Below are 46,230 nucleotides of genomic sequence, written 5' to 3'. Positions count from 1 at the left end.
TGGTGGGAGCTGTGGACATACGTCGTCCTCGGGGGAAGGGCGCGTACGGCGGCGGAATCGGCCGGCCGCCGGGACACGCGGCGCAAGAGGCGGAGCCTCGGGGAGATCGCCGACGCGGGGCGTGGGCGAAGGGGAACACCACAGTGGACTGCGGGAGCGGACCGCCGGGCGGTCACGCGGTGAGCACCGGCGCCGAAGAGGGGCGCACAGCCGTGCTCCTCGCACTGTAGCACCACGACCCCGGGCGGGGGACCGCCGCGATGTCGCGAACCTGTCACACCCCGGTCCGGATACGGCACCGCCAACCGCCCCGGCCCCGGGGGCGGTTACGGTCGCCGGGTGAAGTCCGTGCCGATCGCCGCCGTTGCCGTGGCCGCGCTGCTGGCCGTCCCCGCGTGCACGTCGCCCTCCGGCGGACGGCCCTCCCCCGCGACCGCCTCCGCCGACGGACAGGAGGTCAGGGCGGTCATGCCCACCTGGATCCACGGGCTGCGGGTCATCGGCGCCCGGGGCACCGGCGGCGCCTGCCGCTGGTCGACGAGCTACCCGTCCGTGCCGGGCGCACGGCCACTGACCCGGACGCTCGACCGCGAGGTGCACCGCGGGCTGCGGGACTTCCTGGCCGCGCACGGGCACGATGCCGGCTGCGCGGGCGAGTTCACCATCTCGTACACGTTCCTGGCCGCCTCCGGGGACGTGCTCGGCGTCCAGCTGACGACGGCCGAGGGCGCCGCCGCCGGGGACGGCACCACCTCCGGGAGCGGCACCACGACGGCCACGTACTGGTACGACGGCCGCTCCGGCGAGGTGCTTCCCGCCCTCGCCATGCTCGGTCCGGACGCGGCCGGCGACCTCGCCGGGCACCTGGTCCGGGCGCTCGCCGCCCGCGCCGGCCACGACCCGCGCGGGCTCCGCGCGCTGCAGGACCCGGCGGCACGCCGCGCCGTCCTGGACGACCTGGCCTTCACCGGCTGCGGGAACCTGGTCGTGACGTTCGACCGGGGCGAGGTGGCGGCCCCGCCCACGGGCCGGCAGAAGGTGGTGCTCCCGCGCGCCGCCGTCGAGCCGCTGCTGTCCGCGTTCGGGCGGCGCGTCCAGCGGCAGGCGATGCGTCCCCGCCACGAGCAGGACGGCTGACAGCGATACTGGGGGCGTGCGCCGGACCTTCGCCCACGACGCGGTCGTGACCCTCGCCCCCGGCGGCGACGAGCGTGCCCCTGGTGCCGCGGTCACCGTCGCCCTGTGCGGTCACTGGGAGCACGAACCGCCCTGCCCGCTCGCGCCCCACCACACCGCCGCCACGGCCGGGCCCGGCGGCACACTGCGGCTGCGCGTGCTGTTCGCGTCCGCGCCCGGCGACGAGGCCGAGGTCCGCCGCCGGATCGACGCCGCCCTGGCGGCGGGCGGACTCGGCACCACCCACTGGGAGTTCGGCGGCTCCCGGCCGGGCGAGCCGCGGCCCGACGAGGCCGCGCACGCGGCACGTCTCAGCGCGTGAGCGAGGCCGCGTCCCCCATCACGACGACCGGGTGCAGGGCCGGGTCCAGGGTCCTCAGCAACTGCCTCATGTGGGCCTCGGACAACGCGACGCACCCTGCGTGGGCCCCTCGTGGTCGACGTGGAACCAGATGCCACCGCCCTTGTCCGCGCCCATCGGCCGGGTCCAGTCCCGCGGCGATGTGCCGGGCCCGCGGTTGTAGTTGATGGCCACGACGTAGTCGAACGAACCCGCCGGCGGTTCCCCCTCCAGTCCTGTGCCCCTGATGAAGAACCCGCCGGAGTGGCCGTACGGGAGCCGGGTGCCCGGGTCGGCCTTCAGGCCCCCGGCGTCGGTGAGGCCGAACACCCCGATCGGCGAGCGCTCGTCGCCGCTGCGGTGGTCGTCGGTCCACCCGCGCTGCGCGTTGCGCGCGGGCCATCTCGCGCCGCCGCGCCAGCCGTCGGGGTCCTCTCGTACGCCACGACCCGTGACCGGGACGCGTTCCGGCCCGCGCCGGTCACCACGACGACCTGGCGCGCGTCGTCCGGGACCCGGCCCGGGGTCCGCGGCCCGAGCCCGGGCACCTGCTCCGGCAGCCTCCCGGCGCCGGCCCCGGGGGTGACCGCGGCGGACGGTGCCGCCACGGACGGCACGGCGGCGACGGCCCGCGGCGCCCCCGCCACCGTCGCGGTGGGAGCGGGGCACCCGGCCGGCACGCCGGCGGCCGCCAGAGCGGCGACCGGTATGACGGACAGGACGCCGCCACGGCGGGCGAATTCGGGCATGACGGCGCCTTTCGTCTCATCCACGGGAGAGAGCGATCGAAGAGCAGCGCCCGGCCGGAGGGACTCCGTGGAGCGGACGGCCCGGTCCCCGGCCGGTCAGCCCCGTGGGTCGGCCCCGTGGGTCAGCCCGGCGTGCCCGTACCGGTCGGACGGCCCGGACCGGTCGGCCCGCCGGGGGACGCCGAGGCGTAGCTCGCGGTCTTCAGGCTGGTGGTGACCGCGGCGATGGTGTCCTTCGCCGTACGGTTGAAACAGGCGCTGGCCACGAGACCGACGGAGGACGCGGGGTCCGGGCCCTCCCCCCAGGCCGTGAGCTCCCACTGGCCGCCGAGCGCGCGGCAGCCCTCACCCGCGGACGCCACGCCCTTCACCACGAACCGGCCGGACCCCGTGCCGTCGCCCACGGGCGCCTCCACCTGTTCGAAGACGATCAGCACCCCGCCCTCGGCGACCTTGTCCACGGGCGGGCAGACCGAGTAGCGGATCATCTCCTGCTTCCCGCACCCGCCGCGCTCGTGGAGCGGCCCGGAGCCGACGAACCCGACCACCAGGCCCCGCGGGTCGCTGGTCACGAGGGACCGCCAGCCCTCGCCGGGCAGTTTCAGCGTCAGCCCGGACAGGACGTCCAGGCTGACCAGCGCGTAGCCGGCGTGCGTGCTCCCCGTCGACGTCGGCAGGGGGGACCCCGGGGCGGGCACCGCGCGGGACGGGGACGCGGCGGGGAGGACCTGCTGCCCCCGGGGCGTCACGGGACCCGCGGGCTGCAGCAACGCGGCGGCCACCACCGCCGCCGCCGTGACGCCGCCGACCGCGGCGAGCGCCCCGGCGGCCACCCGGCGCCGCCTGCGCCGCCGTACCCGCCGCCTGATCTGCGCCATCCGGTCATGGGGCGCGGTCGGCTGCGGCACAGCGCGCTCCAGCAGCACGCTCAGCTCCCACTCCTCCTCCGGCTCAGGCTCCTCATCCACACCGCTCACCACCCTTCGCCAGGCTCGGCACCGCCGCGACCTGCCCCCGCAGCATCGCCAGCGCCTTGGCGGCCTGGCTCTTCACCGTGCCCGGCCGGCAGCCGAGCACCTCGGCGGTCTCCTCGACGCTCAGGTCCTCGAAGTAGCGCAGCACGACCACCGCCCGCTGCCGCGCCGGCAGCCGGCGTATCAGCACCGCGAGCGACTGCTCCAGGTCGACCGAGGCGAAGGGGTCCGCCACCGCCGTCACCGTGTCCGGCACCTCGCCGTGCGGCACCTCGCCCCGCCAGCGGCGCTGCCACCACGACGAGGCCGTGTTCACCAGGGCCCTGCGCACGTACGCTTCCGGGTTCTCCGCGGCTATGCCCCGCCACTTCGGCCACACCTTGGCCAGGACCGTCTGCAGCAGGTCCTCCGCCAGGTGCGTGTCCCCGGTCAGCAGCCAGGCGACCCGCAGCAACCGCGGCCCGCGCGCGGCGACGAACTCCTCGAAGTCCGTCTCCGCATCCCTCACCGTGGTGTCCTTGCCATCGTGTTCCTGTCCGTGCTCCCAGCAGCCTCACACCCCCATGAACCGTCCGGGACCCCGGACCGGTTGCCAGGAATCCGGGATCGCCCTCGTTCGTTGCCGCCTCGGACGGGCGCGCGGCACGCGCTCGTCGCCCAACTGACGGCAGATGAAAGGGCGTTCCCTGTGACAGCCGCCTCCGCACCCGACCAGCCGGAAGCAAGGAGAGCCAGCCAGTGAGCAATGTCACCAAAGGCCTCGGCAAGGTCGAGGTCCGGCTCAAGTGGGACCCCAGCCCGCTCGGCTCACCCGCCAGCGACCTGGACATCGTCGCGGCCACCTACAGCGCCGCCGACCCGCACGGCGTCCCGGCGTACCTCGTCCACTTCGACAGCCGCTCCCCGGACGGCACCATCACGCTCAACCGCGACAGCAAGACCGGCAAGGGGCTGGGCTTCGACGAGGTCATGACCCTCGAACTCGACCGGCTCGGTGCCGCCTACCACCGGGTCGTCGTCGGCGTCGTCGTGCAGCAGCGCGACGGCCGGATGACCTTCGGCGACGTCGCGGGCACCGGCGTGCACGTGGTCGAGGGCCACACCGACCTCGCCGCCTCCGACCTCGGCGAGGTCGCGGCCGCCACGGCCGCCACCGTCGGCGAGTTCCGCCGGGGCGACTCCGGCGAGTGGCGCTTCCGCTCCGGCGTCCGCGGGTACGACGCCGATCCGGTGGCCTTCGCCCGCGTGATGGGCGGCGACGCCTCCTGATCGCCGCCGGGAACGCCCGTGCCCTCCCGCGCGCGGCGCGGGAGGGCACGGGCACCACTGGGGGCGGGCTCTAGACGACGCCCTGCGCCGTCATGGCCTCGGCCACGCGCAGGAAGCCCGTGACGTTGGCGCCGAGGACGTAGTCGTCCGGCGTGCCGCCGTACGCCGCGGCGGTGGCCCGGCAGTGGGTGTGGACGTCGCGCATCACCTGCGCGAGCCGGGCCTCGGTCCGCTCGAAGGTCCACAGCTCACGGGACGCGTTCTGCTGCATCTCCAGCGCCGAGGTCGCCACGCCGCCCGCGTTGGCCGCCTTGCCCGGGCCGAAGAGCACGTCCGCCTCCCGGAACACCTCGATCGCCTCCGGGGTGCACGGCATGTTCGCGCCCTCGGCGACCGCCAGCACGCCGTTCTTCACCAGCGTCCCGGCGTCCTGCCCGTCCAGCTCGTTCTGCGTGGCGCAGGGCAGCGCGACGTCGCACGGCACGTCGAAGACCGAGCCGCGCTCGGAGTACCGTGCCGAGGGCTTGGCCTCCGCGTACGCCGACAGCCGCGCCCTGCGCACCTCCTTGATCTCCTTCAGCAGTTCCAGGTCGATGCCGGCCTCGTCGACGACGTAGCCGCCGGAGTCCGAGCAGGCCACCACCGAGCCGCCCAGCGCACGCACCTTCTCGATCGCGTAGACGGCGACGTTGCCCGAGCCGGAGACCACCGCCCTGCGCCCCTCGAAGCCCTGCCCGCGCGTGGCCAGCATCTCGGCCGCGAAGTACACCGCCCCGTACCCCGTCGCCTCGGTCCGCGCGTGCGAGCCGCCCCAGGCGACGCCCTTCCCGGTCAGCACGCCCGCCTCGAAACGGTTGGTGATCCGCTTGTACTGCCCGAAGAGGTAGCCGATCTCCCGGCCGCCCACGCCGATGTCCCCGGCCGGCACGTCGGTGTGCTCGCCCAGGTGCCGGTGCAGCTCGGTCATGAACGACTGGCAGAAGCGCATGACCTCGCCGTCGGAACGGCCCTTGGGGTCGAAGTCGGAGCCGCCCTTGCCGCCGCCGATCGCCAGCCCGGTCAGCGCGTTCTTGAAGATCTGCTCGAAGCCGAGGAACTTCACAATGCCCAGGTCCACGCTCGGGTGGAAGCGCAGACCCCCCTTGTACGGGCCGAGCGCGCTGCTGAACTCCACCCGGAAGCCCCGGTTGACCTGCACCCGTCCCTGATCGTCCACCCACGGCACCCGGAAGATCACCTGCCGCTCCGGCTCGCACATCCGCTCCGCGATCCGGGTCCCCAGGTACTCCGGGTGCCGTTCCAGCGCCGGCGCCAGCGAGCGCAGCACCTCCCCCACCGCCTGGTGGAACTCCGTCTCGCCGGCATTGCGCCGGCAGACGTCCGCGTAGACGGCCTCGATGTGAGCACTGACGTTCATGCGCGCCTTCCCTCGTCCGATGTCCCGGACGCGCTCGCCGTGGCGCCGCGTCCGGCCGTTGCCGTGTCAACGAGTACGGATGGAAGAAAGCAAGGTGTCACCCGGAGCAACTCCGCACACCGAAAGTCACCGGGTCACCCGTACGGGCCGCGCCCTTTTGGTATGGGCGCGGCCCCGCGACGCGGACGGGCTACCCGACGGGAATCGGCCGGGCCCCGATGCGGGCGCAGGCCTGGTCCTGGTCGAGGCCGTCGGCCGGCCAGACGACCTTGCCGGCGGCGCCGGGGTGGTAGCAGGCCGCGAAGGACGTGGGGACGGGCTCGGACGGGCCCCACATCTGCTCCCAGCGCCCTGCGCAGGCCTTGCCGGGGTCCCTGGGGTCGAAGGCCTTGATCGCGTCGGACGGCAGACCCGAGAGGTCCGCGTCGCGCGACAGCGTCCGGGCGCACATCACCTGCGCCCCGGCGTCCTTCCCCCACGGCAGTCCCCCGGCGACGGCGACCACCCCGCCACCGGCCAGCGCGGCGACGACCGCGCCGCCGGCCACGGCGACCCGCAGCGACCGCCGCCGTGTGCTCCGCGGCGCCGCCCGGTCCAGCACGGACCGCAGCGTCTCCCGCCCGTCCGCCGACCGCGCCCAGCCGTCGGCACCCTGCGGGCGCAGCTCCCGGACGGCGTCCAGGACAGGGTCGTTCGTCATGCGTGTACCTCCGAATCGAGCGGGGTGAAGGATGCGGGTCGCGGCTCCAGGGCCGCGCGGAACCTCTTGCGGGCCCGGTGCAGCCGCAGCGCGTAGGCCGCCCTGCTGCAGCCCAGGGCCTTGGCCGCCTGCTGCGCGCTCAGGTCGTACCAGCCCGTCAGCAGCAGCACTTCGCGGTCGTTCTCGGACAGCGACATCAGCACCCGGAACACACGCTCGCGGTCGCCTATGCGGTCCTCGAACACCTCCTGCGGCGCGCGGTCCATCACCGCGGCCATCCGCGCCGCGAGCGCCTGCCTCCGCAGGTCCGACCGCACCCGGTTGGCGAGCAGCCGGCGCGCCGCTGCCAGCAGCCAGGGCAACGCGTCCTCCGGTACGGACCGCTGCTTGCGCCAGGCCAGCAGGAAGGTCTCCGAGAGCACGTCCTGCGCGGTCTCACGATCCGTACGGTGCATCAGGTAACCCATCACCTTGTCGGCATGGGCCTCGAACCACTCCTCCACGATCCCGTGCCCTCGCGGACCCTCACGTGCCGTCATGCGCACCCTTCCCTCCCAGAACAGGCTGTCACTGGGGAATGTCCGGCACGGCCCCGCCGATTACAGCGCGACCCCGGCGGCCCGTTGGCACGTCCGACGAGTACCGATCCGTCCCGGTTCGGTCACGGCGGTGTCACAGACTGCGGTCACACCCGTGCAGACCGTGATGCTCTGGCACGGTTTCCCCCACAACCACACGACCCAGGGGGACGCCATGTCGACGCCTCAGCACCCGCAGCCGCCCGGACCACCCGCGGGACCGCCGCAGCCGCCCGGCGGCTGGCAGGGCCCGGGATGGGCGGGGCCGCCGCCGCAGCCGCAGCCGCAGCCGCGCAAATCCAGCACGGGGAAGATCATCGGGTTCGGATGTCTCGGCGTCGTCGTCCTCGTGATCGTCGTCGCCGTTCTCGCGACGGTGGCGAGCAGCGGCGGCGGCAGCGGCGACCCGAAGCCCGGTGCGTCGAAGGCATCGACCGACAGGGGCGGGAAGAGCGACGGCGACGGCCGCCAGGCCGGCCCGACCGACGACGTGAGGATCGACTCATGTGAGGTCGACGACGTCATGCACTGGCCGAGCGCGAAGCTGACCGTCACCAACCGCAGCTCGAAGACGTCCAACTACGCGATCCAGGTCGAGTTCGTGGACGCCGGCGGCACACGCATCGGCGAGGGCTTCGCAGCGACGAACAACCTCGGCCCGGGCAAGGTCGCGAAGGAGACCGCGCAGGGCACCGGCGACGTGAAGGGGAAGGTCACCTGCCGCGTCACCGAGGTGACGCGCTACGCCTCCTGAGCACGGGTACAGCCGACGGAGATCGTTTCCCGCGAACATCGCGGAGCAGCGACTCCCACAGGTTCCAGCCGCGGAAGCACTCCACAACGCAAGCGGAAGCAGCAGTCGCCGACGCACACGTGGGAGAGGGGCCAGGAGAATCCTCCGGGCCCCTCTCATGTCACGCGCCCGGTCAGAGCCAGTCGTCCCAGATGCCACACGCCATCAACCGGGTCAGGACCTCGGCGCCGGAAGCGTCCTGGCGTACGACGCGGTAGTAGTACAGGCCGAGCCGGTCCTCGTGCACCGTGGTGTCCATGAAGAACGCCCTGTCACCCGTCGTGCCCTCGGCCAGGGTGACGTAAGCGGCCGTGGCCGGGTCCCAGCGCTCCACACGGTAGCTCGCGAACCGGGAGCAGTCCCCGAAGCCAGAGCTCTCGGAGCAGCCGACGTACAGGTTCGGGTACTGCCCCTCACCGACCTCGGTCTGGGTCCAGCCCGGCGGCCGCGTGTCGGGCAGGGTGACCGAGACCTCGGCGGGGTGGAGGACGTCGAGTGGCTCGTCGTCGTACAGAAGCCGGTCGTCCGTAGCGGCCACCTTGTAGACGTGGGTGGCGCCGTCGGGGACCGTCGGGCAGAGGATCTCGGTCCCGGCCAGGGAGCTGCCCCTCCAGCAGTTCTCCTTCCAGACCGTCTCGCCGCTGTCCGGGTCCGTGATGCCCTGCCACACGTGGTAGCCGCGGACGTCGGCATCGGCGGGCGGCGTCCAGGTCAGACGGACACCGAGCGGGACGGGTTCCGCGGTCAGGTTCCGCACCGGGGCGGGACGCTCGGTGTCCGGGGTGGTCTCCGTGGCGGCCGGGCCCGGCTGAGAGACGTGCCCGTACCGGTCGGTCGTGACGACCCGGTACGCGTACGTCGTCTCCGACTTGCCCTGGACGTCCCAGCAGCTGCCGTTGACCTGCTTGTGAGCCGACAAGGGGGCGTCGCCGCCCGTCCAGGTCCAGTACGTCTTCGGGTCCTCCAGCGGCTCGTCCCATGGGGTGGACGGCTTGCACTTGTCCACGATGCGGGTCTCGCCGGTCGCGGTGTCGGTCCGGACGATCTTGTACGAAGGAAGGGGCCCTTCGTCCACGGTCCACGGGTCGACGCTGCTCCACGCGATCATCACGCCCTCGTCGAAACTGCGGGCGGTGGTCTGGAACGCGGGGATCGCCTCCGGTCGGTCGGCCATCTCCAGCGTGATCTCCGCCGGCGCGGCAGTGTTGCCCTTGGCGTCCACCGCGCGCACCGCGTACCGGTAGCTGTCGGCGACGGCGACCGACTGGCGGGGCACCACGTCGGTCTGCGTGGTGGTGCTTGCGGGCAGGGCGTCGACATAACCGCCGCTCGCCGGGTCGTACTGGACGACCTGGTACGAGGCGGCTCCGGTCACGGACGACCACACCAGATGCGGAACACCCGATCGGTACTCCACGCGGACCTTCGCGACGGCGGCCGGCGGGGTCAGGTCAGAGGTGGTGAAGGTCGCGGCGGCCGAGTACGCCGACCAGTTCCCGGCGGCGTCCCGTGCCCGGCCCCGGTAGGTGACCTTGCTGCCGTCGGCCGGCCAGCCGGTGTCGCAGATCGCGCCCTTCGCGCCTGAGTAGACGGTGCCCCAGCTCTTCGTCGCGGCGTCGAGCCGCTGCATCTCGTACCAGGCGATGTCGGCGGCGTTCGCCGCGGTGGTGACCAGCTCCGGGGCCGCGTAGGGCTGGTCGGACGGGCACGCGTCCATCTCGACGAACGGCGCGGCGGGCGGCGTCTTGTCGACGGTGGCAACAAGCTGGTCGGCGCTGCCGCTGGAGACGTTGCCCGCCTTGTCGACGGCCCGCACCTCGTAGTAGTAGGCCGCGCCGGTCTTCGGCAGGGTCCTGTCGGTGTACGCCGTGGCGGTGGTCGTCGCGAGCGCCTTGGCGCCGTACGACGCCCCCTTCAGCCGCCGGTAGACCCGGTAGTTCCCGAGGTCCATCTCCCTGTTCCTGGACCAGGTGAGCTTGGCCGCGCCGGTGGCTGTGTCGTAGGAGACGGCGGCGCCCGCCGGGGCGAGCGGCCTGACCCTGTCGACGTCGACGGAGGTGCGCGGCGTGTATGCGTACTTGACGTTCGCGGCGCCCGTCCAGTTGACGAAGTCGACGCGAAACGTGTGCTTGCCGCTGGGGATCGTCACATTGACCGTCTTCTTGACGGTGGCGGAGACGTTCTTCCACAGGTCGATCTTGCGGACACCGTCGAGGTAGACCCGTATGCCGTCACGGGCGGACACCGTGAACGTGAAGGGGCCACCAGAGCCGAAATCGCGCGTCACCGACCAGCGCACGCCGAAGTTGTTGGACGGTACGCCGGAGACGGGTGCGCCCGTGCCCCAGTTCTGGTCGATCACGGAGTCGCAGTCCGTCCTCTTCGGTGTGCCCGAGAACGTCGTGTTCGCGAAGAACTGCCGTTTGTAGACGGGGGAGGTGCAGCTCACCGCCGCGGAGGCGGGCGCGGCGGTGGCGGTGAGCACTCCGCCTGCCACGGCCAGAACCAGGGCGGTGGCGGTGATGCGTCTGGGCTTCATCAAGTCCTTCAGGCCTGTTCGGCGACAGACGTCGATCAGACGTCGCGAAACAGGACCGACAAGAGGGTCGGTTGGTTGTATGAACCTCGATCGGTCGCCGTCGAGAACCACACCAACCGGGCCTCGGCGTCCCAGCAGCCCAGCATGGTGGTCGGGGGGTGGCCACTACGTCTGGCAGTGGCGGGCCGGGTCAGGACACGCGAAGTGGGCGGGCAGGGGAGCTGCGGTTAATCCCCTCCTCAACTGTCACAGCGATGACATACGCTGCGCATGCAGCCGCGCCCTTTGCGTCGTCCCCACATGGACGGCGTTCGGGTGTCGCGCGGCCCGACTCATCACCCGGTCCGTCCACCGGGCTTCCTCGTGGGGGTAGGAATCAACGTGCGCATGCGCACCGTGTCGACCGTGCTCGCGGTCGTCTTCAGCTCTACGGCCATAGCCGCCGGCACCATGGGTCCCGCCGCGGCGGACTCCAGCACGGCCCTGTCGATCTCCTCGTACGGCGACATCGCCGTGGACGGGGTCCACCAGCGGGTCTACATCAGCGATCCGGACGGCAACAAGGTCGTCGTCACCGACTACGCGGGCAAGCTCGTGGCGACCGTTCCGAGCCTCCCGGGAGTGCGGGACCTGGCGATCACGCCGGACTCCGGCACCGTCTACGCGGCCGTTCCGGGTGACGACTCCGTCGTGGCCATCGAGACGTCCACCGCGACCGCGGCCGCGCGCTACCCGACCGGTGAGAACACCGACCCGCAGACCCTGGCGGTCGCGGGCGGCCGGGTCTGGTTCATCTACGGCCAGGAACCCCCGCACCACCTGGGCTCCTTCGACCCCTCGCTGGGCACCCCCGAGATCGCTGTCGACCAGCTCCCCGGCCTGTACCTCCCCGACGCCCCCGAACTGGAGGCGGCCGGGAACACCCTCGTGCTCGGCATCCACGGCACCTGGTCGGGCCTCGCCGTGTACGACGTGTCCTCCGGAGCCCCCGTGCTGCGCAAGGAGGGCATGCCGCCCGAGGCCACGAGCTACATGCACGACTTCGCGCTCAGCGCCGACGCCAAGAAGATCGTCGCCGCCTCCGGCGAAATGCCCTACGCTGCGACGGCGATCAACACCGAGGACCTCACCCGCACCGGCGCTTACCCGGTCGAGGCCAGCAGCCCCAACGGTGCCGCGATCGCACCGGACGGCACGGTCGCCGTGTCCACGTTCAGCTGGTACGACACGGACATCTCCGTCTTCAAGCCCGGCACGACGACGCCCTACCGGACCTACACCTACGACCAGTACGGCTCGGGCGGCGACACCATCCGCAACCAGGGACTCGCCTGGGCCCCCGACGGCAGCAGGCTGTTCGCCATCGCGGACGGCAACAGCGGCATCCACCTGCGCGTCCTCAACGACGCCGCCCGCTACCCGGTCAAGGTGAGCGTCTCGGCCCCGGCCAAGGCCAGCCGCGCCAAGAAGCTCAGCGTCACCGGCAAGCTGACCTCCGACAGGTCCTTCCCGTCCGGCTCGAAGGTCACCGTCACCCGCACCGACATCGACTCGCCCAAGGGCAAGTCGCTCGGCACGAAGACGGTCGGCTCCACCGGCGCGTTCTCCTTCACCGACACGCCGCCGGCCGGCGGCAACGTCACCTACACCGCGCAGTACGCCGGTGACGCCACGCACTCCCCGGCGTCGGGCAAGGACACCGTTGCCGTGTCGCGCAACGCCACCGCCCTGACGCTCAATCACAACAAGAGCGTGTACAACTACGGCACCGACGTGTCCTTCACCGCGCACCTCGGTTCCACGTACAAGAACCGCACGGTCGAGATCTGGGCCGACCCCTACGGCTCGGACAAGCCGAAGAAGCTCCTCAAGACCGGCAAGGTCAATTCCAAGGGCAACCTGTCCGCCACGGTCGACATGACCCGCGACACCACCGTCACCGCGGTCTTCAAGGGCGACGCCCGCTCGGCCAGCAAGACGGTGAAGGTCACCTCCTACGCCAAGGTCAAGGTCTCCACGACGATCTCCAAGCAGTACAAGACGGCGAAGATCGGCTCGACCTCCTACGCGTACTTCCACAAGAAGACGAACCCGGTCTTCACGACGACCATGACGTACTACAAGAACCGCTCGCAGCGGCTGAGCCTGGAGGTCTACTACCAGGGCAAGTGGCGCGACGCGGGATCGCAGTACTTCGCGCTCGGCACCAACGGCAAGTCCACCGTGACCCTGCTCGGCCCGCACGACACCGGCTACCGGATGCGGATGCGCGCCTCGTACGTCAACGGCTCCTCCGGCGACAACGTCAACTCCACCACGTACGGCGCCTGGAAGTACTTCTACTTCACCAAGTAGCACGACCCGGCCAGACACGGCAGGGCCCCGCGCCGCGGGGCCCTGCCACTTTTCCGGCCCGGCCGGACCGGGGGCCCGTCCTGCCGTTCCCTCACGGACCCCTATCGGCCCGTACGCGGTGTTCCGCTGCCGGCCCCGCCCGACGAGGACCTCCGGGGCGACGGACTCGCCTCAGCCATGCAAAGTCCAGGAATGCCGAAGAGCCCAGGTCACCGACGTGACCTGGGCTCTTCGTATGGAGCCGCCTAGGGGAATCGAACCCTTGACCTACGCATTGCGAGTTGTCCGACCTTGGTCTGGTGGCGTCCACGGGTGTCCGTCACGAAGGCTGCATCCCCGGTCAGCCCCCATGTCGGATGGCGGTGGACAGATGCGAACCGCCCCGGACTGGCGTCGACTGAGACTCCAACTGAGACCAGGACCGACCCCTCATGCCGAGTTGCGATGGTCCATCGTCAGCCGGCCCCTAAGTAGCTATGAGGTCATCGGTAGGGTGCGTGCTACCTGATCTGGAGATTCCGCCGCAGGTCACGAGGGGTGGGAAGCACATGAGAAAGCTGTGGGTCTGCGGCCTGGCACTTGGCATGGCAGGGCTCGTCGGGTGCTCCGGCACAGGCGAGGACTCGAAGGAAGCCGCGCCCAGTGCCACGCCATCCGCCGTGACTCTCGCAATCAGCGGGAGGGTGAAGGTCGAACGGTCCACCGATGACACGGGTCCCGACATCGGCAAGCCGTGTACGCCTCCGCCGGGCTCCAAGGTCAAGTCCGGGGCTGAGGTCCGTGTGACGGATGGCGATGGCAAGATTCTCGGTACCGACCGGCTTGAGCCGGGCTTTGCCAACGGATCCGTCCTCATCTCGTGCGAATTCGGCTTCTTCTTCAAGGTGCCTGGCGCGTCCGAGAACTACGTGATGACCGTGGAAGGCTTCCCACCGATGTCCTACACCCGTGAGGACATTCGACGCGGCCTCTCCCTGTGGGAGACAGACCAGGGCACGCTGTCTCAGGGGTAGCCGCAGCGGCACTTCGAGCCTTCTTGAGGTGCACGATCACCGGCTCCGCCGCCGTCCACGGTCGGCGGAGCCGACGTCAAGAGGTCTGCGCGCGACGTCTTTTCGAACGGTGCATCAACCGACTCAAGCAATGGCGCGGCCTGGCCATGCGAACGGACAAGCTCGCCATTGCCTACCAGGCCGCACTCCACCTCGCCGCCATCCTCATCTGGACAGCCGGTTGACCGCCGAAGCACCTTGCCCGCGAGGATGGCCACATGGACGATCTTGTGGAGTTCCTCGTCGCACGCATCATGGACGACAACCATGCCTACGCCTACGTGGCCGGCACCCTGGGCGGCGAGGCTCTTCTCGACAGCCACCTCCCCATGCTCGATCTGATCGAGCAACTGGCGAACGACTACAAAGCCATGGGCCCCTGGGACTCCCGCTCGGCCGGCCTGGCATACGCGCTGCGAGTCCTTGGCCAGTCATACGCCGAGCACCCCGCCTACCAGCAGGAATGGCGCCCATAGCCTTTCAAGGAGACAGTCCCTAACCCTCGCCTTACAAGTTCGTCTCCTGGCCTGTGGGAGCAGCGAGTCCGGCTCTGCAGCAGGCGGAGACAGTCCGCCGGCTACCGCCACGGTCCCTGCGCGTACCGCCGTGTTGCCGTCACCTTCTGCCGTCGTAACAGCAGTGGGCATGAGAAGCGACAGCACCCGCGTTCGCCGATGATCGGAGCGCCGAACCGGGCGTGGGGTCGCCGCCCGTGCTATTGGATGCTCCAGCGGTGCGGATGGTCGGGATCGGTGGGGCAGGCGAAGACGTTCAGCTCGCCGAATCGGCCCACAACTACTTCGGTGGGGGTGCCGGACCGATGAGCAGGCAGGTCTCGATCCTCTAGCGGCTTCCAGCTGCCGCTTCCGCCGTCCCATTCCGAGCTGTCGATGGTCAGCAGTAGGTGCATCGGCGTGCGGCAGGTCTGGCAGTCCATGGGGTACGGGTCGGTAGCGTGCCAGGAGGCGAAGCCGCCGACGCGCCAGCCGGGCGGGATCGACAGGTCGTACTGGTAGCCGACCGCGTGGGCTGCGATCTCGTCGGCCGACTGCTCGGCCTCCTCCTCCTGGGTCTCGTCCCAGGCGTCGAGCCGGGCGCACAGGTCCTCGGGCAGGAGATCGGCGAACGGATAGCTGACCACCTGCTCCGGGTGCAGCACGCAGGGCTCGGGCACGAATCCATCGGACCCGACAACCAACGGCTGCGGGGGAACGGCCAACACGTCCCCGACCTCCCACGACTGCCGCCAGCGCAGATGCAGATTCAGGTCCCACCGGCTCGGGCCGTGCGCGTCGAAGGGACACCAGAACACCTGGAGCAGGTCGCAGTCCTCCGGCCCCGGCGGCATGTCCGGGACATCCCGCCGGTACAGCTGCGCCAGGCCGATCATCGGCAGCGGATCCGTCTCCGACATCTCGGGGAGCCGGTGCTCCAGGTACAGTTCGGCCAGGAGATCCCGTTCCTCCTTCGTAGGGCCCGGGCTCTGTTCCCGGGCCCACGCGGCAGCCAGGATCCGCCGGTAGCGGTGGATGTCGGCCGGGCGCCGACCTCGTCCCCGTCCGTGGGCCTCACCGCACACCGGCCAGGGCTCCTCCGCCGGCCACAGCATCGGACCACCCACTGAGCTAGCAGACATCTGAGGGCTGCCCGGTCGCGGGTGGAGCCGCGTGGTCGTACCTCGGTAGGCAGCCAGTTCCGGGAAGAGCACCTCGACATCAAGCGGGCGCGGCGGAGTGGTCCTCGTCATGGAATGCGACCTTAGACACTCGGAGATCTTGGCCGTCGAGCACCCCCTGGCAGCAGCCTCTGCAGTGCTAAAGCTGCTGTCGAAACCCGTGAACATTTCGATTCGCTCACCGGGTCGGCTGCCTCCCAAACCGGTGAACATTCGCTGTCCGTTCTCGTGGACAGAGCCACATGGGCTTCTGCCTCGGCAGCGATCCCAGGGCCGGAAGCGCTTCGGCGCCCATCTGAACCCGTGACTGAGACCAGAACTGAGACCGCCGACACTCGCGCAGCCCGTGCACAGCGCTCTCGCCGCATCCGCTTAACGGAAAAGCCCAGCTCAGACAGTGTCTGAGCTGGGCTCTTCGTATGGAGCCGCCTAAGGGAATCGAACCCTTGACCTACGCATTACGAGTTTCCGGGCGTACAGGTCACGAAGGGTCTCCTGGGGTCGTATCCGCAGGTCGGAGCGCCATTTTCGCCTCCGCGACCGTTGCCGACTCGTCGCGAACCGCAACTGCAATCGCAACTGCCCGCGGCCCGCCCTGCTCTCGCTGTCCACAGCCCGTGGACAAAGCGGCGCCGCCCGGTGGTTGCACCCACCGAACGGCGCCTTGATCCGAACCCACCCCGTGATCAAGGGAGTCCAGATCCATGCAAGACCGTACCGTCACGCTGCCCACCCGCGACGCGGGAGACGTCACCCTCCCCGAGCCCGCGTGGTGCGCCGGCCACCCGCAGCCCCGGCCCGAGTACGAGGCCGACCTCACCCACTACGGACCCGAGCAGCCCCTCGCCTTCGGCGACGAACAGCTGTACACCGTGGTGCTCGCCCAGAACCCGCGCGCCCTCATCGCGCCGCGCGTCACCCGCGTCTACGTCGAGCAGACCAGCTGGGCCGCGAACCTCGACCCGGCCGGCCTCGACGACCTGGCCGCGGCGATGGTCGAGCACGCGGCGATTCTGCGCAGCTGGGCCCGCGTGCTGGCCTCCGTTCTCGCGAAGGAGGGCGAGCGGTCGTGAAGCGCTACCCGATCCCGCGGCCCACCGAGCACGCGGCCCTGCGGCGCGCTGAGCGGTCCTCCCGCGCCCTTCCGCCCGTCACGGCGCTCCTGGCCGCGCTCCTCGAAGCACACGAGCGCAGCGACCGTGCCGCCGTCGTCCTGTGCGCGCACCGCACCGTGCGCGTGGCCCTCCCGGAGGTGGGCGAATGAAGCGCAACCCGACCCGTGCCCTGGCCATCGCGGCCGGGGTCGTCATCATCGCCCTGACCGCGGCCGCGTTCTGGCTGTCCTACGCGCACCTGGCCGAGGTCGCCCTCGGGCACGGACTGGGCAACGCCCCGGAACGTGCATGGGCCTGGCCGGCCTGCCTGGACCTGTTCATCATGGCGGGCGAGATCATGTGGCTGCGGGCCGCGCTCGCCCACCGCGTCGACTGGTGGGCCATCGTCCTAACCTTCGTCGGCTCCGGTGGATCCATCGCCCTCAACGTGGCCGGCGTCGGCACCGCGGCGGACCCGCTGAACTACGTGGTTGCCGCGATCCCGCCCACAGCTGCGCTGCTCGCCTTCGGCGCGCTCATGCGGCAGGTCCACCAAGCGCTCGCCGGTCACACCGAGCCCGTCGAGGTAACCACCTTCCATCCGGAGGTCGTCCCGGTTCCCGGGCCGCGCTCGGTGGTCATGCGGCCACTGACCACGCTGCCCCCCGCCCCCTATCGGTGGGAGGACGTGGCCCGGCCCGAGCTGACCACCAAGGCGACCACCACCCTGCCCGCCCACCCTGCCCGCCAGGTGGTCACGGAGGCCGTGACACTCACCCCGGCTGAGCTGCGGCGACAGGGCCGCCGACTGAACCGGGACGCGGTCAGGTCGACGCGGCGCCCGGTGACCATCCAAGCCCTGCAGACCGAGCTCGGTCTGTCCCGCCGCGACGCCGCCGAGCTGCGCCGCGAGATCGTCAAGGAAGGCGGTCAGTCATGAACGAGAAGGTGCGCCAGTACTCCATGATCAAGCTGACCGGAGCACCCATTGCCGTGACGTGCCCGTCGTGGTGCACGACGCCGCACGGCGACGGTGAGATCGCGGAGAACACCTGGCACGAGGGGCCGTCCATCTTGTTCGTCGGTCCGGGCGACTTCTACGAGTACTTCGACGGCGGCGAGCCCTACGAGGTCATGTGGGCGGCAATCAGCGCCGAGCCCAACGACGCCGACGGCAGCCACGGGCAGCCATACATCTACTTCGACACACAGGGCCAGGCCACCGGCGCCCGGCTCGACGTGGCCCAGGCCGATGCGGTCCTGCGGGACCTGCGCCAGTACGTGGACCGTCTGCAGCAGATGCGCGACCGGCTCGCGCAGATCAACGAGGGGGAACGGTGAACACGACGACGGACAGTACGGTCGGCGCGGCTATGGAGATGGCCGCGGACTGCCTGCTCGACCAGCTGGCAGGGATGGCGCCGCACGCCGAGCAGTGGGGACGCACCCTGGACTGCGGCACGATGCGCGTGCGGATCCGCGTCGAGGTCGAGCCCACCGGACTGACTGCCGAGCAGGCTGCGGCCGCCGTAGTCGCCAGCGACCTGGCCGAGCAGCCGGAATCACGAGCTGCGGCCCGTGTGGTGCTGGCCGGCGGCCCCAGTGTCGGTGAGGCGCTGAACGTCCTGGCGCGATCGGGGCCGTGGCTCGTCAGGTGACGACGACGGCGATGACGGCGAAGGGGCGCGCCAGGCGAGTTTTGCCCGGTCGCCCCTTCGTCGTCACGTTTCCAGATGACGTGACGCGGTTGAAAACACGCCCGCAGGGGCTTTGAGGGCCCGAAGCGCGTCACTTCACCGCGTCACGTCACGCGAACTCTGACTGTGACTGCAGTCGCACCTCGGACCTGCCCTGTTGTTGTCGCCCGGGCAGAGGGGGTGGGCAACAACAACTGCAGTCGTGGTCAGAGTCAGGGTGACCGAGGGCGACAACAACGACAGCAACGGGACGGCCCCCGGGAGAAGTTCTCCCGGGGGCCGCTCGCTCTCCGGCCTTACTCCTGCTCTCCCTCAGCGGGCTGCTCCAACTTGCCGCGTTCGTCCAGGTGCCAGCGCAGCCCCGCGTCATCGGTGAAGTAGACGTGCGGACGGTGGTTGTCGACCGTGGCCTCGGGCCATCGGGCGGACTCGAAGCGAGCCGTCCGGTGCGCAGCGAGCACGTCCAGCGGCGCAGTCTGCCGGCCCCCGCCCGGGAGGTCACTGACCTCCTCGATTACAGCGCCGCTGGCAACGTAGGCAAGCCCGAACCGCACCTTGACGTCGCGGAGAGGCGCATCGCTGGCGTTCTCTACGCGAGCCACCCAGTGGTCGTAGCCGACAATGCCGCCCATGCCGTCTGGCTGAGTACCTGCCGTGCGGCAGGTCAACCGCACCTGCCGGGCCTGCGCCCACTTGCGCTCGTCAGCGAGCGCAGCCAGCTCGGCACGCTCCAGTGACATCGTCGCGGACTGTTCGGCGATGAACTCCTGCTGCTCGCGGATCTGCCGGCGCTGGCTGGCCAGCGTCCAGAACGCGGCCACGGCGGCACCTGCCGCGAAGGCGGCCCCCACCCAAGTCGGGGCGTCGCCCCAGTCAATCCCACCCATGGCCGGGGAGCGTACGCCACAATCCAGACGGCACCTCAGCCGATCGGTTCGCCCACCCCCTGGCGTTCACTGGCGAGGGCTGACCGACCGCCCGTCACCCCAATGGGCGAAGGAGCGTCACGGTCCCGTCACTGTGCGGGCGGGCTGCTGGTGGCTGGGCCTACGGTGTGCGCTTCAGACCACACAAGGGGGACGAACCATGAACATGCGACCCGTCGCGGCCCTGATCGTTGCCGCGGGGCTGGCTCTCGCTGGCTGCTCGTCGTCGGACAACAGCGACGCCCCGGCCGTGTCCGGGAACGCTCCGTCCGCGCCGGCTGCCGCACCGAAGGGCACGAGCGCGAAGGACGTCACCGCGGCGCTGGCCCAACAGATCCCGACCGTGAAGACGACCGTGGTCTACACCGAGGACAGCGACCCCAACAAGCGGATGGGGCGCCCGCACCAGTACCTCAGCAAGACCGCGTTCGCTGACTCCCGGATCCCGGCCGCGGAAGCGAAGAAGGACGCGGACGGGCGCAAGGATGCCATCAGCTACGGCGGGACGGTTGAGGTGTTCGCCACCGCGGAGGACGCGAAAGCGTGGGCGGATGGCATCGACAAGACCATGCAGAGCCTCGGCTCGATCATCACTCCGGATTACATCTATCGGTCCGGGCGGACGGTGATCCGGGCGTCGTCGCACCTGTCGCCGAGCCAGGCGGCCCAGTACCAGGAGGCGCTCGGCAAGGCGGTCAGCTGAGTGCAGGGCGTCGAACCCCTTGTCGCCAACAACGCTGCTGCGCATGCTTCGACGATGACAGAGACAACTCCTGCGCCCCACGACTGGGGCGAGTTCGATCGACGGCTTGGCGCCATGGTTCGGGAAGCAGCGATGCTGGAACTGCTCCTGGGCCTCGTCGCACAGATGCTGTGTAACAGCGCTTATGGAGCTCTCCTCATCAGCGGCGAGTCGTCGGAAAGGCTGATCCGCGCGTGCAAGACGCTCATAGACGTGCACACGGATATCCCCGAGCCGCAGCGTCTCGAACTGCGTGACCTGCTCAAACGCAGCTCCGAAGCCTTCCAGGAGCGCCACCGGTACGTGCACGGCTCCGCCATCCCGAACAGTGAGGGTGGCATCAGCAACTTCCGTGCACGCAGGCTGAAGCCTGGCCCCGAGATCACACCTGTCGATCTCGAAGCCCTGGAGCAGCTCGCCGAGACGCTGAAGACGCTGACCTTGGACGTGACCCACTGGATTGCAGTCACCTATGGAGAGGACCAAGGAGAGCCGCCGAGTAGCGCCACGGAGTCATGATCAGTACGGCAGTTGTCTGCATCACGCGCGCGGGCGGGGGAGCTTACGCGCAGCATAGGCGTGCGCCGCCTTCTCGGAGGCGTACTGCATACCGGCTTCCTCCTGCTCCTTCATCCACGCCTCGACGTCGGGCAGCTTAAAGCGACGGTGGCCGTTGGGTAGCCGGACCACTGGACAGCCGCGCTTGATCCACGTGTCAATGGCGAAGCGCGAGACGTTGAAGTGCCTCGCAAGCTCGGGCATCTTCAACATCCCCGCTCCCGTCCAGACTGCATCACGCCTCGCAAGCCCTGCGCTGGGCGCAGGCCTGTAGCGGCAGGGTGGCGGCGCCTGTGACTCCTCAACGGCCCACCGCAGCAGGCGGCGAATGATCAGGGCGACTTCCGGCGGCACGTCTGGCGTGCTGGATGCTGGCATGCCCGATGCATGATCACGCTGCGGGCGTGTCATGCCGCGCTGACGCAGATACCCCCACGCGAGGGAACGTGTGGGGGCTACGTTGCCGCCATGAAGACCGCGATCGCCCTGGGCGGCATTGGGGCCGCCATAACTGCCGTGCTGGCCGCCCTCTTCGTCCTCATGGACCTCCGCCGACGCGCCCAGGCTGCCGAGGTGGAACCCACCCTGCAAGACCTGGCCGACGTGCGGAAGCTGGCGCTGTTCGTCGACAGCCGGACCCGGCTTATCGGGTGGCTGACGATGGTGAACGCGGCGCTGAGCCTGGCGGTGGCCCTCGTGGCGGTCTTCAGCTGAGGCCCAGCGAACGGCCCCGGGGAACGCATCCCGAGGGCCGTTCGCAGTCGTTAGCCTCGCTGCCCGAGCACGGCTTGGACGTTGCCGCCGCGGGCCGTCACTGCGCCGCGCAGCGGGTCGATGAGGACCTCGCCAAGCTTGGTGTTGCCGATCATGAGCGTGACGTTCATCGGCTACGTCAGCACTCGCGTGGCCGGGGCCCTCACCGGGTCCGGTAACCGCTGACAACCATCTGTACATCTCCGCCGCGCGTGGTCACGGCATTGCGCATGAGCGAGAGCACCAGGTCGGCCGCGGCCGACCCGTCGCCCTCCAGCCTGATCACCTGCGGCTTGGTCGGAGCGGTGTTCCGGGCCCCGTAGGCGGCCGTGGACGTGGGCGTCACCATGGAAGGCAGGCCGTCGGTCAGCCCCCCGAGCTGTCGACGGATCCCGAGCGTGCCCGCGTCGATGCCGGCCTGGAAGCCCTTCATGACGAGCTCACCGCTACTGAAGAGGATCTTCGCGTCCCGCGCGGCGGGGCCCTTCCAGTCGGGCAGCATGCCCGTGAGCTGGTTCAGGGTGCTGCGGACGTCCCCGAACCGGTTGACGATGCCCGAGATGAAGCCGCTGATCAGGCGGCTGCCGGCGCTGGCGAGGACGCTCCCGAGGTTGCCGAGGGCGTCGCGGGCGCGCCCGGGCAGTCCGCGCACCGCGGTGACCGCGTCCGACAGCTTGCTGCGGATGGTGCGCAGCATGGCGGCCCCGGCCTCTGCGGCACGGCCTGCGATCTTCGACCCGAACGAGGACAGCGCCGACCAGACCATGCCCGGAAGCCGCGCGAACCAGCTGGCGATGCCGTTGATCAGATCGGGGATGATGCTGTGCCCGATGAGTACGTCGTAGAGCCACCTGAACGCGTCGACCACCGTGATCGTCCAGGTGCGGATCTTGCCGTAGGCGTCGGCGAGAAACGCGATGGTGTAACCGACGCCCAGCAGCAGGCCCTTGATCGCTACCGCGATGTCAGAGAGGGCCTGACCGGCCTCGGGGCCCTGCGTGCCGATGATCTCGAACATGCCGCCCAACCCCTCGCCGATCGTGCCGAGGGACTTGCCGAGTCCGTCGAAGACGGGCTGGCCGCCACGCAGCAGCGAGAGCAGCCCGGGCACGGTCTCGCGCACGAGCTTGTCGATCCCCGCGGTCAGTGGCTGAATGAACGGCGCGGCCAGCTGGAAGGCCTGGCCGATCTGCGGCGTCAGATCGAGCACGGTCTGGTTGAGGGTCTTGAACGCGTCCACGAAGGGCTTGATCAAGGGCCGCGCGGCCATGCTGAAGATCCGCTTCACGGTCTCCATGAGCTTGCCCGCGGCCTTCTTGACCTCGGGTTCGTCCTTCAAGATCGCGTAGCCGAGGCCGATCACACCGATACCGGCGACCGAGATGGTCGCGGCCGCCATCAGGGCGCCGATCGCGGGCACCAGCGCGGCCACGAACGCGGCCGCTACAGCCCCGATGTAGGGGTTGGAGGAGAACATGCCCGTGACGCGCTGCGCTCCGGACGTGCCGGCCTCGACGGCCGACGAGATGCCAGAGCGCACCGTCGAGGTGATCGAACTGAGCATGCGGTGACCGAAGCCCCGCCCCGAGCGGTCACCGTCCGCCTCGGACTCGCGGATGAAGCGGCCGCGTGCGTCCCGCAGGCGGCCGTGCGCATCGCGGGTGGCCCGCTCCAGCCCTTCGGTTGTCTCGCGCGCTGTCGCGGCCACAGAGGCGCGCGCAGCGGTCTGGACGGCGTCACCGAGGGCGCGGCCCATGGCTTCGCCTTCGCGGGCGAAGGAGCCGCGCATCTCCCGCAGTGTGTCGTCCGTTTCGCGCTGCAGCCCACGGAACGAGCGCTCAACCTCGACGATGCCGCGCCGTGCCGGGTCGGTGTCGAGATCGAAGGTGGCCATCAACTCGCCGACGGTCATCGCCATGTCAGAACCCCTTTCTGCTTGCTTCCCGGGCCGTCAGAGCGCGGCATTCGGGGGGATCGGGGCGAAGCGAGAGGCGGCCGTGTACGCACGGTCGGAGAGGCGCTGCTGCTCGGCCTGGCGGGCGCGCGCGGCCTCGGCCAGGCGCTCGATCTGGGGCAACTCCCGCACCTCCTGCGGGGCCCGGACGGCGGTGAAGGCCTGCTGCGCCAGGCGGTGATCGGAGCGCGTCGAGCGGCAGGCGATGGCCTCGCGCAGGTCGCGCACCTCGTCGAGGTAACCGGCGGTCGTCAGGTGGGTCTGCGCCCAGTCGCGAATCGAGTTGATCTCGGACAGGTCGACGATCGCGGTGAGGGTGCCGCGGCGGCCGGCGTCGTCGTTGAAACGCTCGGCGTCGCTGAGCAGGCGGACGCGCCCGTCGCGGTCGCTGTCCATCGCGCGGTCGTAGGCGGCGCGGAAGGCGGCCATGAGGACGGAGCGATCCGCGGGGCTGGTGCCCTCGGGGATGCCCGGGCCGGTGGGTACCTGGGTCTCCAGCCAGTCCAGTCGTGCCTGTCGGCGGGCCTGGAGGCGGTCCCAGGCGTCCTGCAGCGCGGCGAGGTAGGTGGTGTAGGCGTCGGCGACTTGCCGGGCCTTGAAGAGGTCGCTGGCTTCCCAGTTCTCGCGGGCGCGACGGACGCTGTCGATGTACGTGGCCTGCGCCTGGCGGGCGGACTGGACGTCAGGGTCCTGATCCTGCGGGGGCATGGGCTGCGGGGTCATTGGCGGTTCTCCGTATCCGGACGAGGTGGGCGACGTCGTCCGGGTGCCACGCGTTGCGCTTGGCGGGGGTGACGCCTGCCCATGCGGCCAGGCGTCGGGCGTGGCGTTGGGTCACGCCGAGCCGGACGGCGAGCTGTTCCGTGCGGATCAGCTCACGATCCGAGGGTGCGTCGATGTCCGCGAATGTCCGTTCGGGCTGTCCGTTCGTTGCGGACATCCCGGCATGGTGGGCGAGACTGGCGGAGCGCAGCGCGTTCATGGCCGAGACGATCTCGGGCCGCACGGCGCCGCCCTCGGCCCTGCTGCGGGCCAGCTGCGTTCTCAGGGCCAGCCACAGCGGGTGGCAGACGCTCGCGGGCAGGAAGACCCCGCCGGCCTCGATGATGGCCGGCGGGGCTGCCTGCTGCGGGTCACTCGGCGTCGTCACCGGGCAGTCCGTAGAGCTCGATCAGCGGCGGGAGCGCGGCGTTGCGGAAAGCTTCCGCGGCCTGCAGACGCACGATCGGTTTGTCGCGCTCGTGCTCTGGAACGACGGACATCGCGAACTCGGCGGCAAGGAGCGCCAGGCCGGAAGTGACGAGGCGCAGTTCCTCGCCGTCCAGCTGCTGCAGTTCGTCGTACAGGTCGTCGGTGCGGCGCTCCACGGACAGGGCTACGAGCGCCCACGTGCGGGACTGGAGGTCGAGCCGTTCCCCGGGCATCAGCGGCCGCCTGCGCTGCCGTCAGACGGCTTCTGGTGGGCGCTCAGCGGGCGCTCTTGCATGCGGGCGAGCATCCGGGCCGCCTGGGGGCTGCCGCGACGTGCAGCGCGCTGCAGGACCCGCTTCATGCCCTCCTCGGCCTGCTCCAGGTCGCGGCGGTGCCGGGCCGAGGTGCTCTCCAGCGCTTCGATGTCCGCGGCCACGCGCAGGATGTGCTCGGTGGCCTCGCCGACGATCTCGGCCAGCTTCGGGATCAGCTTCGGGTCGTGACGCGCGGCCTCGCGGCCACAGCGGGCCAGGGCACGCCGCAGGCGGGACTCCGCGGCATCCAGCTCGGTCCGCCCCGGGTACGTGGCCCTCTGTCTCGGCTTGGTGGTCTCAGGCACTGTGTCCTCCTCGTATATATGCAGGCGATACGCGCGAGGCCGGAGGAACCGGTTGCGCGCGGGGGTTACTACGGGCGTAGTGGTCAGGCCAGGAAGGTCGCGGGGATCTTCGCGGCGGCACGGGCGAAGTCGGGGGCGGCGTCGAGGGTGCCGGCCAGGACCGGGCAGCCTTCGTCGTGCTCGATGCGGGCGTGCAGCATGCCCGTGGCTTCCTCGGTGGCCAGCTCGACGACTTCTCCGGTGCAGTGGCCGCACGAGTAGTTGCTGACCATTCGGGCGATCAACTCGCGGTCGCCCGCGGCAAAGCTGGTATGGGTCGCGGACATGTGGTCTCCCTACGTAAAGGCAGATTGATGAGAAGATTGGGATTATTGGCTCTGACCTGCTGTTTTTTAGTGAGACTGAGGGTGAGACGATTGGAGACCGGTGAGACAGCACGTGTCGGCCTGTCTCACCCGAGGTCTCATTCGTCTCACGCGGTCTCATTCCGATATCCGCAGCTCAGAGCCAGAGTTCTCAGTTGTCTCAGGTCTCATTGAGTCCGATGGACCGTCGTGCTCGGAGGCCGGTACCGCCTCGGGCAGGAACCAGAGCGAGCGCTTCGCTTTGCCGAGGCCGATCTGCCTGCTGACGAGATTGAGCTTGGCCTTGGCTCGGTAGATCGTTGCGCGGCTGAATCCCTGCTTGCGGGCGTCGTTGAGGACGTCGCGGGAGTCCGCGCACCCTCCGAGATCGGACAGGTAGTCACGGAGCCATGCCCGGGTCTCGCTGGTCTCACTTCGGTCCGCAGGGGAGGAGCCTTCGTCCCGCATGACCTCGCTGACCGAGGTGGACGTCTCGGGACCAAGGACGAATCGCGAGACGTACGTGGGCCCGTCCTCGGTCTCCACGGTCACCGACTGGATCGTGTAGGAGTACGACGGCAGCCCCGTGCGGCCGAGGTTGTTCTTCTCCAGCGAGAGGACGAACTCGACGTCGCCGTCTTCGGTCTCCTGCTTGGCGAAGGCAATCAGTGAGCGGATGAGCTGGCCGAACGCGCCCGAGCCGGCGACTCGGGCGAGCGGGTCGGCTGACCCGAACTTGGTGAAGTGGGCGAGGCCCAGGATGGTGAAACCGTGCCGGTCGGCGGCCGCGATGAGCGGTTCGAGGGCCTGGCGGACCTCGGCGGCCCGGTAGTCGTTGATGCCCTTGTCGATGAACGACAGCAGCGGATCCATGACGAGCAGGGCCACGCCATGCTCCTCTGCGGCTTGGCCCAGGATCGAGGTGTCCACAGGCACTGTGAGCCGCGCGTGCAGCTGGCCGTCGTCCTGCACATCGACACGGAACACGAGGTCCATGTCGGCGCCGCCGGCGATGAGCCTGGGGGCGATCGTGTACTGCCAGGAGTCCTCCGCGGCCGCGTAGATGACGGCGCGAGGCTTGCCGTACAGCTCGCCGGGCAGAGTGCCCGTCGTGATGCGCGCGGTCATCCACACCGCGTACTGCGACTTTCCCAGCCCGGGCGGCCCGGCAGCGATGCACAGCGAGTGCATCGGGATGCGGCCGTGAGAGGTCGGCGGCGCACCCACGGGTGTGGTGTCCCACAGCCACTTCACGCGCCGAATGCGGACCGTGGACGCTGGCCGCAGCAGGATCTCTCGGCTTGGCGGGGCACTGCCCGCTTCGGGTTCGGGCTCCATCGCGTGTACGCGATCGTGCCGAGGCTCGGATTCCGGCTCAGGCGCCAGGAGCCCCGAGAAGTCGTTGCGGTCATCGTTGGCCCGCGGCGCGGGAGGCCAGGGGTGGCGAGGTTGGCTCATGCCGGACGCGAGCCCGGACTCGATCGACCTCAGGGCGCGCCGTTCGGGATGGTTGCCGGCCAGGGACGCGGCAAGGAGCGCTTCGCGGGCCTCATCCTCGCTGAGGGCACCGGTGGCGACGATGGTCCCGACGTTGAACGCGGCCCTGTTGATGGTGTCGTTCTGGACGCCGTCGCGGGCCTCAGTGATCGCGTCACACTCGGCCTGGAGGGCCTTGCGGGTGTAGGCGTCCATGCGCACGGACGACGACGCGCTGAGTGTGACCGATACCGGCGCCATCGAGCGGGGCTGGGCGATCCTGGCGAGCGCGGCATCGACGCCCTTCGCGATTTCCTCCGAGGTTGTCATGCCGCCCTCCCCACGGCCGGCGTGAGGGCGGCTGGCCACGGCTCGGTGGGCTGCTTGAACAGGCCGTCCCCGGACCACTGGTAGCGCCCTCCGCTGCTATGCACGGAGGGCGCGAGCAGCACGTATCCGTTGTGCTTCACGTCCAGGCCCGGGCCGAGAGTGCCCGGGAGCTGCACGTCGGGGCTGCGGTACAGGATGTGCAGCCCGTCGCCTCCGGTGATCTGCATGACCGTTCCGGGCAGGACGCCGATCCGCTCCTCAAGCACGCCGAGCGAGAGGTGCCCGCCATGCCGGGGGTCGATGTCGAGTACGGCCCAGCCGTTGAGCTTGCAGGGGGCGCCGATGTTGGCCTCGGGTTCCGCGGTCCACCAGCGCTCGACCGTCGCGAGGTCGGTCGTCGCCGCGTGAAAGCCGTGGCAGGTGCCGATGCCGCACTGGCAGTCCTCGGGGCGGTGCGGCTGGTGCTTGGGGTTGGGCTTGCCGCGCAGCTGCGGCGAGCACCGGACGCAGTTGGCGTATGGCTGCTTGTCGCGGCGAACGCGGAAGACCCGCACGCCTGCGGCGGCGTACTCCAGCGCTGCGGCCCGCATGTCAGTCACGTCTGTTCCTCGGGGGTGCGGCGGGACAGGCCGAACGACCCCGGCGCGGACTGCGCCGGGGGTTCGGCGGACGGAAGAGCCGAAGGTCACCGACCGACCTCGTCGACGATCATCTGGAGCGCGGCGCGCAGGCCGTTGACGGTGATGTTGCGGCGCTTGGACGAGCGCAGGGTCAGCGCCATGGCCTCGACCGCGACATGGAATGCGACGTCGGAGTAGCCGGCTTCCACGTCGCCCCACTCACCGGCCTCGCTGCGCAGCGGGGCCGCGGCGCTGATCGCGGCGCGGACGACATCGTCGACCGGGGTGAGCGGGAACGTCCCGGGCGTGATGCTGGGGTCGGCGTAGCCCTCGTGGACCAGGCGCTCGACCTCGGTGGTGACCCGCTCGGCCCTGGCCTCGGCGTGGTGCGGGTGGAGGCCGCGGGCCGGCGCGGTGGCTATGGCGTGCGGGAGGCGGCCGGTCGGGTTGGTGGCCATCTGCGGGATGGCGGCCTTAAGGTTGGACATGAGAGCTCCTCACGGCGGCCGGGTTGCCCCCCGGCCGTTGTTGCGTTCAGGCGATGGACTGGGTGTTCTCGACAGACGGCGCTGCGGTTGCCCCCGCGGCGCCGTTGCCGTTCTGCTCGGCGTCGATACGGCTCACGAACTCATGCAGGGCCTCGGCAGGTACTCGCCGCGCCCGGCCGATCTTCACGCTGCGCAACTCACCGGACTTGATGAGCGCCTTCGCGGTCGTGAGCCCCACCCCGAGCTGCTGCGCGACCTCGTCGGTCGGGTACAGGATCCGGGACATGCGATCTCCAGTGAAACGGCTGGCCGCCCAATCAGCCAGGCTGTTCACTCGAAGGTACACGGTCGCCATGGGTCGCGCAAGACCGTCCAGATTGTTCACGCAGGTTGCGCACGAACCTGTTCATTGGGATGCTGGTCGGCATGGAGGACCTCACTCACTGGCGCCTGGCCGCCGCCCCAGGCGGTTGGGTTCGGGCTACCAAGCCGGCCGACCGCACTACCATCTACATGCGCCTTCGCGGCACCGGCGACGGGCCGCAGCAGCGGCTCAATGTCCACTCGGTGGTCATGGAGAGCGTGTCCCCGATCAGCACGCACATCTGGCGCGACGTGCCCTTCAAGGACGTTGAGAAGGTTGCGAACAACGTGCGCGGGGTCCTTCGAGACAACGGATGGAACCCGTTCCGCGAGGAGCTGCTGAAGGCGCCGGAGGCCGAGCCGGTCAGCGTTGACCAGTTGGAGCGGTACTTCGGCTCGCCCGAAGCGCTCGCGTCGCTCGACGGTCCGAGCCCAGTGGTCTCAAACAACATGGTGATCCTTGCCGGTGAAGCCAGTCCTGGGGAGGAACCGCCCCCGCTGACCAAGCCGGAGGGGCGCATCACGGACGACTTCCTGCGCTCCTTGTCACGCACCTATCAGTGGCTTGTGGCCTCAGGCGAGACCGCGCCGGCAACCGTGCTCGCGCAGCAGACGGGAGCACCTGTCGCCACCGTCCGCCGTTGGGTCGTGAATGCCCGTCAGCGTGGCTTCATGCCACCTGGACGGCCAGGGAGGGCCGGATGAGCGGGCGACGGGGGAACGGCGAGTCGTCGGTCTACTTCTCCGAATCGGACGGGAAGTGGCACGGCTGGGTGACAGTTGGCACGAAGCCGGACGGGCGCGCGGACCGCCGGCACCGGATGGCGACGACCGAAGCCGAGGTCAAGGCCAAGGTGAAGGAGCTGGAAAAGCAGCGCGCCGCGGGCGCTGTCCGCAAAGCCGGCCGGCCGCCAACCGTCGCCCAGTGGATGGAGACCTTCCTCGACACGATCTGTGCGCGGAAGGTCGAGGACGGGTCGATGGCGCCGCGAACGCTGGACGACTACCGCAGCAAGACCGAGCTGTACATCACGCCCGGCATCGGGAAGCACCGCATCGACCGCCTGGCCGCCGAGCATCTGGACAAGCTGTACCTGGACCTCCTGCGCGCAGGTGGGGCCGGCGGCAAGCCGCTCGCCTCGTCGACCGTGCTCAAGGTGCACCGCATCGTCTCGCGTGCGCTCAAGGTGGCCATGCAGCGGGAGATCGTGGCGCGCAACGTGGCCACCCTGCTGGACGCACCATCCGCTGATGAGACCGAGATCGAGCCGCTGACGCGTGAGGAGGCCCGCGCCGTCCTCGGCGAGGCGGGCCGGCGTCGCAACGGCTCCCGCTGGTCCGTGGCCCTCGCCATGGGGCTGCGCCAGGGCGAGACGCTCGGTCTGCGCTGGACGTACCTGGACCTGGACGCCGGCACGATGCGGATCTGGTGGCAGCTGCAGCGCCTCACGTGGCGACACGGCTGCGACGATCCTCACGCCTGCGGCGCGGCGCACCACCGCAAGGCGTGCCGAAAGAACTGCACTGCCCATAAGGCGTACGCGCGTGGGTGCCCGAAGCCCTGCCCGAGGGACTGCAAGGACCACGCGAAGGCTTGCCCGGAACGGACGGGCGGCGGCCTGGTCTTCCGGGCCCCGAAGGGCAAGAACAAGCGCATCGCGCCCATCCCTCCGCCGCTCATCTCCGCCCTGCGGGCGCACCGGGCCGCACAGAACCGCGAGCGCCTGGCAGCCGGCGAACTGTGGGAGGAGCAAGACCTCGTCTTCTGCCAGCCGAATGGGCGCCCCATCGACCCGCGCGCGGACTACGCCGAGTGGCAGGACATCCTCGAAACGTCCGGCGTCCAGGCGAAGCGCGTCCACGACGGGCGCCACACTGCCGGCACCCTGCTGACGGAGAGCGGCGTCGGCATCCGAGTGGTCATGGAGTTGCTCGGGCACTCACAGCTGCGCGTCACCCAGCGGTACACCCACGTCGGCTCGCCCCTCGCTGAGGACGCTGCAGCGAAGATGGGGGACGTGCTGTGGGGATGATCGAATACGCGGCAAACGCAACTAGGTCTGCAACTGGAGATCAAAAAGACCTGCGGTCTCCCGAAGGAAACCGCAGGTCACAAGCGGAGCCGCCTAAGGGAATCGAACCCTTGACCTACGCATTACGAGTGCGTCGCTCTGGCCGACTGAGCTAAGGCGGCAGGCTGCCGAGACAGCTTCGCATCGGCAGCGGGCACAAGTCTACACAGTTCTTGAGGGGCCCCTGACCAGGGTGCTGTCGGGTCGGGACGGGGCGGCGGGGCCCCTCACGGGGTCAGCAGGTCTTGCCGTCCGCCGGGGGCGTGCCGTCGAGGAGGTAGCGGTTGACGGCGGAGTCGATGCAGCTGCTGCCGCGGGCGTACGCCGTGTGGCCGTCGCCGTTGTAGGTGAGCAGGACGCCGGAGTCGAGCTGGCCGGCGAGGGACTTGGCCCAGGCGTACGGCGTGGCGGGGTCGCGGGTGGTGCCGACGACCAGGATGGGGTCGGCGCCGGTGGCCTCGATGCGGTGGGGCTTGCCGGTCGGCGTGACGGGCCAGTAGGCGCAGATCAGGCTGGACCACGCCAGGTTCTTGCCGAAGTGCGGGGACTCGGCGGTGAACGCGGAGACGGACTGCTCGGCGGCCGGCGGGCCGGACAGGGCCGGCGGCAGGTCGAGGCAGTTCACGGCGGCGTTGGCGTACATGAGGTTGTCGTAGCGGCCGCGGTCGTCGCGCTCGTAGTACGTGTCGGACAGCGCGAGCAGACCGCTTCCGTCGCCCTTGTTCGCCTTGGTGAGGGCGGTGCGCAGGGTGGGCCACATCGACTCGTCGTACATCGCGGCGATCACGCCGGTGGTGCCGAGCGCCTCGGTCAGCTTGCGGTCGCTGCCGGTGTTCAGGGGCTTGGCGTCCAGCTGCTTGAAGAAGGCGTCGAGGCGGTGCCCGGCGTCGGCGGAGCTCTTGGTGCCGAGCGGGCAGTCGCGGTGGCCGACGCAGTCCCGGGCGAAGGCGTCGAAGGCGGTCTCGAAGCCGGAGGCCTGGCCGCGGCTCGCGTCGAGGGCCGAGATCGACGGGTCGACGGCGCCGTCGAGGACGAGCCGACCGGCCGTGTCGGGGAACAGCTCGGCGTAGGTGGCGCCCAGGAACGTGCCGTAGGACTTGCCGACGTAGTTGAGCTTGCGGTCGCCGACCAGGGCGCGGAAGACGTCCATGTCGCGGGCGGAGTCCACCGTGCTGATGTACTTGAGCAGTTTGGCGGAGCGCTGCTCGCAGCCGCCGGCGAACTCCTTGTCGGCGGCGACGAGGGCGTTGACCTCGGCGCCGTCGTCCGGGGTGACGTCGGTCGCCGTGAAGGCGTCCATCTGGCGGTCGCTGAGGCACTCCACGGGCTCGCTGCGGGCCACACCGCGCGGGTCGATGGCGGCCATGTCGTAGCGGGAGGTGACCGCCGACGGGTAGCCGAAAGCCGCGTACTGCAGGTAGTCGATCGCGGAGCCGCCGGGGCCGCCCGGGTTGACCAGCAGGGTGCCGAGCCGCTTGCCGCCGTCCTCGGCCCGCTTCCGGGTGACGGCGAGCTTGAGGTCGCTCGCGGCGGACGGGCGGGCGTAGTCGAGGGGGACGCGCATGGTGGCGCACTGCATGCCCGGCATGTCCTTGCACTCGCGCCAGGACAGGCGCTGCTCGTAGTACGGCCGGAGGTTGCCGTAGGCGTCCGCGGCAGCGCCCGAGGGCGGCGGCCCGCCGAGCGAGCCCGCCGGGGACGAGGCGGCGGCACTGTGCGTGCTGCCACCGGTCGTGCACGCGGACAGCATCAGCCCGGCGACGGCGAGGACGGTGCCGGAGGTACGGAGCAGGCGCGGGGTGTGCATCGGAGCCTCGGTTCCTCGTGGTGGTCATCTGGAGCGTATCCGGAGGGCCGGTGGCGAACCGCCCTCCACAGTCCTCATACGGGTGATTCCGGCCCGCGCCGTCAGGGACGGTCCGGACCGTCGAGCTTCTCGGTCGCGTACCCGGCGACGAGGGCGAAGAGCCGCCGCCGCGGGGCGATGCCGTCCAGCACCCGGACCCCGGCGGACACGCCACGCACCCGTTCCCGCAGGGCGAGGGCGGAGCGCCGCGCGTCCTCCTCTCCGGAGGGTACGGCGAGCAGCAGCGCGGGGCGCGGCATGTCACCCCCGGGGTATCCGCGGTCGGTGGAGGAGTAGTACGGCGGCGGGCCGGACCGGTCGATCCCGTCGTAGCCGCCCGAGACGCCGATCGCCGCGGTGTACCCCTCGGGGTCGGTCAGCTGCTGCCGTACGACGCAGGCCGCGTCCCCGTCGGCGCCCAGCAACGCCCGCGCGGGGCGGCCGGGCAGGACGCGGTAGAGCCGGGCGACCGCGACCGGGACGGCCGCGGGACGGGCGCCGGGGCCGGTGTCGCAGTGGGCGGGCAGCACGACCACGAAGGGGTCGGCGATGCCCCGCAGCGACTGGGCGGCGAAGCCGGCGAACAGATCCGGGTCGGCGGGGTCGATGTGGGCCACGACCAGGGGGAAGTACACCCCGACGGAGTCCGGGTAGTCGTACTGCGGGGGCAGCCACACCCGCGTGCCGTCGGACAATTCCTGGAGCGTGCCCCCGGCCGGGTGACCGAGGGTGCGCGGCGGCTCCAGCCCGGCGTCCACGGGGTCGGACGGCACCGGCCGCGGGGGTGGCGCGGACGGCGACCAGACGGCCAGCGTGACCGCCACCACCGCGGCGGCCAGCGCGGACCCTGCGCCGCGCAGCACCGTGCCGGTGCGCTCGACGGGCAGTTCGTACGCGCGGCCCGCGCGCTGCTCCCACCAGTGCCGTAGTGCCGAGCGGGCGAGCGCCACCGCCACGGCCCCGGCCGCGGTCAGCAGCGCGTACAGAACGACGACCTCGGCCACCTCGGGCACGTGCGGCACCACCTCGGCAGGTCCCCCACGGCGCTTCGGGCACGGGCGCGGCACCCGCGCCGTAGGCAGGGGGGAGCGCACCCCGTGCGCTGGGATCACCCCCGCGGGGACAGCGGCCGGGGGCACCGCACAGCAGCCTGCGGCAAGGCCGGGCGCACCGGGGAGCGGCGACGCGCGAGCGCCGCAAACGATCACCCGTCCGCCGGATGATCAAGGCGCAGGGGGCGGTCCGCGCGGCCGCTCCCGCGCGCCGGCGGTCAGCCCGCGCGCAGGGCCAGCGTCATCGCCTCGACGGCCAGCAACGGCGCGACGTTCCTGTCCAGGGCCTCACGGCAGGCGAGCACGGCCTCGATGCGGCGCAGCGTGTTCTCCGGCCGCGAAGCCGCCGCGATCCGCTCGACGGCGTCCCGCGCCTCGACGTTCGCGATGGCGACGGACGTGCCGACCTGCACCGCCAGCACGTCCCGGTAGAAGCCCGCCAGGTCGGTGAGGGCCAGGTCGAGGGTGTCGCGCTGGGTACGGGTGGACCGGCGCTTCTGCCGGTCGGCGAGCTCCTTCATCACGCCCGCCGTGCCGCGCGGCATCCGGCTGCCCGCCCCCGCGGCCGCGCCGAGCGCCGTGCGCAGCTCCTCGGTCTCCTTGGCGTCCATCTCCTCGGAGACCTGCTTGGCGTCCTCGGTCGCCGCGTCCACCAGCTCCTGCGCGGCCTTGAGGCAGCCCCCCACGTCGTCCACGCGCAGCGGCAGCCTCAGCACGGCCGCGCGGCGGGTGCGCGCCCCCTCGTCGGTGGCGAGCCGGCGGGCGCGGTCGATGTGCCCCTGCGTGGCACGGGCGGCGGCCTCGGCGATCACGGGGTCGATGCCGTCGCGCCGGACCAGTACGTCGGCGACGGCGTCCACGGGCGGGGTCCGCAGCACCAGGTGCCGGCAGCGCGAGCGGATCGTCGGCAGCACGTCCTCGATGGAGGGCGCGCACAGCAGCCACACCGTCCGGGGCGCGGGCTCCTCCACGGCCTTGAGCAGCACGTTGCCCGCGCCCTCGGTGAGGCGGTCGGCATCCTCCAGCACGATCACCTGCCAGCGGCCGGAGGCGGGCGACAGCGTGGAGCGGCGGACGAGGTCGCGGGTGTCCTTGACGCCGATGGAGAGCAGGTCGGTGCGGACCACCTCGACGTCGGCGTGCGTACCGACCAGGGTCGTGTGGCAGCCGTCGCAGAAGCCGCAGCCCGGCGCCCCGCCCAGCGCCCGGTCCGGGCTCACGCACTGCAGCGCGGCGGCGAAGGCGCGGGCGGCCGTGTCACGGCCCGCGCCGGGCGGGCCGGTGAACAGCCAGGCGTGCGTCATCTTCGACGCCGTCGGCAGCGCGCTGCGCGCGGCAGCCGCCGTCACGAAGGCGTCGGCGTCCCGCGCGGCGGCGGCCAACTGCTCCGTCACCCGGTCCTGGCCGACCAGGTCGTCCCATACCGCCATCGTGCCCGCCCGTCCTGTGGTGCCGCTGCCCTTGCGTTGTCCGGCCCCACCATTGTCGGGTACACCACGGACACCCTGCGGGCGGGCGGGGGTGCCCCTTGCGGCCCGTTGTCGTGTGCGGGTTGTTTGCGCCTGCGGCGGGGGATGCCCGCCGCAGGCGCAAACAACCCGCACACAACAACCGGGCCCGACAGGTCAGCCGGAGGCGCGCCGGTGGCGGCGGGGCGCGGCAGGGGCCCGGACGGGCTTGCGGCGGAGCATCACAAGTGCCGCCACCGCGGCGATGCCCAGGGCGACCAATGCGGAGGCCACGCCCGCGGTGACGTCGGAGGGGCCGGTGGAGGTCGACGCGGAGGTGAGCCCCGCGGCGGGGAGGCCCGTGCCCGGGCCGGTGGACGCCGCCGCCGTCACCCCGGGCACGGCGCCCGCGGGGGCAGAGGGGGCGGTGCCCGGCGACGGGGTCGCCGTCCCGGCCGGGCAGGCCACCGTGAAGCGCTGCGGCTTCGCGTCGGAACCGGCCCACCGGAAGCGGTAGTCGCCGTCGGCGAGGACGACGCGGCCGGTGCTCCCGGTGCCCCGGGCGCCGGTGACCAGGGTGCCGACGACCGCGTCCTCGCCCCGGGCGTACGAGACCGTCCAGTTGACCGGCTGGTCGGGACCGAAGCCCTCGGCCTTGAAGTAGAAGGTGCACACCGTGGCGCCGTCTTCGCGCGTCCTGCCCAGTGCCTCGTCGTAGAGGCGGACCCCGGACCGGTCGGCGGGCGCGCCGGAGGCGTGCGCGGCCAGGCCCAGGAGGGCCGCGGCGGCGGCAGCGGCGGCGAGGGCCGCCGCCGTGGTACGGATGCGCATGTTCAGAGTGTCCCGGAGACTCGTGCGGAGGGCTGCGCCGGGGTCCTTTTCCGGCCAGTGACATATGTGGAGCAACGGCGTCCATATCCCCCCGGACGGCGCATCCGTGGGGCGCACGCCCCGTCAGATGACCGCCGGCGCCGGCCTACAGCGACAGCCGCTGCACCCCGCTGGCGACCGCGCGCTGTTCCGGCACCTCCGTGCCCGTCCAACAGGAACCGCGCCGGGCCAGCAGCCGGCGCAGCCACACCTCCGTGGCGACCAGGTCGGTGAGGCCGTCGACGGGCACCGGTTCGCCGTCCGCCGCGGCGCGCAGGGCGGCCCGTACGACGCGGGCCTCGACGAGCCCGGCATCCGCGAGCAGCGGGGCCTCGAAGAGGTCGAGCAGGTCGTCGACGGCCGCCCGCAGGCCCGCACGGACGGCGACGGCCGTGGAGACGTGGGAGTTGGCGCCCCAGCCGGGCGGCAGTTCGCGGATGCCCGCGCCCGCCAGGACGGAGCGCAGGATCGTGGTGCGGGCGCCCGGCTGGACGCGCAGCGTCTCGGGCAGCGCCCGGCAGGCCCGCACCACCTGGTTGTCCAGGAAGGGCGCGTGGAGCCGCTGGCTGCGCACCTCGGCGGCCTGCTCGAAGACCCGGTGGTCGGCGGCGTGCCGGGCGAGCGCGGCGCGCGCCCGGCGCTCTCCGGGGCGCTCCACCGTCGTGCCCGGCCGGGAAGCCGCCTCCTGCAGGCGAACCGATACTTCGGCGAGCGCCTCACCGGTCAGCCAGCGCGCCGCGGGGCCCGGCCGGCACCACGCGAGGGCCGCCAGCGACGCGGCCAGGGCGTCCCCGTGCTCCTCGAAGCGCCGGGCCAGCAGGCGTGCCGCGGCGTCCTCCACGCCCTGCCGGTAACTGGTGCGGGCCAGCCGCCGCGCCGCCCGGTACACCGTGAACGGCACGAACACCGAGCGCCCCGAGGGCCCGTCCGCCCGCGCCAGGGCCGTGACGGGGCGCAACAGGCCGCGCCGCCGCCGGTCCATCAACAGGTCCGCCAGGCGCGCCGGATGGGCGTCCAGCACCTGCCGGGCGCCGTGCCCCACGAAGTGGTCGGCGCCGCCGGCCGCCAGGCGCCGCCGGTGCCGTTCCGCGGTGACCAGCGAGGGGCCCGGCTCGTCGGTGAGCGGCCCGCTGTCCAGGAGGTCGGCGTACGGCAGGGACTCCGGCCCGCCCGGTACGACGACGTGGTGCAGCCGGGGGTCGGCGGCCATGCTGCGGGCGCGCTCCAGTTCGGCCTCGCGCCCGTGGACCCCGCCCGTGGCCAGGTCGTTGAAGGTCACCGCCAGCAGCCGCTGCCCGGCGGCGGAGCCGTGCCCGAGCGGTGTGCCCGGCATCCCCGGCAGGCCCGCGGCGAGCAGGGCGAGCGTGGAGGAGGCGCTGCCCCCGGACAGGTCGGCGCCGATGCCCGGCGCCGGGGCCTCGCCCGGGTCCGGTACGAAGCGGGGCTGCGCGAGCCGCGTCCGGACGGCGTCCACCAGGGCGTCCCGTATGCCGGCGAGCGCCCGGTCCGGGTCGGCGGAGGCCGCGGGGGTGCCGGCGACGGCGAGCGAGGCGGTGGGCTCGTAGCCGCTGACCTCGGGCACCCCGTCGCGCATGATGAGCGCGTGCCCGGGCGGCACCCGGCGCACCCCGGCGTACGGGGTGCCTTCGCCGAGCGCCTCGGGCGAGTCGGGGCAGGCCAGCAGCGCCGCCAGGTAGGTCACGTCCAGGGCGGCCTCGGTGAGGTCGGCGAGCGGCAGCGCGGCCGTGCCGTACGCCGTGCCCCGCGCCCACTGGGTGTGGAACACCGGCCGGGCGCCCGCGAGGTCGCCCAGCACCGTGACGCGGCGGCCGATCTGCAGGACGCAGGTGTAGCTACCGGCCCAGGCCGTCAGATGGCGCAGCGCCCCGCCGCGCGCCGCGAACAGCCCCACCCGCAGGTCGGCGTCGGAGGCGGCGCAGCGGCCCAGCACGGCCAGCCGCGCCACGGAACCGTTCTCGGTGTGGACGATCCGCACCTCGTCGGGGCGCCAGTCGCCCACCATCCACAGCGGATCGGGGTCGCCCCACAGGAGTTGTGCGCCGACGGGCTGCAGGGTGCGGCCGGCGCGCGTGCCGGGAACCTGTCCCACGGCAGCGCTGCTCCACCCCACCAACCACCGCATCGCCGCCTCCACAGGTTGTGGATTACGTGGGCCACCGTGGCCAACCGGCCCCGCGGCAGGCCGAACTGCCGCCCCGTCCGAGGAACATGCTGCCACGGAGCGGCGCACAAAGAGGCGCATGAGGACATGGTTGAGCGCCGGACCGCGCGTCACGCGCGGTCCGGCGCGGGCCGGTTCGGCCCAACTCCCCCTTGATCATGGTCACTTGGAACGGGCCACCGGATTTCAAACGTCATTTTCCGGTCAATGTCCGGGCAGCCCGCATTCGTCCGTTCTGCGACGTGTGGGGGTCACGGTCCGGGAGGCGTGGCGCACCTCCCGGACCGGTCCGCCACCCGCGGGGATTGTGGTGGCGGAGCCCCCTGACCCGCCACAACCCCCCATAGCCGCACATGAGAGCCGCGGGCCAACCCACCCCACCATGGAACTCCTACCGCCCGAACCGGCACAGAGCGCGCGGATGGGCGCACAGCCGCATACGCCGGTAGCACGCGCCACCAGCAGGAGTCGCCAGGCCGCATTCAGGGCAGGAATCTCGCCATCCGGGACAACAGCTCTTAACGGGCGGGATACGGCGAACTACGCTGGGTTCACCCGAGAAGCGATGGTCCCGGCAGCTCGGGGTCCGGCGCATGCCCGGTGGCGGGCTGCGGCGGACCCGGCACGCCTCCACAAGAGGCGCCGGGCCAGCCGTTGTTGTGCGTCGAGAGGGTGTGACAGGCGTGGCAGGCGTACGCGGCCCTCGCGCTTACGGCGAGAGGTGGTAGTGGTCATGACCAAAGAACCCCGAGGGCCCAACGAGAAACTCGGCACCCTTCTCGCCCTGGCCGGCATCAGCAACGCGGGACTCGCCCGCAGGGTCAACGACCTCGGCGCCCAGCGCGGTCTGACCCTGCGGTACGACAAGACCTCCGTCGCCCGCTGGGTCACCAAGGGCATGGTGCCGCAGGGCGCCGCCCCGCACCTCATCGCGGCGGCCATCGGCAGCAAGCTCGGCCGTCCCGTGCCGCTGCACGAGATCGGCCTCGCCGACGCCGACCCCGCGCCCGAGGTGGGCCTCGCCTTCCCCCGCGACGTCGGGGAGGCCGTCAAGTCCGCCACCGACCTGTGGAAGCTCGACCCCGGCCGGCGCGGCCCGGGCGGCGGCGGCATCTGGCAGAGCCTCGCCGGCTCCTTCGCGGTCAGCGCGTACGTCACGCCGGCCTCCCGCTGGCTGATAACCCCGGCCGACGCCCGCGTCGCCCGCGAGGACCCCGCCCCGGGCACGCACCACGTCGGCCACTCCGACGTCGCCAAGCTCCGCGAGGCCGCGGAGGACGCCCGGCGCTGGGACTCCAAGTACGGCGGCGGCGACTGGCGTTCCGGCATGGTCCCCGAGTGCCTGCGGGTCGAGGCGGCCCCGCTGCTGCTCGGCTCGTACAGCGACGAGGTCGGCCGCTCCCTCTTCGGCGCCACCGCCGAACTCACCCGGCTCGCCGGGTGGATGGCCTTCGACACCGGCCAGCAGGAGGCCGCCCAGCGCTACTACATCCAGGCCCTGCGGCTCGCGCGCGCCGCCGCCGACGTCCCCCTCGGGGGCTACGTGCTGGCGTCGATGTCGCTCCAGGCCACGTACCGCGGCTTCGCCGACGAGGGCGTGGACCTGGCCCAGGCCGCCCTCGAACGCAACCGCGGCCTCGCCACGGCGCGCACGATGTCCTTCTTCCACCTCGTCGAGGCCCGCGCCCACGCCAAGGCCGGCGAGAGCGCCGCGTGCGCCGCGGCCCTGGCCGCCGCCGAGTCCTGGCTCGACCGCGCCCGCGACGGGGACGCCGACCCGCCCTGGCTCGGCTTCTACTCCTACGACCGCCTCGCCGCGGACGCCGCCGAGTGCTACCGCGACCTGCGTGTGCCCGGGCAGGTGCGCCGCTTCACGGAGACGGCCCTCGCCCGGCCCACGGAGGAGTTCGTGCGCTCGCACGGGCTGCGGCTCGTGGTCTCGGCGGTCGCGGAGCTGGAGTCCGGCAACCTGGACGCGGCGTGCGCGGCCGGGGTCAAGGCGGTGGAGGTGGCCGGGCGGATCTCGTCGGCCCGGACGACGGAGTACGTGCGGGACCTCCTGCACCGGCTGGAGCCCTACGGGAACGAGCCCCGCGTCGCGGAGCTGCGCGAGCGGGCCCGACCCCTGCTGGCGGCCCCCGCGTAACCCTCCGGGGTGCGGCGGGTGCCGCTTGCGGCCGGTTGTTGTGTGCGGGTTGTCTGAGCCGCAGGCGCAAACAACCCGCACGCAACCACCGGGCAGCCCGGCGCAGCCGCGCGCAGGCGCAAACGACCCGCACGCAGCGACCCGGCGCGAACAACACGCCCCGCCGACAGGTTTGCACGCGGCGCGGACGGGCCAAGCCTTACGGGGGAGGTGACCGCGCGCATGGACACCACGGACGTCGTCGTCATCGGCGCCGGCATCGTCGGCCTCGCGACCGCGTACGCGCTCACCCGTACCGCCCCCGGCACGTCCGTCCTGGTCCTGGACAAGGAGGACGGCCCCGCCCGCCACCAGACCGGCCACAACAGCGGTGTGATCCACAGCGGCATCTACTACCGCCCCGGCTCCCTCAAGGCGCGGTACGCGACGCAGGGCGCCGCCGAGATGGTGAAGTTCTGCGCCGGCAACGACATCCCGCACAACGTGACGGGCAAGCTGATCGTCGCCACGGAGCGGGACGAGCTCCCCCGGCTGCACGCCCTCGTCCAGCGGGGCCGGCAGAACGACATCCCGGTGCAGGAGCTGGGCCCCGCCCGGATCGCGGAGCGGGAGCCGCACGTACGCGGCCTGGCGGCGATCCACGTCGGCACGACGGGGGTCTGCGACTTCACCGCGGTCGCCGCGGCCATGGCCCGCCTCACGACCGAGGGCGGTCGGGCCGACGCGCGCATCGCGTACGGCACGGAGGTCCGCGCGATCCACCGTGACGGCCCGAGCGTGATCGTCGAGCCCCACGACGGCCCGCCCGTCCGGGCCAAGGCGCTGGTGAACTGCGCCGGCCTGCACTGCGACCGCATCGCGCGGATGGCCGGGGAGGACACCTCCGGCGTGCGCATCGTGCCGTTCCGCGGCGAGTACTACGAGCTGCGCCCGGAGCGCGCCGACCTCGTCCGCGGACTGGTCTACCCCGTCCCCGACCCCGCGTTCCCGTTCCTCGGCGTGCATCTGACCCGTGGCTTCGACGGCTCCGTGCACGTCGGCCCGAACGCCGTCCCCGCCCTGGCCCGCGAGGGCTACCGGCGGCGCACCGTGCGCCCGCGCGACCTCGTCGAGACCGCCGCGTTCCCCGGCACCTGGCGGATCGCCCGCCGCCACTGGCGCTACGAGGCCGGCGAGATCCGCCGGTCGCTGTCGAAGCGGGCCTTCGTGGACTCCGTGCGGCGGCTGCTGCCCGCGGTGAGCGCCGACGACATGGTGCCGGCCGCGGCCGGGGTGCGGGCGCAGGCCGTGCTGCGCGACGGGACGCTCGTCGACGACTTCCTCATCACGGGCGACGGGCCCTTCGTCCACGTACTGAACGCCCCCTCGCCCGCCGCGACGGCCTCGCTGCCGATCGGCCGGGAGATCGCCCGCAGGGCACTGGCGGTGCTGGGGCGTACGTAAAATCGACGCATCATGTCGAAGCCCCGCACCCCCCACTTCCCGGGCGGCCCCGCCTCCCACCCGCATCCGGACGCGCACACCGAGCAGCGCATCCGCACCTTCCACCCGCGCCGCGGCCGGGTCACCCACGGCCAGCGGGCGGCGCTGGAGCGACGCTGGGCGGACTGGGGCGTCGACCTCGACGGCACGCCGCTGGACCTGGACAAGCTCTTCGCCGACGCGGACCTCGCCCCGGACCGCCCGGTGGTCCTGGAGATCGGCTTCGGCATGGGCGACGCCACCGCCGCGATGGCCGCCGCCGACCCGGGCACCGGCATCCTCGCCGCGGACGTGCACACCCCCGGCCAGGGCAACCTCGTCCACCTCGCCGAGCGCGAGGGCCTGCGCAACGTCCGGGTCGCCAACGGCGACGCCGTCGTCCTGCTGCGCGACATGCTCGCCCCGGGTTCGCTGGCCGGCCTGCGGGTCTACTTCCCCGACCCGTGGCCCAAGGCCCGGCACCACAAGCGCCGCATGATCCAGCCGGAGTTCGTGACGCTCGCCGTGTCGCGGCTGCGGCCCGGCGCGACCGTGCACTGCGCGACCGACTGGGAGCCGTACGCCGAGCAGATGCTCGAGGTGCTGACGGCGGAGCCCGGCCTGGCGAACGCCTACGCCACCGGCAGCGGCTACGCCGAGCCGCGTCCGGCCTTCCGCCCGATGACCAAGTTCGAGCGCCAGGGGATCGCCAAGGGCCACGTCGTCCACGACCTGGTCTTCGAGCGCCGCTGAACGTCCGGCCGTGCGCGGTGCACCGGGCGGTACGCAGGGCGGTTATCCGTAACACCATCGCGCCACGCGGCCACCGCCCCGTAAGGTCATTGGGTGTCCTCGTACTCGCATTCGCCAGACTCGCCCCTCCCGAGCCCGGCGGCCCGGCCGGCCGTACCCGAGTATCCGGATCACCAGCAGCAACCGCAGTTCGCACTGCCCGCCCCCGGGCAGTGGCACTACAAGCCGCGCCGGCACTTCTGGGAGAACCGGACGTTCCGGCTCGTGGCGCTCTTCTCCGTACTGGCGCTGTGCGGGGTGATCATCCTCGCGCTGGTGCGCCGGCAGACCGGCACGGAGGGCCTCCTGGTCGGCCTCCTCCTGGCGGTCCTGCCGGTCCCGCTCCTCGGCGGGGCCTTCCTGTGGCTGGACCGCGTGGAGCCGACCCCGCTGCGCGACGCGGTCTTCGCCTTCGCCTGGGGCGCGTGCGCCGCCACGCTGGTCGCCATCCTCGCCAACGAGTACGCGACCGAGCTGCTCGCCACGACCTTCACGGCCAGCGACTCGCAGAGCGACATCTGGGGCGCCACCTTCGTCGCCCCCGTCGTCGAGGAGAGCGCCAAGGGCGCCGCCGTCCTGCTGCTCTTCCTCTTCCGCCGCCGTGACTTCACCGGGATCGTCGACGGCGTCGTCATAGCCGGACTCACCGCCACCGGCTTCGCGTTCACCGAGAACATCCTCTACCTGGGCTCCGGCTTCGCCGAGGACCAGGCGTACGGGGCCGACGGCGGGCTGGGCACGACCGCGGCGATGTTCGTCGTCCGGATCGTCATGACGCCCTTCGCGCACCCGCTGTTCACCTCGCTCACCGGCATCGGCTTCGCCATCGCCGCCACCTCACGCCCCGGCCAGGCCCGCCGCTGGCTCGCCCCGCTGGGCGGCTGGCTGCTCGCGATGGTCCTGCACGGCACCTGGAACGGCTCCGCCTCCCTCAGCCCGCTCGGCTTCCTCGCCGTCTACGCGACGCTGATGATCCCGCTCTTCGGCCTGCTGGTCTGGCTCGCGATCTGGTCCCGCTCGAACGAGCTGAAGACCATCCGCACCCAGCTGCCGCTGTACGCGGTGGCCGGCTGGCTCGGCCTGCCCGAGCCCGCCGCCATCGGCTCCATGAAGGGCCGCAGCCTCGCCCGCTCCGCCGCCCGCGGCGCACAGGGCAAGGACGCCGCCCGCACCGTCCGCGAGTACGTGTCCTTCGCGACCTCGCTCGCCTTCCTGCGCGCCCGCGCCAACCGCGGGGCCGCCGGCGCCGACTTCCAGGCCCGGGAACAGGAACTGCTCCACCACCTGTGGGAGCGCAAGGCCGTCGCCCAGCCCGCGCTCACCCACGCGGCCCACGCCATCCGCCCCGCGTTCCCGCCCCTGTACCCCTGGGCGGCACCCCCGCCCGGAGCGCCGTACGGGCCGTACGGGCCGTACCCGCAGGTGCAGCCGTACCCGCAGCCCTACGGGCAGCAGCCGTACGGGCAACCCTGGCCGCAGCAGCCCCAGGGCCCCCACGCGTGGCCGCAGCAGCCCGCGCAGCCGGGGGCGCACCCGCAGCGGTGGGGCCCGCGCCAACCGCAGGTGCCGCCGCAGCAGGGGTGGCACCCGCGGACCGCGGCCCCCTACCAGGACCCCCGGGGCGGACAGCACCGCTGACTCCGGTTGCCGGGCCCCCTGGCCGGGGTTGCAATGACCGTGTGAGCCCGCTGATACGACGTACGAGCCGCATCGGCCGTCCGTCCGGCCGCACCAGCTGGACGCGGACGGCCGTCGTCCTGATACCGACCCTCGCCGTCTCCACCGCCGTGGCCGTCGGCGCGGGCGCCGGGGCGGTGCCCGTCTCCCTCGCGATCTCACCGACCACGACCGCCCTGTCCGGCCAGAGCATCCAGATCGCCGCCGACCGCCTGACCGGCACCGGCTTCACGCAGTACGTGACTGTCGACCACACCGCCGAGGGCGACTTCCCCCAGGCGGTCTCCGCCATCAGCTCCGCCGAACTGCACAACATGTGCCAGTCCGTGGTCGGCACCGTCCCCGGCTTCGGCCAGGTCACCCTGCTGATCACCGCGGGCGGCGGCGGCAAGCCCGTCCACGCCGACCAGCTGATCGTCGACACCGACGACCTGGCGGGCGACGCCGAGTTCCACGACATCCGGATCGGTGTGGACGCCTCCACGACGGACACCGAGGGCAGGGCCAAGGGCCCGGCCGGCGCCCTGGGGCAGCAGGCCGAGAGCGTCACCATCGACCACCTGCGGCAGACCACGAGGTCCGTGAGCGCGGCCACCTTCCGGCTGAACGGCCTGCACATGACGGTCAAGAGGGGCGCCGACCCCTGCTTCTGACCCGAATGGGCGAGTGCGTACGACCATCGGGGTGATTGCGTACCGCTCCCGAGCGACCGATCAGACTGTCCCACGGTTGACGGGATGTGCTGACCACCGAGCCCACCGGGTCCCGGCCCGCCACGTCCCAGGCCGCCGTCGCCGCCTCCGGCCGCACCAGCTGGAAGCGGCTCGCCCTCGTCATGGTGCCGACCGTCGCGGTCGCGGGTGCCGTCGTCGCGAGCCTGGCCACCGGCGCGCTCGCCGCCTCCTTCGGGGTTTCGGCCAACTCCTTCACCGTCGCCGGGGAGAGCTTCCAGATCTCCTCCTCCCTCCTGGAAGGCGACGGCTTCGTCCAGTTCGGCGTCCTCGACCGGGGACGTGACCAGGTCTACCCGGAGGCGCTGTCCGCCATCCGCCGGGCCACCCTGCACGACCTGTGCCAGTCCGTCGTCCAGCCGGTGCCGGTCATCGGCCCGGTCACGCTGCGGCTGACCGCGGACCCGGCGAGCGCCGACCGGCTGATCGCCGACGCCCACGACATCAAGGGCGACGCCGTCTTCGAGAACATCCACATCGGACAGGACGCCTCGACGGTGGACCAGGTCCCCGGCGTCCGGGGCCCGGCTGGGGCCTTCGCCCAGCAGGCGACCTCCATCCGCGTCCGCGACCTGCGGCAGACGAACCGGTCGGTCAGCGCGGCCACGTTCCGGCTGCCGGACCTGCACGTGCAGGTGCTGCGCGGCGACCACTCCTGCTTCTAGGAAAGGCCGCCGTGACCCGCATGCTGAGCCGCGCCGGAGCCCTCCGGTCCCGCTTCCGCGCCTGGCGCCGCAGCCGTCCCTTCTGGGCCGGCGTGTGGACCCTGCTCGCCGGTGTGGAGATCCTCTCCATCCCGCTCGCCCCGCTCGCGCTCATGATCCACGAGGGCATCGCCGGTGTCTCCGGCCTGCTCATGGGCGTCTTCCTGGTCGTCCTGGGCCTCACCCTGTGGCTGGCCCCGCACTACCGCGCCTTCGCCGGCATCGCGACCCTGATCTTCTCCGTCGCCTCGCTCGTGCTGTCCAACTTCGGCGGCTTCCTGATCGGTTTCCTGCTGGGCGTCGTCGGCGGAGCCATGGCCGTCAGCTGGGTGCCGGACGGGGACGGCGACGGAGGCCGCGGCAGGCGCGCCCGGCCGGTGCCCGACTGGGGCGGCGGGCACGGCGGCACCACGGGGCCCGGCGCGGGCGCACCGCAGGGCGGCACCCCGGACGTCGCCCATAAACATCTCCGGACCC

48 protein-coding genes, 1 tRNA gene and 2 pseudogenes are annotated in these 46,230 nt (G+C 71.8%); 25 read left to right on the top strand and 26 right to left on the bottom strand.

Annotation, left to right across the window (positions count from 1 at the left end):
- The first annotated feature begins 339 nt into the window (after positions 1-339).
- Positions 340-1,137, top strand: coding sequence for a hypothetical protein (locus tag PV350_RS14095; protein ID WP_500334058.1), 798 nt, complete (start codon positions 340-342; stop codon positions 1,135-1,137).
- 16 nt (positions 1,138-1,153) lie between these two features.
- Entirely contained in the window at positions 1,154-1,498 is a 345-nt protein-coding gene (locus PV350_RS14090; protein ID WP_500334056.1) for a hypothetical protein, read from the top strand.
- On the opposite strand, the pseudogene PV350_RS14085 reads toward PV350_RS14090, so the two are convergent.
- The 3 genes and pseudogenes from PV350_RS14085 to PV350_RS14075 all read right to left on the bottom strand — a co-directional run bounded on the left by PV350_RS14085 (position 1,488) and on the right by PV350_RS14075 (position 3,747).
- Positions 1,488-2,265: pseudogene (locus PV350_RS14085) on the bottom strand (L,D-transpeptidase family protein). The gene PV350_RS14090 and the pseudogene PV350_RS14085 sit on opposite strands and share 11 nt — an antisense overlap.
- Positions 2,266-2,387: 122 nt before the next feature.
- Entirely contained in the window at positions 2,388-3,233 is an 846-nt protein-coding gene (locus PV350_RS14080) for a hypothetical protein (RefSeq protein ID WP_500334054.1), read from the bottom strand.
- A complete protein-coding gene (locus tag PV350_RS14075; RefSeq protein ID WP_499512566.1) occupies positions 3,226-3,747 on the bottom strand; it encodes a SigE family RNA polymerase sigma factor in 522 nt (173 codons plus the stop codon). The genes PV350_RS14080 and PV350_RS14075 overlap by 8 nt, the downstream gene beginning before the upstream one ends.
- A gap of 230 nt (positions 3,748-3,977) precedes the next feature.
- Here PV350_RS14075 and PV350_RS14070 point away from each other — a divergent pair, with 230 nt between their 5' ends.
- Entirely contained in the window at positions 3,978-4,508 is a 531-nt protein-coding gene (locus PV350_RS14070; RefSeq protein ID WP_500334052.1) for a TerD family protein, read from the top strand.
- Positions 4,509-4,578: 70 nt separating this feature from the next.
- Here the strand turns inward: PV350_RS14070 and gdhA are convergent, their stop codons facing one another.
- The 3 genes from gdhA to PV350_RS14055 all read right to left on the bottom strand — a co-directional run bounded on the left by gdhA (position 4,579) and on the right by PV350_RS14055 (position 7,164).
- On the bottom strand, positions 4,579-5,925 hold the full coding sequence (gene gdhA, locus PV350_RS14065; protein ID WP_500334050.1) for an NADP-specific glutamate dehydrogenase: 1,347 nt from the start codon (positions 5,923-5,925) through the stop codon (positions 4,579-4,581).
- Positions 5,926-6,115: 190 nt separating this feature from the next.
- Positions 6,116-6,625 (bottom strand): hypothetical protein, encoded by a 510-nt coding sequence (locus tag PV350_RS14060; protein ID WP_499512569.1) that lies wholly within the window; start codon positions 6,623-6,625, stop codon positions 6,116-6,118.
- Positions 6,622-7,164: an RNA polymerase sigma factor gene (locus PV350_RS14055; protein WP_500334048.1), complete on the bottom strand. Its 543-nt coding sequence runs from the start codon at positions 7,162-7,164 to the stop codon at positions 6,622-6,624. Before PV350_RS14055 ends, PV350_RS14060 begins: the two co-directional genes overlap by 4 nt.
- 214 nt (positions 7,165-7,378) lie before the next feature.
- Here PV350_RS14055 and PV350_RS14050 point away from each other — a divergent pair, with 214 nt between their 5' ends.
- Positions 7,379-7,957 (top strand): FxLYD domain-containing protein, encoded by a 579-nt coding sequence (locus tag PV350_RS14050; RefSeq protein WP_500334046.1) that lies wholly within the window; start codon positions 7,379-7,381, stop codon positions 7,955-7,957.
- Between the two features lie 172 nt (positions 7,958-8,129).
- On the opposite strand, the gene PV350_RS14045 is transcribed toward PV350_RS14050, so the two are convergent.
- Complete coding sequence (locus PV350_RS14045) at positions 8,130-10,535, bottom strand: PA14 domain-containing protein (RefSeq protein ID WP_500334044.1); 2,406 nt, start codon at positions 10,533-10,535, stop codon at positions 8,130-8,132.
- 387 nt (positions 10,536-10,922) lie between these two features.
- Between PV350_RS14045 and PV350_RS14040 the strand changes: the two genes are divergently transcribed.
- From PV350_RS14040 to PV350_RS14025, 4 genes and pseudogenes are all read left to right on the top strand, one after another.
- Positions 10,923-12,890 carry an Ig-like domain repeat protein gene (locus tag PV350_RS14040; RefSeq protein WP_500334043.1) on the top strand — a complete coding sequence of 656 codons (1,968 nt, stop codon included), beginning with the start codon at positions 10,923-10,925 and terminating at the stop codon, positions 12,888-12,890.
- 548 nt (positions 12,891-13,438) lie between these two features.
- Positions 13,439-13,903: a hypothetical protein gene (locus PV350_RS14035; protein ID WP_500334041.1), complete on the top strand. Its 465-nt coding sequence runs from the start codon at positions 13,439-13,441 to the stop codon at positions 13,901-13,903.
- Positions 13,904-13,995: 92 nt separating this feature from the next.
- A pseudogene (locus tag PV350_RS14030) lies at positions 13,996-14,127 on the top strand (IS5/IS1182 family transposase); the annotation flags it as partial.
- A 33-nt stretch (positions 14,128-14,160) separates the two neighbouring features.
- A complete protein-coding gene (locus PV350_RS14025) occupies positions 14,161-14,418 on the top strand; it encodes a DUF6221 family protein (protein WP_500334039.1) in 258 nt (85 codons plus the stop codon).
- 239 nt (positions 14,419-14,657) lie between these two features.
- Here the strand turns inward: PV350_RS14025 and PV350_RS14020 are convergent, their stop codons facing one another.
- Positions 14,658-15,689, bottom strand: a complete 1,032-nt coding sequence (locus PV350_RS14020; RefSeq protein WP_500334037.1) for a hypothetical protein — start codon at positions 15,687-15,689, stop codon at positions 14,658-14,660.
- A 632-nt stretch (positions 15,690-16,321) separates the two neighbouring features.
- Here PV350_RS14020 and PV350_RS14015 point away from each other — a divergent pair.
- From PV350_RS14015 to PV350_RS13995, 5 genes are read left to right on the top strand one after another with little or no spacing between them, the layout of a single operon-like run.
- Entirely contained in the window at positions 16,322-16,690 is a 369-nt protein-coding gene (locus PV350_RS14015; RefSeq protein WP_500334036.1) for a DUF6907 domain-containing protein, read from the top strand.
- A complete protein-coding gene (locus PV350_RS14010) occupies positions 16,687-16,881 on the top strand; it encodes a hypothetical protein (protein WP_500334034.1) in 195 nt (64 codons plus the stop codon). The genes PV350_RS14015 and PV350_RS14010 overlap by 4 nt, the downstream gene beginning before the upstream one ends.
- Positions 16,878-17,651 (top strand): DUF2637 domain-containing protein, encoded by a 774-nt coding sequence (locus PV350_RS14005; protein ID WP_500334032.1) that lies wholly within the window; start codon positions 16,878-16,880, stop codon positions 17,649-17,651. Before PV350_RS14010 ends, PV350_RS14005 begins: the two co-directional genes overlap by 4 nt.
- A complete protein-coding gene (locus PV350_RS14000) occupies positions 17,648-18,052 on the top strand; it encodes a DUF6907 domain-containing protein (protein WP_500334030.1) in 405 nt (134 codons plus the stop codon). Before PV350_RS14005 ends, PV350_RS14000 begins: the two co-directional genes overlap by 4 nt.
- The gene (locus PV350_RS13995; protein WP_500334028.1) at positions 18,049-18,369 is read left to right on the top strand and encodes a hypothetical protein; all 321 of its coding nucleotides are present in this window, start codon (positions 18,049-18,051) and stop codon (positions 18,367-18,369) included. The genes PV350_RS14000 and PV350_RS13995 overlap by 4 nt, the downstream gene beginning before the upstream one ends.
- A gap of 335 nt (positions 18,370-18,704) precedes the next feature.
- On the opposite strand, the gene PV350_RS13990 is transcribed toward PV350_RS13995, so the two are convergent.
- Positions 18,705-19,295 (bottom strand): hypothetical protein, encoded by a 591-nt coding sequence (locus PV350_RS13990; protein ID WP_500334026.1) that lies wholly within the window; start codon positions 19,293-19,295, stop codon positions 18,705-18,707.
- Between the two features lie 199 nt (positions 19,296-19,494).
- Between PV350_RS13990 and PV350_RS13985 the strand changes: the two genes are divergently transcribed.
- Both PV350_RS13985 and PV350_RS13980 read left to right on the top strand, forming a co-directional pair.
- A complete protein-coding gene (locus tag PV350_RS13985) occupies positions 19,495-20,037 on the top strand; it encodes a hypothetical protein (RefSeq protein WP_500334024.1) in 543 nt (180 codons plus the stop codon).
- A gap of 54 nt (positions 20,038-20,091) precedes the next feature.
- Positions 20,092-20,595 (top strand): hypothetical protein, encoded by a 504-nt coding sequence (locus PV350_RS13980; RefSeq protein ID WP_500334022.1) that lies wholly within the window; start codon positions 20,092-20,094, stop codon positions 20,593-20,595.
- A gap of 21 nt (positions 20,596-20,616) precedes the next feature.
- Here the strand turns inward: PV350_RS13980 and PV350_RS13975 are convergent, their stop codons facing one another.
- Positions 20,617-20,847, bottom strand: a complete 231-nt coding sequence (locus tag PV350_RS13975; protein ID WP_500334020.1) for a hypothetical protein — start codon at positions 20,845-20,847, stop codon at positions 20,617-20,619.
- Between the two features lie 255 nt (positions 20,848-21,102).
- Between PV350_RS13975 and PV350_RS13970 the strand changes: the two genes are divergently transcribed.
- Positions 21,103-21,348 carry a hypothetical protein gene (locus PV350_RS13970; protein ID WP_500334018.1) on the top strand — a complete coding sequence of 82 codons (246 nt, stop codon included), beginning with the start codon at positions 21,103-21,105 and terminating at the stop codon, positions 21,346-21,348.
- A gap of 202 nt (positions 21,349-21,550) precedes the next feature.
- On the opposite strand, the gene PV350_RS13965 is transcribed toward PV350_RS13970, so the two are convergent.
- The 10 genes from PV350_RS13965 to PV350_RS13920 form a co-directional block, all read right to left on the bottom strand.
- Positions 21,551-23,305 carry a phage tail family protein gene (locus tag PV350_RS13965; RefSeq protein WP_500334016.1) on the bottom strand — a complete coding sequence of 585 codons (1,755 nt, stop codon included), beginning with the start codon at positions 23,303-23,305 and terminating at the stop codon, positions 21,551-21,553.
- A gap of 33 nt (positions 23,306-23,338) precedes the next feature.
- A complete protein-coding gene (locus PV350_RS13960; protein ID WP_500334014.1) occupies positions 23,339-24,064 on the bottom strand; it encodes a hypothetical protein in 726 nt (241 codons plus the stop codon).
- The gene (locus tag PV350_RS13955) at positions 24,024-24,491 is read right to left on the bottom strand and encodes a hypothetical protein (RefSeq protein WP_500334013.1); all 468 of its coding nucleotides are present in this window, start codon (positions 24,489-24,491) and stop codon (positions 24,024-24,026) included. The genes PV350_RS13960 and PV350_RS13955 overlap by 41 nt, the downstream gene beginning before the upstream one ends.
- The gene (locus PV350_RS13950) at positions 24,475-24,765 is read right to left on the bottom strand and encodes a hypothetical protein (protein WP_500334011.1); all 291 of its coding nucleotides are present in this window, start codon (positions 24,763-24,765) and stop codon (positions 24,475-24,477) included. Before PV350_RS13950 ends, PV350_RS13955 begins: the two co-directional genes overlap by 17 nt.
- The gene (locus PV350_RS13945; RefSeq protein ID WP_500334009.1) at positions 24,765-25,151 is read right to left on the bottom strand and encodes a hypothetical protein; all 387 of its coding nucleotides are present in this window, start codon (positions 25,149-25,151) and stop codon (positions 24,765-24,767) included. The genes PV350_RS13950 and PV350_RS13945 overlap by 1 nt, the downstream gene beginning before the upstream one ends.
- Before the next feature lie 83 nt (positions 25,152-25,234).
- On the bottom strand, positions 25,235-25,477 hold the full coding sequence (locus tag PV350_RS13940; RefSeq protein ID WP_500334007.1) for a hypothetical protein: 243 nt from the start codon (positions 25,475-25,477) through the stop codon (positions 25,235-25,237).
- Between the two features lie 156 nt (positions 25,478-25,633).
- Positions 25,634-27,301: an AAA family ATPase gene (locus PV350_RS13935; protein ID WP_500334005.1), complete on the bottom strand. Its 1,668-nt coding sequence runs from the start codon at positions 27,299-27,301 to the stop codon at positions 25,634-25,636.
- Positions 27,298-27,891: a bifunctional DNA primase/polymerase gene (locus tag PV350_RS13930; protein WP_500334062.1), complete on the bottom strand. Its 594-nt coding sequence runs from the start codon at positions 27,889-27,891 to the stop codon at positions 27,298-27,300. The genes PV350_RS13935 and PV350_RS13930 overlap by 4 nt, the downstream gene beginning before the upstream one ends.
- Before the next feature lie 95 nt (positions 27,892-27,986).
- Positions 27,987-28,409 (bottom strand): hypothetical protein, encoded by a 423-nt coding sequence (locus PV350_RS13925; protein ID WP_500334003.1) that lies wholly within the window; start codon positions 28,407-28,409, stop codon positions 27,987-27,989.
- 46 nt (positions 28,410-28,455) lie between these two features.
- On the bottom strand, positions 28,456-28,695 hold the full coding sequence (locus tag PV350_RS13920; protein WP_500334001.1) for a helix-turn-helix domain-containing protein: 240 nt from the start codon (positions 28,693-28,695) through the stop codon (positions 28,456-28,458).
- Between the two features lie 140 nt (positions 28,696-28,835).
- On the opposite strand from PV350_RS13920, the gene PV350_RS13915 reads away from it, so the two are divergent.
- Both PV350_RS13915 and PV350_RS13910 read left to right on the top strand, forming a co-directional pair.
- Entirely contained in the window at positions 28,836-29,477 is a 642-nt protein-coding gene (locus tag PV350_RS13915) for a hypothetical protein (RefSeq protein WP_500333999.1), read from the top strand.
- Positions 29,474-30,805 carry a tyrosine-type recombinase/integrase gene (locus PV350_RS13910; protein WP_500333997.1) on the top strand — a complete coding sequence of 444 codons (1,332 nt, stop codon included), beginning with the start codon at positions 29,474-29,476 and terminating at the stop codon, positions 30,803-30,805. Before PV350_RS13915 ends, PV350_RS13910 begins: the two co-directional genes overlap by 4 nt.
- A gap of 87 nt (positions 30,806-30,892) precedes the next feature.
- Here the strand turns inward: PV350_RS13910 and PV350_RS13905 are convergent.
- The 6 genes from PV350_RS13905 to PV350_RS13880 all read right to left on the bottom strand — a co-directional run bounded on the left by PV350_RS13905 (position 30,893) and on the right by PV350_RS13880 (position 38,203).
- Positions 30,893-30,966 (bottom strand) — tRNA-Thr (locus PV350_RS13905).
- A gap of 113 nt (positions 30,967-31,079) precedes the next feature.
- The gene (locus PV350_RS13900) at positions 31,080-32,651 is read right to left on the bottom strand and encodes an alpha/beta hydrolase (protein ID WP_500333996.1); all 1,572 of its coding nucleotides are present in this window, start codon (positions 32,649-32,651) and stop codon (positions 31,080-31,082) included.
- Positions 32,652-32,752: 101 nt separating this feature from the next.
- Positions 32,753-33,703: a hypothetical protein gene (locus PV350_RS13895; protein WP_500333994.1), complete on the bottom strand. Its 951-nt coding sequence runs from the start codon at positions 33,701-33,703 to the stop codon at positions 32,753-32,755.
- 257 nt (positions 33,704-33,960) lie between these two features.
- Positions 33,961-35,172, bottom strand: coding sequence for a DNA polymerase III subunit delta' (locus PV350_RS13890; RefSeq protein WP_500333993.1), 1,212 nt, complete (start codon positions 35,170-35,172; stop codon positions 33,961-33,963).
- A gap of 195 nt (positions 35,173-35,367) precedes the next feature.
- Positions 35,368-36,021 (bottom strand): hypothetical protein, encoded by a 654-nt coding sequence (locus PV350_RS13885; RefSeq protein ID WP_500333992.1) that lies wholly within the window; start codon positions 36,019-36,021, stop codon positions 35,368-35,370.
- Between the two features lie 145 nt (positions 36,022-36,166).
- Complete coding sequence (locus PV350_RS13880; RefSeq protein ID WP_499512581.1) at positions 36,167-38,203, bottom strand: asparagine synthase-related protein; 2,037 nt, start codon at positions 38,201-38,203, stop codon at positions 36,167-36,169.
- A gap of 772 nt (positions 38,204-38,975) precedes the next feature.
- Between PV350_RS13880 and PV350_RS13875 the strand changes: the two genes are divergently transcribed.
- The 7 genes from PV350_RS13875 to PV350_RS13845 all read left to right on the top strand — a co-directional run.
- Complete coding sequence (locus PV350_RS13875) at positions 38,976-40,388, top strand: NsdA family TPR-like regulatory protein (RefSeq protein WP_499512582.1); 1,413 nt, start codon at positions 38,976-38,978, stop codon at positions 40,386-40,388.
- Between the two features lie 222 nt (positions 40,389-40,610).
- On the top strand, positions 40,611-41,831 hold the full coding sequence (gene lhgD / locus PV350_RS13870; protein WP_500333991.1) for an L-2-hydroxyglutarate dehydrogenase: 1,221 nt from the start codon (positions 40,611-40,613) through the stop codon (positions 41,829-41,831).
- Positions 41,832-41,843: 12 nt separating this feature from the next.
- On the top strand, positions 41,844-42,602 hold the full coding sequence (gene trmB, locus PV350_RS13865) for a tRNA (guanosine(46)-N7)-methyltransferase TrmB (RefSeq protein ID WP_500333990.1): 759 nt from the start codon (positions 41,844-41,846) through the stop codon (positions 42,600-42,602).
- 93 nt (positions 42,603-42,695) lie between these two features.
- A complete protein-coding gene (locus PV350_RS13860; RefSeq protein WP_499512585.1) occupies positions 42,696-44,279 on the top strand; it encodes a PrsW family intramembrane metalloprotease in 1,584 nt (527 codons plus the stop codon).
- A 41-nt stretch (positions 44,280-44,320) separates the two neighbouring features.
- Positions 44,321-44,971 (top strand): DUF6230 family protein, encoded by a 651-nt coding sequence (locus PV350_RS13855; RefSeq protein WP_499512586.1) that lies wholly within the window; start codon positions 44,321-44,323, stop codon positions 44,969-44,971.
- 86 nt (positions 44,972-45,057) lie between these two features.
- Positions 45,058-45,714 (top strand): DUF6230 family protein, encoded by a 657-nt coding sequence (locus tag PV350_RS13850; RefSeq protein WP_499512587.1) that lies wholly within the window; start codon positions 45,058-45,060, stop codon positions 45,712-45,714.
- A 20-nt stretch (positions 45,715-45,734) separates the two neighbouring features.
- The coding region (locus PV350_RS13845) for a DUF6114 domain-containing protein (protein WP_500334060.1) at positions 45,735-46,230 on the top strand (496 nt) is incomplete at its 3' end.

The organism is Streptomyces sp. PA03-6a, assembly GCF_033792765.1.
GTDB lineage: Bacteria > Actinomycetota > Actinomycetes > Streptomycetales > Streptomycetaceae > Actinacidiphila.
This window is presented reverse-complemented; position numbering and strand designations above follow the sequence as displayed.

Excerpts from the sequence above, each read along its gene's own strand:
- PV350_RS14055 (WP_500334048.1), bottom strand. The coding sequence starts at position 7,164 with ATGACGGCACGTGAGGGTCCGCGAGGGCACGGGATCGTGGAGGAGTGG.
- PV350_RS13935 (WP_500334005.1), bottom strand. The coding sequence starts at position 27,301 with ATGACAACCTCGGAGGAAATCGCGAAGGGCGTCGATGCCGCGCTCGCC.
- PV350_RS14045 (WP_500334044.1), bottom strand. The coding sequence starts at position 10,535 with ATGAAGCCCAGACGCATCACCGCCACCGCCCTGGTTCTGGCCGTGGCA.
- PV350_RS13965 (WP_500334016.1), bottom strand. The coding sequence starts at position 23,305 with ATGGCGATGACCGTCGGCGAGTTGATGGCCACCTTCGATCTCGACACC.
- PV350_RS14015 (WP_500334036.1), top strand. The coding sequence starts at position 16,322 with ATGCAAGACCGTACCGTCACGCTGCCCACCCGCGACGCGGGAGACGTC.
- PV350_RS14025 (WP_500334039.1), top strand. The coding sequence starts at position 14,161 with ATGGACGATCTTGTGGAGTTCCTCGTCGCACGCATCATGGACGACAAC.
- PV350_RS13920 (WP_500334001.1), bottom strand. The coding sequence starts at position 28,695 with ATGTCCCGGATCCTGTACCCGACCGACGAGGTCGCGCAGCAGCTCGGG.
- PV350_RS13890 (WP_500333993.1), bottom strand. The coding sequence starts at position 35,172 with ATGGCGGTATGGGACGACCTGGTCGGCCAGGACCGGGTGACGGAGCAG.
- PV350_RS13910 (WP_500333997.1), top strand. The coding sequence starts at position 29,474 with ATGAGCGGGCGACGGGGGAACGGCGAGTCGTCGGTCTACTTCTCCGAA.
- PV350_RS13930 (WP_500334062.1), bottom strand. The coding sequence starts at position 27,891 with ATGCGGGCCGCAGCGCTGGAGTACGCCGCCGCAGGCGTGCGGGTCTTC.
- PV350_RS14050 (WP_500334046.1), top strand. The coding sequence starts at position 7,379 with ATGTCGACGCCTCAGCACCCGCAGCCGCCCGGACCACCCGCGGGACCG.
- PV350_RS13880 (WP_499512581.1), bottom strand. The coding sequence starts at position 38,203 with ATGCGGTGGTTGGTGGGGTGGAGCAGCGCTGCCGTGGGACAGGTTCCC.
- lhgD (WP_500333991.1), top strand. The coding sequence starts at position 40,611 with ATGGACACCACGGACGTCGTCGTCATCGGCGCCGGCATCGTCGGCCTC.
- PV350_RS13900 (WP_500333996.1), bottom strand. The coding sequence starts at position 32,651 with ATGCACACCCCGCGCCTGCTCCGTACCTCCGGCACCGTCCTCGCCGTC.
- PV350_RS13970 (WP_500334018.1), top strand. The coding sequence starts at position 21,103 with ATGAAGACCGCGATCGCCCTGGGCGGCATTGGGGCCGCCATAACTGCC.
- PV350_RS13885 (WP_500333992.1), bottom strand. The coding sequence starts at position 36,021 with ATGCGCATCCGTACCACGGCGGCGGCCCTCGCCGCCGCTGCCGCCGCC.
- PV350_RS14035 (WP_500334041.1), top strand. The coding sequence starts at position 13,439 with ATGAGAAAGCTGTGGGTCTGCGGCCTGGCACTTGGCATGGCAGGGCTC.
- trmB (WP_500333990.1), top strand. The coding sequence starts at position 41,844 with ATGTCGAAGCCCCGCACCCCCCACTTCCCGGGCGGCCCCGCCTCCCAC.
- PV350_RS14060 (WP_499512569.1), bottom strand. The coding sequence starts at position 6,625 with ATGACGAACGACCCTGTCCTGGACGCCGTCCGGGAGCTGCGCCCGCAG.
- PV350_RS13990 (WP_500334026.1), bottom strand. The coding sequence starts at position 19,295 with ATGGGTGGGATTGACTGGGGCGACGCCCCGACTTGGGTGGGGGCCGCC.
- PV350_RS14020 (WP_500334037.1), bottom strand. The coding sequence starts at position 15,689 with ATGACGAGGACCACTCCGCCGCGCCCGCTTGATGTCGAGGTGCTCTTC.
- PV350_RS13915 (WP_500333999.1), top strand. The coding sequence starts at position 28,836 with ATGGAGGACCTCACTCACTGGCGCCTGGCCGCCGCCCCAGGCGGTTGG.
- PV350_RS13980 (WP_500334022.1), top strand. The coding sequence starts at position 20,092 with ATGACAGAGACAACTCCTGCGCCCCACGACTGGGGCGAGTTCGATCGA.
- PV350_RS14040 (WP_500334043.1), top strand. The coding sequence starts at position 10,923 with ATGCGCACCGTGTCGACCGTGCTCGCGGTCGTCTTCAGCTCTACGGCC.
- PV350_RS13950 (WP_500334011.1), bottom strand. The coding sequence starts at position 24,765 with ATGCCCGGGGAACGGCTCGACCTCCAGTCCCGCACGTGGGCGCTCGTA.
- PV350_RS13960 (WP_500334014.1), bottom strand. The coding sequence starts at position 24,064 with ATGACCCCGCAGCCCATGCCCCCGCAGGATCAGGACCCTGACGTCCAG.
- PV350_RS14000 (WP_500334030.1), top strand. The coding sequence starts at position 17,648 with ATGAACGAGAAGGTGCGCCAGTACTCCATGATCAAGCTGACCGGAGCA.
- PV350_RS13940 (WP_500334007.1), bottom strand. The coding sequence starts at position 25,477 with ATGTCCGCGACCCATACCAGCTTTGCCGCGGGCGACCGCGAGTTGATC.
- PV350_RS13925 (WP_500334003.1), bottom strand. The coding sequence starts at position 28,409 with ATGTCCAACCTTAAGGCCGCCATCCCGCAGATGGCCACCAACCCGACC.
- PV350_RS13875 (WP_499512582.1), top strand. The coding sequence starts at position 38,976 with ATGACCAAAGAACCCCGAGGGCCCAACGAGAAACTCGGCACCCTTCTC.
- PV350_RS14005 (WP_500334032.1), top strand. The coding sequence starts at position 16,878 with ATGAAGCGCAACCCGACCCGTGCCCTGGCCATCGCGGCCGGGGTCGTC.
- gdhA (WP_500334050.1), bottom strand. The coding sequence starts at position 5,925 with ATGAACGTCAGTGCTCACATCGAGGCCGTCTACGCGGACGTCTGCCGG.
- PV350_RS13975 (WP_500334020.1), bottom strand. The coding sequence starts at position 20,847 with ATGTTGAAGATGCCCGAGCTTGCGAGGCACTTCAACGTCTCGCGCTTC.
- PV350_RS13985 (WP_500334024.1), top strand. The coding sequence starts at position 19,495 with ATGAACATGCGACCCGTCGCGGCCCTGATCGTTGCCGCGGGGCTGGCT.